Source organism: Pseudomonas sp. ASL9 (assembly GCF_056680335.1).
Map to the genome: position 1 here is coordinate 5,160,692 of NZ_CM155277.1, position 53,799 is coordinate 5,214,490.

Sequence of the window (53,799 nt, forward strand, 5' to 3'; positions counted from 1 at the left end):
TCGTCGATGATTGCGGCCGGACGATCGCTATCTGAGAACAGCGAAACGCGCTCAATCAGAAGCGCCTGTAAAGTCTGCTGGGTCATGTCGTACTCCTTGTAGGTATCCGTTAATTTCCAATACAGCCAGTTGCCTAGCTGCATGAGAAATGTTCGGTCTTACCGCTTCCAACACCGAACCTCATGGAAGCTCGTACTCATTGTCAGCAGCAGTGTTTTAAAGCCGGATTCGATCATTTCAGCCTGATACTGAGCGGCTTGATTGAGGGTATTGAAGGTTGTGGTCATGGTCTTACTCCAGTGATTTCCCGAAAGCGCCCGATACAGGCGCTGACGTGGAGATGTTTGGTGTTAGTTGTGTGCGGCGGGGTCTTTGATGTGCCTGTCGAACAATTTCTTGTGTCGTCGAGCGAAGCGAGTTAGTCGAGCAATCAGATATAGGCAGATTGCACAGAGCGTGACGGGGTAGATAAAGACCAGAAACGTTATCAGGACAGGCGCAAACACTAGCGCTAGAAGCGGGAAGAAGAAGGCGCGCTCACCGTCCGATCTCTGATCGCCTTTCTTATAGCGAAAAATCCAGTCGCCCGACTTCCAGCCCATTTTTGTCATTCCGCGCAAGATCAGCGGGTTGTCTTTCGGCGCCTCGCTGTCATCAATCCAAGCCCAAATCCCAGCCCACAACCCGCTGCACAAATAAGCAGCGAACCAGAGCACACCAAGACCGAAGCCAAGAACACCAGAAACCCCAAATATTTGAGCCCACTCAATTTGCATACCTCGCACCTCTACGTTCGTTCGATTTTCCGGATACCCCTGTCTCCAAGGGCATCGAGGAAATCTGTAGGTCTTACTCAGCCAACCTTGCGTGCCGAATTACCGGTCACGGAAGCAGGCTGTGTTGCGTGCTGATCCCCGATCACCATCTGCACGAAAAGAGCTCTGCGCGTCGGGGGCTACGTCTTCATGTTGTTAAAGAGCGGTCGGTCCTTATGAGGGCCTATCGCTGCTTCGGTGGTTTGTCGCTGCGATGGGTGAACAATACCAATGGCATTAATATCAGTCAATACCGTTGGCAATATTATTTTTGAGTAGGCGTAAAAAAGCCCGCTCAGTGGCGGGCTCATGGATCAGATTAGGCGGAGAGGGGCGAATCGCAGGCAATAAAAAGCCCGGTGGTTGGCCGGGCTCTTCAATCTCTGGAAATCAACTTGCGCTGAATAGCTTTGTGAGGCCAAACGTGATCGCGCAGGCTAGACCAGTCATTGCAATCGCAGTTGCGATGCACCACTTGAGCATACTCAGCTCTGTGTTCGCTAGATCAGCCTTGGTCGCGCTGTGCTTATCTATAGACTCAACCTTGATTAAAATCAGATTTAGCTTCTCTCTGATATCCGGGAGAGATTTCTCGAGTGCCGCTACGCGCGCTTCCATATCACCACCTCCGCCATTGCCTCCATTATGGTTGCCTTCGGAAGATTTGTCAGCGACACCCTTAGATGGAAAGTGAAACAAGTTATCGCTCATTTTTCACCTTCGTCTTTTTTGTAAACGTATTTCCATACAAATGATGCGCCTATGAATCGACTTGATCCGCAGTTTCCACAAATCATCTGGAAAAACCAATCTGCCGTCCTAGGGTCTCGAGCGCTCGGCATCATCAGAATTTCGGGGCGATCATTGTACTGAGGAATATCCCACATATCCGCCCCGCATGCTGTGCACGGCAAATTACATTTCTTGGCAACGATGTAGTTCGTGAAATCCTCAGGCGTGATTTTTTCCACCTGAGCTGATCGCTCGACGTCGATGCCAATTTCGTTATCTGCCACTGAATTGCTCTCCCGGTTTAAAAATTACAAATCCCCGTCGCGCCAGATCGGCTACCAGAGCACTGATGACCAGAAGACACGACCAAGCACATAGATCTCCTTCTCCACCATGGCTTGCGTATCGTATTCCTCATCCTGATGCTCATCACGGTTGTAGCTGCGCATCCGGATACCGCCACCAGGTAGCCGATAAAGCATCTTCACTCGAAGCTGGCCGCCGTGATCGATGGCGTACATTTTCCCGTCGGTGATCGAGGTAGTACCCTGGTCAATACCGACAGTGCAGCCATTAGGTAAAACTGGCTCCATGCTGTTGCCGCTAACGGTAACGCACACTGCATCGGAAGGCTGCACGCCTTGACGCCGCATCGTGATCTTACCCAGGCGAAGCTTTTGCCTGTGCGACTGCTGGACTGCGGTCTTTCCGCCGCCCGCCGACAGCTCTACTTCCTTGAGAAACGGCACATATACCTCATCATCATCGAGCGGGGTCTCATCATCCCATACGTCAATGGGGCCGAGGAGTACCGCATTCGTCAAATCCCTTCTGGTTGACGAGGAGCTGCACGCCATCAACTCAATCTCTTCAGCGAGGCGCTCGCTAAACGCCGAAACCTCGACACCCAGAATTCGAGCGAACGCAGCCGCCACCTGAGCATTCAGTGGATTTACGCCATTCAAGTAATGGCTGACGGAGCTCTGATTCATATCAAGGGCGTGCGCAAGCTTTTCCTGAGTCAGACCCAGTTCCTGCTTTCGCGAATTAAAGAGCGCCTTCAGTCGAAGGCATTCCTCTTTTTTGTCGGGCATTAAAGGTTTTTTACTCATACCTAAATGTTATTCCTTCCGGTAATAATGCAACAAATGCCATAGGTATTTACTTTTAAAAATGCCATAGGTAATATTCAGGCATGAGAAACCACGGAGGCACCTATGAGCCGGATACACATCAAGCAATTCGCTATCGATAAGGGGCAAGCCGAGGCGTCCCGACTGCTCGGAATGACCCAGGGCGGACTCAGCAAAGCGATTCGCGTAGGCCGCGACATCTACGTAACTAAACAACCTGACGGCAGTTATACCGCCGAAGAAGTGCGGCCCTTTCCCACGCAAGCGATCGACAAAAGATCCGCAGCCTAAATAACTCCACCAAAGCAAGGAGCAACCCATGTTCGAGTGTGAATCCCATAAGCGTAGCGAGGTCAGCAAGGTGCGATATCGCCCGGATGAGATGTGTCAGCTACGCCGTGAAGCGGCCTTGGCCGGCATGCAACTGGCCACCTACATCAGAAAGCTTTCGATGCTTGGCCGAGAACTTGGCGCTGCCGACGTTATTCGCCAAATGAACGGCTTCGAAGATTCAGTACAGGAACAGGAACAGCATAAATCGGCCTGAAGGCCCTTTGGAGGGTCAAGTGTCCGAAAACTACTTCGACTGCCTGGTAGTTGGGGCTCAAGACGAGGTTAGACAGCTCGCTGTAGACCTTGGATGGAGTCTTGATCAGGCAGCACGTCAGTACCTGCAAACGGCCAGCTCAATGGCAGCCATACGCAGCGTTGAACGAATGAGCCAGAAGGCCCCTGTACTGGCAATGGTGCGAGGGATGTCCCCTAAAAAGGGCCTCGATAGTGGCTGAACCCGAATTTTTGACAATAAAAAGCCGGGGTAGTGACCCGGCCTTTTGAATACAACTTGATGAGGTCGATTATATGCAAACCCAGACACATAGCAATACCCCTAACCAATCCGCGACACGTTTTCTGCAAACGCAAAACGTGTCGCGGGCTGTTTCTATGAGCAGTCGAGAGATCGCCGAGCTTGCCGGAAAGGACCATAAGAACGTCATTCGTGACATTCGTGACATGCTGGCCGAGCTTGAAAAAGATGGCTCAGTTTTGAGCCATCAGTTTAGCGAGTCGCAAGACCGTCGCGGCTACACGACAAAATTCGATCTTGACCGGGATCTTACCGAAACGCTGATCACCGGCTACAGCATCACCCTTCGTCATAGAGTGATCGTGAGGCTGCGCGAGCTTGAATCTGCCGTTGCTGAGATCGCGGAATCCAAAGCATCCCGCAGTCGTGCCAGACTTGAAGCTCCATTCCTGTCCAATGCCATCAAGATTCAGCGCATCGCCGTCGGCAAGGAGCTTGCCCCTCACATCTTCAGCAATGAATTCGACCTAATCAATCGTACCGTTCTCGGGATGTCCTCAAAGCAGTACCGGGCGGCTCACGGCCTAGCCGCCAACGAACCTATACGTGACAGCCTGACACCCTGCCAAATCTTCGCTATCGAGCACATGCAGCGCCTCAACTCATCGCTAATCGACATCGGCCTTCCCTTTGATCAGCGCAAAGGGAAGCTGTGCCAAGTGTTCGTTCTCCAGCATCAGCGCGCACTGATTAGCGAGACGATGAGGATTGAAGCATGAGCACTCTAGAGATCGTCGGCCTGCGCGCCATTGAATACACGAAAGCCATCAGCGCCCTGCGTTCTGCAAAGAATGACCTGCTGATCCGGATGTCCTTGTTCGACAAGACCTTCAATGGTCATGCGCGAGTAACTCGCGAAAGCCCTATGTACGAGCAACTGGAAGTCTTCTGCTTTGACCAATTCAAGGCAAAGGACGCCGCCCGAAATAGCGCAAACAACGCGAAGAGGCGGCTGGTGAATGCGGCCCTTAAGTATCAACAGGAGGCCGCATGATGGCCAGATCCAGAAACATCAAGCCGGGGTTCTTCTCGAACGAGCACCTGGCCGAACTCGACTTTGCAACGCGCCTTCTTTTCATTGGCATGTGGACCGAGGCTGACCGTGAAGGCCGGATGGAAGATCGTCCTCGTCGGTTAAAAATGGCGCTGTTCCCGGCTGACAGTGTGGATATGGATTTCATGCTCGATGAGCTTGCGGCCCTCGGCTTCATCGCCCGCTATGAAGTTGACGGCTTGCGTGCAATCCAGATTGTTAACTGGGCCAAGCACCAGAACCCACACCTTAAGGAGACCAAGAGCACTATCCCTGAAATGCCCGTAGTAGAGCCTTGCCCGGTAAAGGTTGGTGCTAGCACCATACAAGCACCAGACAAGAACAGTTCTATCCCGGCTGATTCCCTCTTCCTTGATTCCCTCTCTCTTGATTCCGGATTCCTGATTCCCTCTTCCGGGATTCAAGATCAAGAACTCTTGCCGATCGCTGAAGCTCAGGCGGCGCCATCGAACATCCAGGTCCTGAAGCCAAAGCCTCAGCGGACCAAGACTGATGCGCAGCTCGCCAATGCCGAGACGTGGGCCCATTACTCGAACGCCTACTTCGACCGCTACGGCGCCGAGCCTGTACGCAATGCCAAGGTCAATGGGCAGGTTGCTCAACTGGTCGCTCGCCTTGGTGCCAGCGAGGCTCCACACGTTGCTGCGTTCTACGTCTCGATCAACGACTCGTTCTTCATCCGCGCATCGCATGAGTTCGGCTTACTGGTCGCTCGCGCCGAAGGCATCCGTACTCAGTGGGTTACCGGGCGCCAAGTCAACTCAGTGACCGCCCGTCAGATGGAAAACACCCAGGCCAACATGAGTGCGGCGGAAGAAGCCAAGGCGATGATTTTGAACGGGGGTACGCAGAATGCTTTCCTCCGCCGATAAGCTGGGCCTCGTCGATGCCTTGTGCGCTACAGCTGAATCTATGGGCTCGACACTGAGCGCCACGGCTGCCGCGATGATGGCTAGTGACCTTGAGCAATTCAGCGTCAACGACCTAATCGATGCCTTGCAGTCCTGCCGACGTGAAGTGTCTGGACGCCTCACGCTGGCAGCGATCATTCAGCGCGCCGCCGCAGCCGATGGCCGTCCCGGAAAGGACGAAGCATGGGCCATCGCCATGACGACCAACGATGAATACGAGACGGTGGTGCTCACAGACGAGATACAGCTCGCTCTAGCAGCCGCTAAGCCGGTTTTAGACGCTGGCGACAAGATCGGTGCGCGTATGTCGTTCATTAGCGCCTACGAGCGTCTGGTGAGCCAGGCGCGTGAAGACCACAAGGACGTCAACTGGCATGTTTCGGTTGGATTTGACGCCAATCGTCGCGTCGAAGCCATCACCAAAGCCGTGCAGATGCAGCGCATCCCACAAGAGCGCGGGCAAATCTATCTGGCCGACCTGAGAGTTTCGCCAGTTACCGAAAACGGCCGCGCACTTGCCGGGCTGATCACTGGTGACGTAACCCGCCCAAGCGCTGACGTTCGCGGAAAACTCCAGGCCGTGAAGGACAGCATGGCGCAGATGCGAGCCGCCACCGCCGAGCGAAAAATCGAACTCAAGATCGAAGCCGCCAATGATTTGGCCGACCGTCGCGCACTGATGATTCGTCAGGCCGAAGAGTTACAAGCGAAAAGGAATGCGTCATGACCCCCGCCCAAAAATCCAAAGTCTCCGAACTCCAGCTCCAAGGCTTCTCAATCACTGCCAAGCACAAGGACTTCATACAGGTTGAGAAGGGTGCAGATAGGCGCCTGGTGCGGACTGATGGGAGTCAGAAGCGGGCGAGTGGGAAGGGGGTATCGAAATGAGCGACGAAATCGACTTCGCCCAAACCCGCATCGAAACCGAACTGGCATCAAAGCTCGCTGCTCGGGTGATTTATACCGGCCAGAGCGCCCATGAGTGCGAGTGCGGCGATGAGATCCCCGAGGCGCGGCGTGTAGCTGTACCGGGTGTTCAGACGTGCGTAGCGTGTGCTGAAAGAGCTGCGCTGGCAAAGCAGGGAGTGCGGAGAGCATGAGTGATTATTCGGAATTGAAGGCGCTGGCAGGAGCGGAAGCCTTGAGCGAATCGCCGCGGCGCCGCGTAAGCAAGGCTGAGTACGATCAGGCGTTTCAGGACTTCCTGGAAGAGGCAACGCCTGCTGCGGTGCTGGCCCTGATCGCCGAGAACGAACGGCTCAAACGCGAAGAAAGTAACGATGCAACCGCTTACAAGGCAGCGATTGATCGGCAGGAAGAGCTGCGAATAGAGCGCGACCAGTTCAAGGCCGACCTAAAGATCGCTAACAACGCATGCTTCCTGAGCATCGCCGAGAACAAAAAGCTCAAATTCGAGCGCGATCAGTTCGCAGCCGAAATCGACGAAGACAAGCTGCACTTTCAGGCTATGGGTAAGGCGCTTGAGTGGGCGGTGACCGAGCGGAACAAGCTCAAGGCTGAACTATTCGAAGAATCAATGATGTCAGAGTGCATGCGTCAGTTCCGAGCTGACATGATCGAATCTGGTGTTGTTGGCGAGTCCTGCCCGCCGATGATGATGACTGAGGGTGTGAGCGGATATATCGGCAAGCTCAAGGCTGAGTGCGAAGGGTTGCGGAATGCGCTGACTGCTTCGCGCGACTTCGTCATGCATGAGGCAGAGGTTCGCGGCTTCCTCGATGAGCATGACAAGGTTTCGCGCCGGCACCCCAAGCGCAAGGAGCTGATCGATTCCATCGACGCCGCCATGGGCAAGGGAGAGCGGTCATGAGTCGTCGACTGCACCCGTACAGCATCGGGGTTGGATTCGCGCAACTGATCCAGCTTACCGGGCAGGTCCAGGATAGCGATCCTTTTGCGCGCCGCCCTAGATCCAAGGGCGAGAAGGCCAGAAACCGGAAAAATCGGGGCGGCCGATCATGAGCGAGAAAATATCCGTCAACTGCCAAGCCAAACTCACTGAGGCGATTACCAGCCTGACCGCCATGTACCGCGACAAGAAGTTCGTCGTCGTCTCTCTGCGCCCCGGCAAGGACCGCACGCTCGATCAAAACGCGCTGTGGTTCGCTTTCTACAAGCGCATCTCCCAAATGACGCAGATCGGTGACGCCAGCGAATCCCGCAAGTACTGCAAGCTTCACTACGGCGTTCAGATCCTGATCAACGAGGACGAGGATTACCGGGCGGCATGGCACCGGACCACCAAGCACCTAACTTACGAGGAAAAGCTCGACCTGATGGGTGATTGCAAGCTGCTAGGGCCGGACGGCTTTCCGGTCACCAGTCTGTTCAATCGAGCCCAGGGCATCGCTTACACGGATCGCATCGTTGCTGACTTCGTGGGCAAGGGCGTGTTTTTCGGGGATTTGCTTGGGGAGCAGGCGGCATGACTATTTTCGCAGAGGCCCTCATTCGGGTCGCAATCAGCCTCGTAATTTTGTCTGAGTGCGCTTATCAGATGCCGGTTACTCCGGCTGAGTTTCAGATGGGGGTGGGGTTGTGAGTGCAGATCAGGATCTCATCGCTGCGGTGATCATCGGCTACATGGCCGGATTCGTCATAACCATCCTCTCGGTGAGCGAAGTCACGGCTCTGGGCCGTAGAGCATTTTTCTGGCCTGCGTTCTGGGTGTATCTCATCGCTGAGTGCGTGGTTTCTGTCTGGCAGGAGTATCGACGATGAGCGGATATCTCATAAAAAACACGGCCGGGGCGGTTGATCGCTTTCACGTTTACCGTCCAGGCGAGACTGCTCCAGCGTTCATGCTGCCGACGGTTTCCGAGGCGCTGGACATCGTAGAGCTGGATCGTGCCCAGCCAGTGCCGCTGAATCGCTGCGTGGGATGCGTAGAGGGGGAATGCCCATGCTTGCCTCAGTGAGGGTGCGGAAGGCCAAGAAGTGCGCTCACTGCTCGGTAGAGTTCATGCCGTTCAGGACTACGCAGAAGGTTTGCAGCCCAGCCTGCGCCCTCGCATCCGCACCAGTGAATCAGGTCAAGGCCCGCAAGGCTCTGGCTGACGTAGAGCGCAAGGAAATCAAGGTTCGCAAGGAGAAGCTGAAGAGCAGGGCGGATCACCTCAAGGATACTCAGGTCGCATTCAACGCCTGGGTTCGTGCGCGCGATGCGCTGCTCCCGTGTGTCAGCTGTGGTCGCCACCACCAGGGCAAATATGACGCCGGGCACTACCGCACAGTCGGGAGTAATCCCGCGTTGCGCTTCGATCCGCTGAATTGCCATCGCCAGTGCTCGCCGTGCAATACCAGACTGTCTGGGAATCTCGTCAACTACCGAGTCGAGCTGGTGCGGCGGATCGGCACTGATCAGGTTGAATGGCTGGAAGGCCCGCACGAGCCGAAGAAGTACGCTGTTGAAGAGTTGAAAGCGATGACGGCCGATTACCGGGCAAGAGTTCGAGGCCTGAAAAACGCGGCAAATTAATAACCCTTGGAGTGTCCGCCATGCCCGAGCAAATGACATTTGAGTTGCCGAGCCAGCTAGTCCGGCCACGTCTTCGCATCGTACCTCGGGAGCGGGCCGATTTAGGGCCTCAGCCAGAACAGCTATGGATTGATTTCACGGTACCTGTTTTGGCTATGGTCATTCGGATACCGCGTCATCCGATACGCAGCACGATTTGCGCCGGCGCCACGCTGATCACCAGGGACGGGATAACGCTCCCGGCTGCGGAATGGGCCGCCCGGCTTGGGCTGAAATGGCAGACGGTGAAAATGCGCAGGCTGCGCGGGGATAACTGGTCAGATGCGCTGGCCCCAGAGTTGAGGCGCAGCACCTTTATGTCAGGCTGGAAGCTGCACGGTTAACGCCAGACGTGTAGCACCTTATCGCCATGGCCTTCGGCGGCGGCCCGGCGCTTCAGTTCCTGCACCAGCACCAGCATCCGCTCGATGCCCTCGGCGGTCAGTGCGCCACCCACAATAGCTGTCTCGGCCTTGCCCGACAGCGAGATCACCAGCAGCGCGTCCGGCGCATCCTTCCCCATGGCGTCATCAGCCAGCGCCATCACCTCCGTGATTGCCATGTACTCGGAATCGCGCGTCGATCCCAGTTCTTTACTCGTTTTGTTGGTCATCGGAATTGCCCCATTGGATTGAGCCATCAGTGCATGTGACTGGGCCGTCGTGCGCAAGACTTGTGGTGGCCATTGAGTCACATAGGCTCGGCTCAACGATGAAACCTGCCTCAAGGGCCGACGATGATCACCAAATCCAGCACCGCATCAGCAGAGGTCGAACATGGAGTTCAATAGAGCTAGCGTGTGGCTCGCCGGGGTGATCGGCGCCCTGATTTCGAGCTGGTGGCATAAAGACGATTTGGCCGACAAAAAGGCTTGGCTGATCTTCGTTACATCGGGCGCGTGCAGTGCGCTTTATCTGACCGGCATGGTCAGTTCCTACTTCAGCATCACCGACCCCAACAACGTCGCCGGAGTCGGCTTCCTGTTGGGCACCTTCGGCGGGTCGCTTATCGCTGCCATCAACCGCGCCATTAAAGCCGCTGACCTTTGGGCGTTGATTCGCTCGAAGTTCGGAGGGGGCACCCCATGACTCTCGAAACCCTGAGTTCGACCTGCATCGGCATCATCGCGGCCTGGGCCACATGGTGCGTGGTGAGTCGGAAAGTGAACGACGGCCTGTTAGGCAAGATCATCTTCGCTGCCATCGCGCTGGCTGGTTACGCCATGGTCATCCGCACCGAAAGTACCTTCTTCACGCCAACCGTTGCGGGAGTGACCTTTCACGGCGCGCTGGCCATGGCTGGCGTTCGCCACTACGTCATGGTCAATCATTGGCCGCGTATCAAAGCGGTGATCTGCCGCTACCTGCATTGCGAAAGCTGCCTGAATGAGCCGCTCGGAACTGAGCAAAGGGAGTCACGGAAATGAGTGCATCACCAGCTGATATAGAGATCCTTGCCCGCACACTTTGGGGCGAGGCGCGCGGGGAAGGCATGGCCGGAATGGTTGCCGTGGCGTGGTCCATTCGCAACCGCGTTGATATGGACCTGCACCATGACGGCAAGCCGGATTGGTGGGGTGAAGGTTACTCGGGTGTTTGCCAAGCTCCGTGGCAATACAGCTGCTGGGACAAAAACGACCCAAATTATCCATTCCTCAGCGGGGCCAAACCGATTCCCCTCGGCGAAATCAGCGCTGCGCGCCAGGCTGCCACAACCGTCGTCAATGGCTCTGTTCCGGATCCAACGAGCGGTGCTACTCACTATTACGCGACCAGCATGCCAAAACCGCCCGCATGGGTAGCCGGCGCGACCCAGACGCTCAAGCTTGGTCACCACATCTTCTTCAGGAACGTGCCATGAACGAAGTCGCGTTGAAGTGGCTGGGCATCGCCGTGGTCGCCCTGGTGCTGATCGGAATCGGAGCGACCGGCGCCTGGCAATGGCAGGCGAACGCTTACGGCAAGACCATTGCCACCAATTTGGCGGACTACAAGAGCAAGGAGGCCAACTACCAGTCGGACCTGACCTTGGTCGCCAACGCCGGTGCCGCACAGGCCCGTCAAGCGCTCGGCCAACAGAAGGTCGCCGAGCAGGCGCTCGCCACACTCGACACGAAAGCTACCCAGGAGAAGAAAGATGCCCTCGCTGAAAACGAAACGCTCCGCACACAACTCACTGGTGCGCAGGATGACAACAAGCAGTTGCGCGGCGACGTTGCTTCTAGTGTTCGCCGGCTGCGCATCGCAGGTCACTGCCCCGCAAGTAATCCCAGTAGCAGCAACTTGCCCGCAGCCTCCAGCGCCGCCAGCCTGGGCGATGCAGGAACCATCGAACTCGATCCAGCAGCTGGACAAACTGTTTTCGATATCCGCGCCGGGGCCATTGCCGACCAAGCAGCCCTGAGGGCATTGCAGGTTTATGTCCGCAACGTTTGCCAGGCTGGGCCCGCCGTAGGTAACGCTAAATGAACTGGTTCAAAACCCTGCTCGCCAAATTCGCGGGCGCACCCAAACCTGAGGAAATCGCCATGCCTGAAGCTGATGCCGCAACCACCGCAGCAACTCCAGTCGCCCCGACAGGGCTGAACACCGACACGCTCAAGGCTCTGCTCTTGGCCCTCGGCCATGACGTCGAAGCTGATTGGGAGCACTTGGTCGCGCTGGCCAAGAAAGCAATCTGAAGTACGCGCCACGTTTGGAGTTATCGCGAAACGTGGCGCGCCGTACAACTCGCATTGGAATACCTGAGTGGCTGAGCGCAAGAAAGTCGATTGGGAAGCGTTGGAGCGTGAGTTCCGTATAGGCTCGATGTCGCTGCGTGCACTGTGTGAAAAGCACGGCGCCAACCCCGGCAACGCCAGTCGCAGGGCGAAGAAAGAGGGTTGGGTACAGGACGCCAGCCAAGAGGTCCGAGAACGCACCCGCGCCGCGCTGATCACCCAACCGAGGGAAGAAGACAACACTGTTGTATTCCGAGACAACGCTCCCACGCGGGCCGACGTCGACGTTGCTGTTCAAACCAACTTGGCTGTCATTACCAGGCACCGTAAGGATATCGGCCAAGGTCAGGAGATAGTCGGTCTGCTCATGCGTCAACTCGTCGAAACAGCCGTCAACCGCGAAGCGATAGAGGAAGACATTGAGCTCGAGACCAAAGGAGACGAAACCAGCCAGCGCCGGTACCGGATGATCAAAGCCATCTCGCTGCCGACCAACGCAGCGGTGATGCGCGACCTGTCCACCGCGATGAAGAACCTGGTTGGGCTTGAGCGCCAAGCGTTCAACCTTGATGAGTTGTCCTCAGAAGAGACGTACGAAGAGCGATTAGCTCGATTGATGGGAGCGAAGGAATGATCAGTGCGCGACAGGTCATCATCGGTCAGTTCGCCAATACCATGGCCCTGCGCGGGCTGAAAGTCAGAGAATTCGTGATTGTTGTGGGTGATCAGGCCTACGACCGATTTGAGCGTGAAGGCCACTGTATGGCTGGTATTGGGCGGTATGAGCATCTCGTCCCGTTCCGCGTTGAGCCGGATGTGCAAAATCGGCGCATTGGCCCGCGCAATCGCTGGGGCGCACTGCAATGACCATCCAGAGCAGAGCGTGTCGTGACACGTTTTGCGAGATAACGAATTGTGTCGCGACATTGGAGAGATAGCATGACGATTGAGGTTCATCCAGTTCAAACCACAAGGCACGGAAACGCTGTTTGTCCCAAGGTGGTGACGATGCGAGCCTACGAGGTTTACTGCCACGTCTACGCGCCGCAAGAGGCAATGGTTACTGGCGGCTGCCGAGGCGGCTTCGGTACCGGCGAACTCATCGCCTTTCTGTATGCCTACGGATTTCCCAGGGATCAGTGGCGCTCGCGGGTAGACGAGGCTTTTAAGGGTGCGCTTAACCTTTAGCGCTTGATCCTCTGCGCGGAGACGCGAATGAAGAAGTCATGGCGCGTCACCACTCCCGGCTACAAGCCATTCCCGATGATCCTGCTCGAAGGCGCGCTCGATCATGCGGGAGCGCTGGAGTTTGCGAGGTCGATCTGGCCGGAATGCACCATAGAGTGAGAGTCCAATGAGTAATATTGCCAACCTCCACGGCGCTCTGCCGCTGAGCAACGAAACGGTCAAGGTCGTGCGTGAAATGGACAAGGCTATCGTCGACGCCATCAACAAGGCCCGCCAAGCTGGAATTCCTCGCGGCCTGCTGGTTGGTGCGCTCCACGGCTATGCGCTGGAAGAGACAGCCAGAATGATCAACGCCGAAGACTGATGGAAGTTCATGACGACCATCGCCTACAAAGACGGCGTGGCTGGCTAATCGCTGTATGGCTGGACAGCATTTGGTATCACGTCAAACCACAGCCATTCGCCTTCCTGTCTTGGTGGGTTTCGGTTCTTTGTTACCTCGAACGTGTAGTCGCCGTCCCGGCCGCTGGTACCGGTTATATCAATTATATAAGTGCCAGCCCAGCCCGTGAATACTTCGGTCTGGAGACCAAGTCTGCCGGCTCGATGAATAAAGCCACCAGTGACGAGAGTGCGTTCGCCAGGGGTGTATTGGAAAGGAATGGCAGAAAGCTTAATCAGCTCTTCTGACCCGTTGAATATAACTATGTCTGCCTTTGGGTACGGCATTCAGATGCTCCTTGCGTTGATTGATCCCCACCAATACCGGCAACCCACAATTATTTCAAGTCCGATGCGCAAGCCGACGCCTGTTGCGCGTGTTGCTCCGTCGATTCAGTCACATAGGCTCGGCCCCGTCATTTCGATAATCGAGAAAGGGGCTGATCATGAACGACCAAGTAATCGAGCAAGAGATTCAGGAAAAGGGCCTGACCGCGCCGCGCATCACACCGGCAGACCTGCAAATGAATATTGCCTGCGCGCATTACTTCACCGCAGCAAATGGTGTTGCTGCTACTGGTGGCGCTCTTCACTCGGATGACGATGGATTACGCTGTCTGACCTTCTGTGTCTTGGTACTTCAAAACGGGTTCACAGTTACCGGTGAATCGGCCTGCGCCAGCCCTGAAAACTTCGACGCTGAGATCGGTCGCAAGATCGCCCGCCAGAATGCCGAACAGAAGATCTGGCCGCTGATGGGCTACACGCTCAAGCAGCGACTGTTCGAGCAGAAAGCGTAGTAACCCATGTCAGCCGACGCCATGCTGTCGAAGCTCATCACTGACGATGAGCTTTACTTCGAGCGCAACTTAAAGATCCGAGCTAAGGACGGGAAGATTGTCCCGTTCGCGCTGAATGACGCCCAGCGCATCATTCACACCCGACTTGAAGCGCAGCTCAAAGAGACAGGCATGGTCAGGGCGATCATCCTCAAAGGTCGCAAGCAGGGCGCCAGTACGTACATTGGCGCCCGGTTCTACAAGAAGACATCGATGGGTTTCGGGATCAATACCATGATCGTGACTCACGTTGCCTCGTCCACCCAGACATTGTTCGCCATGGTGAAACTGTTCTTCGAGCTGAGTAACGAAACGCTACGCCCTGCCATCAAGGCCAGCTCGGCCACAGAACTGTCATTCGCCAAACTGCGCAGTGGCTACAAGGTTGCTACAGCTGGCTCGAAGAACACTGGCCGGGGTGACACCATCCAGCTTCTCCACGGCAGCGAGATGGGGTTTTGGGATAACGCCGAGGACATCCGTAGTGGTCTTGGCGAAGCTGTTCCTGACGAGCCTGATACCGAGATCGTTTTTGAATCGACCGCCAACGGCCTGGGCAATGACTTCCATCGAACGTGGGGGCTGGCAATCGCGGGCAAATCCAACTTCATTGCCATCTTTATCGCCTGGTTCCTCGAAAAAAAATATCGTCGCGCCGTGCCAGAAGACTTCGAGCTGTCCGATACCGATCTCGAATATCAGGAAGCATACGGTCTAGACGATGAGCAAATGTCGTGGCGCCAGAACAAGATCATCAGTTCGTTCGGCGAGGACGAAGATCGCTTCAACCAAGAATTCCCAGCATCACCTGATATGGCCTTCCTCAAGGTCGGTCATAAGGCGCTGATCAACACGCTGAAGGTGGCCAAGGCCCGTAAGGTTTCGCTCAAGCATACCAAGCGCATCGGCGCCCACGTTGTCGGCCTCGATCCGGCGCGCGGCGGTGATACCTCTACGTTCATCCACCGCCAAGGCCGTGCCGCGTGGGGCATCGTCCACAACAACGTGCCGGACACGATGGCCGTTGCTGGCCAAGCCGCACGGATGCTCACCGACGATCCAACCATACGCATGATGTTTATCGACATCGGCGGACTCGGCGCCGGGATCTATGACCGCCTCGTTGAGTTGGGCTTCGGTGATCGCGTCACCGCCGTCAACTTCGGTTCAGGCGCTACAGATGACCGCAAATACGCAAACAAGCGCGCCGAGATGTGGGGCGATATGGGCGAGTGGATTGGCAGCGATATCACTCCTTCTATTCCCGACAACGATCAGCTCCACGGCGATCTGACGTCGGTATCCAAAGATAAATACACCAGCAACGGCCAGCTCAAGCTCGAGCCCAAAGACGAAGTGAAGAAGAAGCTCGGCCGCTCTCCTGATGACGGCGACGCCCTGGCACTCACGTTTGCTGAGCCTGTGGCGGCCGATGACATATTCACTGAAGACTGGAAGGCCAAGATGATGCGCCGCAACTCCCGTAAATCTGCGATGGGGGCCTGACATGGCTGATTCGGTAGCTGAAGAGAACTGGTCTCGTTACCAGTACGGCATTACGCGCGGGCACAGCCGGTACATGGACCAGGCCCGGTTGTGTGAAGGCTTTTACATGGGCGGTGGTCGCCAGTGGGCCAACGAAGATCGGGCAAGGCTCGAAGAGGCCGGGAAGCCGGCGCTTGAGTTCAACCAGATCAAGAACAAGATCAATGCCGCTGTGGGTTACCAGATTGGTAATCGCATGGATATCGGGTTCAGGCCTCGCTCGGGCGCGTCTGATCAGGAGACCGCCACCACGCTGTCCAAGCTGGCCATGCAGATCGCTGATAACAACCAATTGCACTGGAAAGAGACGCAGGTTTTCAGCGACGGCCTGATTCAGCAGCGCGGATTCTTCGACATCCGTATGAGCTATGACGACACGCTACTGGGCGAGGTCAAGATTGATGTGCTTGACCCGCTCGACGTGATCCCTGATCCGGATGCGAAGGATTACGACCCGGACAGTTGGGCGGACGTCGTCGTTATCAAATGGCTGACCCTGATTGAGATTGAAATGCTGTACGGCTCCAAGACGGCCAATGACCTTGATGAGTCAGGCGATGTGGTAGACGGCGGCGATAGATCGAACACCAGGCGAAACAGCTTTGGTGGTGATGATCATGACTTCGATCAGTACGTGTCTGAGGACAAGGACGATGCGGCAAAGCGCTTCTGTGTAGTTGATCGCCAGTTCTGGCAGATGGACAAAGCCGACTGCATCATCACCTCTCTGGGTGATATCCGTGTCATTTCGGACATGAAGCCCGAGGCCATTCAGTCGATGGTCAAAGAGGGCGGCATTAAGCAGAAACGCCGTGTAAGACGCGTGCGCTGGTCTGTATCGACTCAAGATAAAACGCTGCACGATGACTGGTCTCCGTTCGATCACTTCACCGTTGTTCCGTTCTTCCCGACGTTCCGCCGCGGTCATACGCGCGGCCTGGTCGATGACGCTATTGGTCCACAGCAACTGCTCAACAAGTCGATGAGCCAATTTCTCCATACCATCAACACCACGGCGAACAGTGGCTGGATTACGGTCGCGGGCACGATCGCGAACATGCGTGACGATGAAGTTGCAGATCGGGGTAGCGAAACCGGGCTGCACATGATCGTCAAGAAAGGTACCGCAGAACTCGACAAGCCTAGGAAAATAGAGCCCAACCAGGTGCCGACCGGATTTGACCGGCTGATCGATCGCGCCTCATCGCTGCTCGAGCAGGCGACCGGCATCAACGAGGCCATGTCAGGCAAGCAGGGTAACGAAGTCTCCGGCATTGCCATCCAGACCCGCCAGTTCGCCGCACAGCAGCAACTGGCCGTGCCACTCGACAATCTGGCCCGAACCCGGGCAATGCTCGCTGGCCGGATGCTTGAGATGATCCAGAAGTTCTATGACCAGCCGCGAATCATGCGGATCACTGAAACGGATCAAAGCGGCAAGGAAACGACGCAGGAAATCCCGCTCAACTGGACACAGGATGACGCGCGGATCCTGAACGACCTGACCATTGGCGAATACGATGTAATCGTCACTGATGCCCCGGCGCAGATCACCTTCGAGAACAGCCAGTTCCTGCAGGCGATCGAGCTGAACGAGAAGGGCGCGAACATCCCGTGGTCGTTCATCATTGGTTATTCGAACTTGGCCAACAAGAAAGAGGTTGTCGCGGCCATGGAGAGCCAGCCGGCAGCGCCAGTTGATCCATCGGTACAAGCCAAAGCCGATTTGCTCACTGCCCAAGGCCAAAAGACTCAGGCAGAAACAGCCAAAGCTCAAGTGACTACCGACCTGCTCAAAGCCCAGACCGACGACATTCGAGCCGATACGGTATCGAAGTCGGTCACCGCTCAGTTCAGCGCGATTCAAACCGCCGCAACAATCGCTGCAACGCCTGCCACCTCAAGCCTCGCTGACGCGCTGTTGTTGTCTGCTGGCTACGTTGATCACGACGCCTCGCCGATTGTCCCGCAGTACACCGGGACTGTCCTTGCTGCGCCGAATATTCCTCACAGCACCAACCCATTGACCCCGGCCCACCCTGCGGTAGGTCTTGATGCGGGCATCGAAACCTCGCGCATTGAAGGAGTACCAGCATGAGCAAAGTATTGGATAGCGCAGCAGAAGATGACAACGAAGACGAAGCATGGGAAGTCGAATGCGACCTTCGGGCCCTGGCCGCAGCCATCGAAATTAACAAAGACCCGAAGCGTCTCGCTGCTGCGAAGGCGTTAGCAAAACAAAAGAGCGCCGAAATGGCCTCGATCGCCAAGTAACGAATTTCGAAACCAAAGGGGCAGAACATGAGCGTAGCAGCCGGAAAAGAGACGCAGGAAGACATTGACGCACGCCTGGCGCAGGACGCCCTAGACGCTGGCGATGACTTTGAACCGACCGACGATGTTGCTAACGACGTCGCCTCGGCAGCCGCCATGGCGGACAAAAAAACACCCATACAGACCGTTATCGACGCTGAAACGTTGGCCGCGATAGTTGGTGATGACAAGCCGAAGATGGTCCCGCACTCGCGCTTCAATGAAGTGAACGAGGAATCCAAAGCCAATCGGGCGCGGGTGCTGGAGCTGGAAGAGCAGTTAGCGCGCGCGAACGGCAATGCTGTCGTGCGGCCGGCTGCAAAAACTGATCCTGAGATCGCACCGTACGACTATGACGCCGCCGAAGACCTGTACAGCACCGCTATTCTCGACGGTGACCCAGCCAAAGCAAAAGCAATCCGGGCCGAGATACGTGCCAGCGAGAAAGCTGAGGCGATCCGCGAGGCCGAGGCCGCTGCTGATCGGCGTTACTCGACCAATCGCCAAAAGGATGATTTGGCGCGAGCGACCGTCGAGCGTGATTTGGCAGTTGCCAAGGCCTACGTCGAATTTCCATTCCTGGACTCGGCCAGTGCTGACAGCAACCAGGATGCGATCGATGAAGTGCTTGCCCTGACGAATCATTTCACCAGCAAGGGCAAAACTATCGGTGAGGCATTGGCCGCTGCTGTTTCCCGAGTTGGCCCTCGCTATGTGCCAGCAGGTGACGTAGTGAAACCGCCGCTGGAGCAGAAGCCGGACCTGAAGAAGGGGATCGAACGCGCCGCGCAGATTCCAGCGAGGGCGCCCGGGCTTGGTGCTCGGGCCAATTCTATCGATGTGCGCAAGCTCACCGGTGCAGATATCAAGAAGATGTCGAAAGAAGATGATGCGCGGCTTTCGGGTGATGAAGTTTAGTTGACGGCCTGATTCAGTCACATAACTTTGTCATTGCGGTAGACATCGACGCACAAGGAAGTGCGCATCTGCTCAATTCCATATTGGACAGATAGTAACAAGCCTCGCATCGGCCAGATGCTCGCTCACCGAGTCACGGTGTCCCTCGCCGCCGGGCGTTAAACGGACCAGCTGCAAGCGCCCCATGAGCGCCTAAACCATGTCCTCGCAAGGGTGGCGATATACCCAGAACTAGCCCGCCACTCATAAAGGAATGCCAATCATGGGCGTTACCAACTTTGCGGCCCTTCAGCCGCAGAACAAAGTTTATTGGTCGAAAAAGACCTGGGAAGCTGCTCGCGATCAGATGTTCGTGAACAAGTTTCTGGGCGATGGTGACACCGCGATCATCCAGCACATCACTGAACTGACCCAGACCGAAAAAGGCACCCAGGTGATTATCACCCTGGTCGCTGACTTGATCGGCGACGGCGTATCGGGCGACGACTGGCGTGAAGGCAACGAAGAGGAAATGGAAGCTTACTTCCAGGAAATCCAAGTTGACTTGATTTCTCACCAGGTGCGCAACAAAGGCAAGCTGGCTGAGCAGCGTTCGGTCGTGAGCTTCCGCAACCAAGCCAAAAACCGTCTCTCGAACTGGCTCGCCCAGCGTGTCGACGAACTCGCAATTCTGACCCTCTCCGGTATTGGTTACACCTACAACACCGACGGCAGTCTGCGCACTGGTTCCGCCTTCCCAAGTCTGTCTTTTGCCGCTGACGTGAGTGCCCCCTCCGCCAAACGGTATTTGACTTGGGACGGCTCTAATTTGATTGCCGGCAGCAATGCCGGGATCACCTCGGCCATGGTGCCGAAGTACAAAATGATTGTGGACCTGATGGCTTATGCCAAGACCCACCATATCCGCCCGGTTGTTTCGGATGGCAAAGAGTACTTCCTGGTTCTGTTGCAGCCCGGCACTTTGGCTGCGATGAAGATGGATCCGCTATGGCAGGTCGCGATTACTCGCGCCGCCACGCCTGGCGATAAAAACCCATGGTTTACCGGCGCTACGGTCACCGTCGATGGCGCGGTGATTCAAGAGTCGAACAAGGTATTCACGACCTTGAACGCTCCTGCTGGTTCCAAGTGGGGTGCCGGCGGCCTCATCAACGGCACTCGCACGCTGCTACTCGGCGCCCAGGCTTTGGGTTTCGCTGACATCGAGCAAGCGGGCGACTCCTGGAACGAGAAAACCTTCAACTACGGTGCCCAGACCGGTATCTCGGTTGACCGTTTCATCGGCTTCCTCAAACCGAAGTTTTACAGCATCTACGACAAGTCGACTGAAGACTTCGGCGTGATCGCTATTGACCACTTCCTGCCTAACTCTGGCCAATAAGGAGTTGTGATGAACAAGTCCAATTACGAACACCAGTGGCCCCTGGTGGGCCACAACAGCTTTCTGGTCGTCGACTTTGCAACGCTGGCCACCCAAAAGGTTATTGGTCTGCCAGCTGGCGCCCAGGTAATCAGTGGGTGGGTACTGGTCACCACGCCGTATGACGCTGATACCACGGCGGTCTTGGACGTCGGCGACGCGGCTTTGCCGAATCGCTACGCCAATGACATTGATCTGAAAACGGCGGGCCGTAAGAACCTCACGCCGACTGGCTTCCTGACGACTGCTGCGAGTGCTGTCACCGCAACCTTCGCACAGACCGGCACACCGGCAACTGTCGGTGAGGCCCGGGTGTACATCGAGTACATCGCGGCTCGCAAGTCCGACGAAATCCAAGACTGATCTACCAATAGCCCCGGTTCGCCGGGGTCTTCACATGCGAAGGGGCAATAACCATGGCTGAAGCAACCCGTCTGTTACCGCCGAAAGGCAAAGAATCATTTCCTGTCTTCCTCGCGTCCGGGCAGAGTATTCGCGTTTTTTGCGACGACCCGGACGGCAAGGAGGGCAGCATTGTCCCGCCGAAATATCGTCGCCTGGCACTGGCTGCTGGGTGCATTGAAGTCGGCACCGAGTATGAAGAAGATGAAATTGCCAAAGCTGACGGCCCGGTGGCGATGATTCTCCGTGCCATCGAGACCATCGTGAATCGCGATGTACTGGAAGAACTGGAAGGCGATGGCCGCCCTAAACTTGGCGTTATCAAGTCAGAAGTCGGTTTCAACGCGACCCGGGCGCAGGTCATTGAAGCCTGGAAGCTATTCGAAGAGTCGTTGGCTTAACCCATGGCCTACGAAACTGTCAGCGACCTCATCAAGGCCTTTCGTGAGGATGAAAAGGACACTGTCGCGCCGTACTTCTGGTCTGACAACCAGTTGGTGCGCTGGACCAATGAGGCGCTGACAGAGTTCGCTGAGCGTACCGCCAGCATCTACGACGATGAAAGTGCCGTGACGCTGATCCGTTTCGGTATCGGCGAAGACCGGTTCGTGCTGGATGCCTGCGTCATCGATGTCGTGGATGTATGGATTGAAGGCCCGCCACGTCGCCACCTGTTGCGCAGTCTGTCCCGCCTCGACCGTGGATACCGCGGCGGTTACCGGCATGACTTCAACGGGTGCTCGTCGCACTACCATTTCGATGGTGCTGGCCAACTCCACATCCATCCAAAGCCTAGCGCTGCAGATGCGCTGCGCTTGCGAGTCGTTCGCCGTCCGGTGCGAGACCTCGACAAGGGCGACAAGGTGCCTGATCTGCTCCCGCAGGATGTTCGACATCTGCTCTCGTATATCGCTTACAAGGCATATCGGGTCAATGACGCCGAGACATTCAACAAGGCCAGCGCCGACGAGCATCTGGCGCTCTTCGAAGACGCCTGTCAGGCGGTGCGCGAGAAAGCCATTCTCCGCAGAGGCGACTGTAGTCGGCCGATCCGGAGTCATTGGTAATGGATGAGGAGATCAAAGGTTGGGCTGGCGGTATCAACAACCGGGTTAACTTCCGCGAGATGCCCCAGGGGTTTGTTCGTGATCTGGTGAACCTTGATCCGCTGGAGGGTGGTGTACTCGGCCTGCGCTCTGGTTTTGAGCAGCGATATGCCGCCACTAATGCCCGGGGCGCCCTGTCAGTAGACGACAAGGTTCTGTTTGCTGATGGATCTGCACTGATCTGTTTTGACACTTCGACCAACTCGGCCCACGAACTTGCGCAGATTGCGGGTGGTGGGCGTTTTGCTGGCACGGTATTGAATAATGAATTGTTCATCTGCACAGCAACCGAACTGCTGCGCTTTGACGGATCAACGCTGCGGCGGTGGGGCGTTCCGACCATAACAGTGCAGCCTCTGCCGATAATCGTCGGCGGCGGACTTGCTGCAGGCACCTACCAAGCAGCGATGACGCTGGTCAATGCCCGGGGCGAAGAGGGCGGAACAACCAACCCTATTCAAATTACCGTGCCGAATGCATCGGCATTGGTGTTTCGCGCCCCGACCTTGCCTGAAGGGCACACCCTGCGCCTGTATGTGAGTTCTGCCAGCGGTGAAAACCTCTACCTGCAATATGAAGGCGCGGACAGTTACATCGTCAACGTCCTGCGTGATGACACTGCCCGCCTGGACACGCTGAACCTGCGCGAGCCTGTCGGCGGTGACCAGATGGCGGCTGTCAATTCTGTGCTGCTGATCGCGGACGGCAAGACGCTTTGGTACACGCTGCCAATGAGCCCGCATCTGCTCGATGCCTCCAAGTGCTTCTTTCAGTTTGGCGCACCTATCAGCCTGGTTATTGGGATTGGTAGCGGCGCGTTCATCTGCGCGGACAAGACCTATTTCATCCAGTCCCCTGAATCCGACCAGGTGGTTCTCCACAATGTTTTCGAATATGGCGGAATTTACGGGACCGGCTTAGTCCTTCCCGATGGTCGGGCCACATGGATGACTCAGTACGGTCTTGCCGTTGGCGCGCTCGACGGCAGCGCAACCCTGCTGAGCCAGGCCAATTTTGTACCAGAACTCGCTACAGAGGGCGCCTCAGGCGTCTTTGAGCACAACGGCAACCAGATGGTTGTAACCACCATGCGCGGCCAGCGCGGAGCAAATCCGCTGGCTGCCAGCGATTACTACGAAGCGGAGATCGTCACCCCATGACCGACATTCCCGAAGGCCTGGCAAAGTTCGGCTTTGTCTTCACCGGTGAGGTCGTATCGCCCAATGGCGAGGTGACCTATTCCAGGGCGGACGACAACATCATTCCGCAATCCGGTATCGACCACATCATTGGTCTGCTGCGCGGTACCGGCACAATTAATTCAAGCTGGTACGTGGGTGTTGGCGCTGCAAACTATGTCCCGACCAGCGCCACCACTGCGGCAGATTTGCCGATCGCAGTGGGTGAGACCTCGGCCTATTCGCAAGCGACGCGGCCCGTCTGGTCGGATACCTACGACGGCGTGTCCAGTATCGGAAACCTAGATGCCAGAGCCGAGTTCGCGTTTACCGCAGCAACCCGGCTGTATAACGGCTTTCTGGTCTCAAATTCGGGTAAGGGCGGAAACAGCGGGATCCTGCTTTCTATCGCACGTTTCAGTTCTCCCTATGACATCCCGGCGGGTTCAACCTTTCGCCTGGGTATCTCCATCACTCTGCTGTCGGCGGGCTAATCCATGAGCCTGACTCTCTCTGCTCGCAATACCGTGCTGCCGCTGCTCCTGTCGGGAACGGTCTATATCGCGCTGCACACCGCAAACCCCGGCGACACAGCCGCCGCCAACGAGGTGGCGGACGCCTCCTACGCACGACAAGCAGCGACGTTTTCAGTCAACACCGGTACCGGTACCGCTATATCGAATGAAACGCTGAACTTTCATTTCGCGGCGGCCGCGACTGTCACCCACGTTTCCATGTGGTCGGCAGCTACCGGTGGCACTGCGACCGAGCGCCAATCGCTCAGCGCGCCCGTCGACGTGACCAGTGGCACATTCACGATCGCCGCCGGCGACATCACCTTGGGAGGGGCTTCCTGATGAAGCGCAGTACGGGCATTCGCAATTACATGCTGGCCAGCGGCTCGTTTAAAGCAGGCATGGCCGGGTCAATCGTCAACGTCTACTCGGGCACGCCCCCGGACACCGCTGATGCAGCCTTGCCAGGTGGCGCGCTGTTACTGCTGACGTACTCGCTCAACGGCGCCGGCGGTGGGCTGTCGCTCGAGGCGAATGCTGCCGGCGGCTCAATTCAAAAGAACTCTGCAGAGGTCTGGCAGGGTGCGATTGTTCTTTCCGGCACCCCTACGTTCTTTCGCATGCAACTGCCCAGTGATGACGGCAGCGCGAGCATCACACTGAACCGCTTGCAAGGAACGGTAGCGCTGCAAGATGCCGACATGATCGTCAGCAGCACAACCTGGACCGTCGGTGACGAACGCAAGCTGAACTACTTTGTGGCTTCTATCGCAGCTGGTTAATCGGGAAGACCGCCATGTCGAACCGTCTAACCAAGCGGGCAAATATCACCTACATCGCCGCAATACCTGCGGTTCCGCCAAGGCCAGGCTATTGCGTTACCGGTATCGGCAGTGTCGTCAAATACATTGATCTCACCACCCTCACCAACACAGCTTTTCCGATGGTTCCGGGCTATCCCGCTCTCATTAAGTCGCACGTCGACGCTACCGGAAAAACCGTAATCGACGGTTACCTGGTGCCGGTCGTAGACAGCAACGTGAGTACCACCGTTTGTTATCCAGCTGAACCGGGAACTGCTGGTCGCGAAGCTCAAACGATCACGGACGGTCAGCAGGGCTGGAATTCTGGCGGACGTGGGAAAGTAGTTCTGGCTGGTGACTTTGAGGTGTCGTTTAGTGTTCCGGCAGTGCCCAGCGGTGCGGTCCTATGCGGTTTGGCGAGCACGGCGGCCGCGATCGGCCAATTCGCCGCTATCGAGCACGGCTTTTATACGTCGGGTGGCGAAATCGACATCTACGAGGCGGGCGCGAAAATGCGCGGCCTGGCCGTACTGTCGAGGGACAACCCGACGCTCACAATACGGCGAGTTTCCGGGGTCGTGACGTACCACGTTGGATTGCTGTCGTTTACCAGCGCGAAGCGTTCGGCCGGAACCAAAGCGTTCACGGCAGCGCTGTATGCGGCTGGCGACTACATCGACAACCCAACAATTACGAAGGTGTTCTCAGGTTCATCGTTTGCACCGCTGAGCGTGGGCGGTGATGCTCCGGCCTCTCACGAACTATCCTTCTTGCTCAGCACTGTATCCGGCCGGGACGCAACAGCGAGCGTGACACCAGTCATTGCGCTGGACGGCACTGTCTCTGTCTTCGACATGGACATGGCCACGCTTGACCGTGGCATATACCACGACGAAGGCATTCTGCTGGCCGACTTAACGCCGGCTGTGCGCACCTCGGAAGAGTTTCAGTCAGGCATCCGGTTCGTCCTTGATGCGCCCTTGCTAGCAGCAATCGACACCGCTGACTTGCTGACGCTAAGCATTGTCGAGGGTCTGATCCAGCAATCAGTTGCGTATTACAACCCCGTATTTTTCGCAGTGATCAACGAGTCGATGACTGTCGGTAACATCATCGAGATTTTCATCGGTATCGATGCGCGCCTCGACGAAGTCTTGATACTCGGCAATCCGGCCAGCATCAACATGATCATTGAGGCGCTGCTTAGAAGCGGGCTCAGGCTTAGCGACAACTCAGCCCAGGCTCGCAGCGAGGCACTCCAATACGCCACCAATATCGTGACCGGTGCCGTCACTCGGTACAGCGGCTTCGGGTTCGCCAGCTTCTGCAACGTTGGCCAGGATCTTTACGCCACCCGAACTGACGGGCTCTACAAGGTCGGCGGTGACACCGATAACGGTGAGTTGCTGTCATGCCTGATTGACTTCGCAGCGGATGACCAGGGCAATCCACGCACAAAGCGACTGGAAAACATTTTCCTCGGCATAACCACTGACGGCCGCACGCTCGCCAAGCTCAAAGATGATGCGGGTCGCGAGATCCATTACCGACTGATCCAGCGCGACAGCTCCGAAGCGCGGATCAACCCCGCCAAGGGTATCTCTTCGCGCTACTGGCACCTGCGCCTCGAAATTGAAGAGGCCACCCACGCAGAAATTGACAATATCGAATGGGTCGCCGCCACCGGTACCCGGAGAACCAAGCGATGAGCCTCGACAGTACAAACAGTGAATTATTCGCCCTGGCTCAGGAGTCGCTTACCTACGCCGCAGATACGGCCGGCCAAATTGCTGTCCTCTCAATGCCACACCTCAAAGAAACCCCGTTTTCCTATTTGGTTGGAAATATCAAGCTTCAGGAACCGCCGAAATTCAGCGATCTGTTCGGAGGGACTGACAACGCCGCGGTGAATATATCGAGCGTAAACGGCGACGTATCCGCCTGGATGGCAACGTATTTTCCGGCGATCAGTGGCAATTTCAAAAATGTGCCAGAGGACTATCTGGTCAGTGTTATCAGTGGGGTTAAACCGTTTGGTACTCCCAGCACTGTCTTTGATCTCGTCTGGCACCAGGCCCGCGATAGGGCGGCGCGCACGGTCCGTTCCGAGCGAGAAACACTGGCTGGCTCCTTCTCGGCTCGTGGATTCTCGCTGCCACCAGGCGCTCTAATTGATCAGCTTGCGCAGTCAGAACGCAGGGCTTCCGATGCGAGTCTGGACGTCAACCGTGAGCAAGCGATCAAGGACGCAGACATTAAAAGTCAGATTCTTCAGCAGGCTATCCAGCTCGCAAATCAGTTGAAGCTAGGGGTCATGAGCTCTGCCGCCGATCTTTTTCGAGCGTACACAGCGATGTACCAGCTCGACGCTCAAACGGCCCAGATTAAGGCATCAGCCTATCAATCCTTTTACAACGCGCTGTCTAGCTATTACAGCGTTGAGGTCAACATGGAGCAACTGAAGCTTCGCTCCGCCGAGACCAAGGCAAGCGTGGACGGCGGGATCGACAGCAACCGAATAAAAGCCTACGCGGCAGATTCCACCGGCACTGCTCATGCTAATGCAGCCAATGCCTTCGCTCATATTGCCGGAAGTGCCGCCAGTGCTATGGGCACACTCGATGCTCATATAACCAACGGCTCGGCAACGGCGTAATGGCTTCCGTCAAGAAGTCGGCATCAGCATCAGCAACATGGCTTTTGAAGAAGGCTGTAGCGATAGCAAGTGCACTCGGTCAACGAGGAGAGGGATCGCTCACGGCCCGAAAGATCATCGATGGCTACCTACTGATAGCCAAGAAGACGCAGGGAATTCCTGGACAGCCTGGAATTGCGCCTCACATGCAGTCGATGCAGGTAAAGAACTCGATCAGGCTTAGCGCGCTCGTCCTGGATCTACCGGCCTTTCTTTGCTTGCCGGGCCGCTACATCGTGGACGGTAATTTCGATCCAGACAAAGCCTACGTCCAATCACTCCCGGCAGGCCGGGACAGCTACGTGCCCAAAACGCTGACCAGCGTTCTGGAGGCCACGACCAATCCGCTGATTCTTGCTGGCGCCTACAAAGACATTGCCCTTGGCACCAGAAATGTAACCGGGAACCGAGTCTCGACGCGGTTCTGGGGCGTGGCGCAGCCATTCGAAGACGTGGGCTGCATGTATGGATATGGCTCGGTGTATTTGAGTACAGGCAGCGACCGGTGGGCACTATCGTGGGCCCGCGCCAGCGACACATTTGCTTATCGATTGGTGGTGCAGGCACCCACCTGTCTTCAGTACGTCACCACTGGCGGTACTGAGGCGGTAGTGCCCGCAACACCCTCGGCATTGCCGACTACCTGGACGCTGGATATCAGTGAATCGGTTTTGTCCGGGGTGGGCGCTGTTGCGTTCACGCGCCGGGTAGGATTACCCATAGCCAACTACGAGGCCAATTGGGAACAAGCGCAATACCCCTGGTTCACGTTCAGCGTGCCGAAGACATTCCTGAGCGAGGATGGCACGCTTGGATACAAGGTGGTCATGGCCGCGCAGGTGGTCTATGACTATGGCGGCCCCTACTTCACGGACGACAGCGACAGCAGCTATGGCTGGGGCGAGGTAGATCTGTACTCCCCGGCGGGCGGGCGGGGGTTGTGGATTGGTGAGATTCAAGTCCTCAAAGGCGTAGCCACGGTCTTGAACCAATACCGGATTTATGGGGGCGACAGCAGCGATGACGCGCGTCAGCCCCAATTTACGGATGTTGTAGATGATCCGGTCAAGGGATCATTCCGGAGTTATTACGACAATGTGTCGTACAAGGCATCGCCGGTGACCATCGGGGGCGGGGAAGCGCGCATGGTCGGCGTCTCCTTTGTTGACCGCACCGACCCCCCGGCAGGCGAAACCATGCAGCCGCCTGAGCTATGGCTGTTTCTGGACGTGTATTGGTTTCAGGGCGGTGCACAGCGCTCGCAAAACATCCTGACCACCAGGCTATCGAGATCTGTGTTTGTCCCGACTGATGGCGGGGGCGAGATCGAAGGTTGGTACCAGGCTCACCTGACGGCATTCAGTGCTGGCTTAAATGAGGGGCGGTTCCTCCTGGGTTCAGCCACGGATGGGGTCGTGATGGTGGCACCAGTGTTCTCATCATTTCGTCCAGGGGAGTCGCCACACCTTCAGGTAATTGTTGTCGACAAGACCTCAGCATCGATTGGCTACTCTGGCACGCCCGGCTTCGCCATGAGCCTGGGTTCAACCCTCGACGAAATGGTCGACATACAGTACGTCGAGCATCCGGTCACAATTCCAGACTCGGGCGAAGGGCTGGGCACTACAGCGCAATTCTGGAGCCTGCCAGCCGGCGACGGGCAGGTCACCTATATCGGTAACGGCAAGTTCATGTTCTACGTCTCCACCGAGTGGACCACGCCAGCGTCGACCGACTACAGCTTCACCCCCTCGGCAAATTTTGCGGTAGCAGTTTACGACCTGACGCTGGGCACCGTCGGGGTTGCAGGGGTCATAGAAGCCGCATTTGGAAGCTCGAATTTGCCTAACGGCGCCAGTACCCCGCTAGGCAGCAATTTGACTCAGGTCTACTGGGGCGGGCGGCCGGGCCGAATCGAGGTAGTACGCCCTGAAAGCACTGGATATAAGGCTGTGGCAGATGGTCAGCCACAAGACGGGCATCCAGCCACGCTGATCGTGACTGCTGGTCGTGGCGCTCCAGCAGTGTCGTTAGACGAGGAGGCAGGACTGGACATCAAGGAAGGATCAACGGCGATCAGTTACGACTCCGGCAAGACCTGGACAAAAATACTTTCCTACGGCTCTCCGGCGGGCGCCTTCCATTGCGGCAACATTGCACAGGCTCGGTCTGAGCCCGTGGTGAGGATTTGACGATGAGCTTTCAGATTGCTGTACCTTTCGCGCCGCTTGGACTCAGCCCGGACGTCTACACCGGCGTGGCCATCCTCTCGACCGAGGGCATCGTCAAGGTTGGCGTGGCTAAAGTCCCGTTCACCCGCCAGCTGAGCGATCCCTACATTAACTCGTCTCTGGAGTTCGTCATCAATGCGGCGCTGACCACTGTGCTGGGCGTAGTTACAAACGGTGGTATCGGACAGGCAGTCAGCGCAACAGTTACTTGGCTGGCCAGTCCCACCGATGCGTTCTCGGCTGACGGTGTCGCCGATCCAGTGGTGATCGGTGACTTCGGCCCTTATCAGAGCCAACCTCTTCTCCCATACGTAATGGTCGGAATGATAGCCCTTGTTCAGGGGGCTAGAACATTAGGTGATCCAATCCCACGCGGGAAGATAATCGGCCTGCGCGACGACGGAACTACCTTCAACTGTGACGTTACCGGCGAGAGCGAAGAGTTCTACACAGGGGAGAATTTGCGCCAGCTGGTCAGCGGGGAATGGGCGGTCATCTACAATATCAACGGCGCGCCGAACCTGGTGTCCGGGCCGTTTCCAGAGGGTAAGGCGGAAATAACCACCACCCAGACAGGTACGATTCTGTCTGACCCAGGGGATCCTCGGTTTTATGGGGAGCTGGAATACGGGATCAAGAGCGCCAGCACTGCACTCATACCTATGGGTATAAATGCCTATCGCAACAGCGACGGGACATTCTTAACCTATGGCGAGGTGTTCGACGAGGATCTTTGGCTGTTATTGCCGTTCACAGCCACTTGGAGCAAAACAGGCTCCACCTGGTCCTCGGTGACCAAGGACACATTTACCAGCAGCGCTCAGCGAATCATCATCGATGGCGGGATTCATATCGACCCAGCGCCGCCGATGCCGTGGGGTTCCATCCCTGTTCTAACTGCGCCATCAGCGCCCGTTATTACCGTTACCTACTTCTGGGGAGCTTTGGAAAAAGCCTATGAAACCCCGGTAATCAGTGCTGGTTGACCGCATATTTTAGTCACATAGCCTTGGGTACACAGCTGATCAGCGGAGTACTCAAGCATGGCCATTGGCGATATTGCCGGCGACATCCAAAACACGTATGGGCAAGGGTTAACGCCGGAACAACGGGCCGCGCGGCAGGCAGCGCTGGCGCAGGGCTCCGCACCATCATCTTTGGCTACCTCTCCAATATCAGCGCCGCCTACCGGCCCGATTGGCCGAGCGCAACAGCAGTTGCCAAATGCGGGCATTAGTTCTGCCAACTTGGGGGTTCCGGGGCCGGATGACGCCAAACAAACATCATTCGACAGCACCAACACGCCGTCGAAGTATCTGCCGCCTGCGTCTCAGCCAAATCAGGCCGCGCAGCCGACAAGCCTCGGACAGATTAATCTGACCCCGCTTGACCCGGTGTCTGCCGCACAGCAGCCATCTAGTCTGACCGACGCCTTCAAGACTGCTCCAGCGGCACAGCCTGCCGTGGTCGCGCCACCAGCTACACCGCCGCCACCGACTCAGGCGTCAGCACCGCCCGCACAGCCAAATAACCTTGGCAATGTCGGTCTGACTCCGTTTGATCCTGTATCTTCGGCACAGCAGTCCGGACCAGCCAGCTTGGCGAATGTTTATCCGGTACCGCCCGTATCGCAACCTGCGGCACCTCCGTCGACTCCAGTTAATACCGGGGCGCCACCAGCAGTGCCCGCGTCGGGCGTATTCAGCACAGATCCGCTTATTAAGCAGCAGCAAATTAATGCATGGAGAAATCAGTCTTCACTGACTCAGCTTGGAAGCCAGGCCGCAGGCATGGTAAAGGGCACAAACCCGCCAGCCGCAGCTACTACTCAGCCTGCACCGTCCGGGCTCTCGCCACTTTCACCCGCGCAACAGCCGGCAGCGGCCGTACAGAGCAATACAGGTCAGCCTGCGCCGCCGACTGCTACGGCAGATCCTACATCCCTACCTACCGGCCCGCTTCTGTCAGGTCAATACCGACCAACTGGAATCGGCGCTGGTGCGCAGGGCGGCCAGATAGTTGCCCAGGCTGGCCCTAATGGTGAGCCTCAGTTTTCCAATATTAAGACGGATCAGCAAAGCGCGCAGGGCCTGGGTCAGATCGGCGTCTCACCAACTCTTCAGCCTGCTTCTACGCAGCCAAGTACGCTTGCTACTGCTGGCGGCATTCCAACCTCAGCTCCAGCGCCGTCCCCAGACTTTGCATCTCTCGGATCAGCTGGAAATCTTGGGGATGGTATTGGAACGTTCAGTCAGGCCATGCCCGGCGATGCCGCGCTGGCCGCTGGCAGGTTCGCCAAGGCGAATGAAATCTATCAGAGCACGAGAAACCAAAGCCGCCTGGATCAGGCGCTTGGAGCGCAATGGGGTGCAGATCACACCAATGTCATCCACGACAGCAGCAGGCCTTTAAGCGCGGCTCAGCAGCAAAGCGATATAGGGCTCCAACAGACGAGAAATCAAGCATCGGGCGATGTTAAAGCCGCACAAGGTCTGATGTCAGCGAACCTGAGTAATCAAGCTGGAGAGCAGCAGCTACGCCAAGCTTCCAGGCTGGAAGATCTGCAAGTTGCAGCAATCGCCCCAGGAGCTACCGCCGCCGATCAGCAGAACTATCTGCGCGCCAAAGATCCGGCTGGTCTATTGAAATTGCAGATTGAGGCGCCCCAGAAGGCCGCTGATCTCGCAAAAACCCAGGCCCAAACCAGTCAAACGCTTCAGAAAACCTCTATTGCCGGTACGACTCAGCAGCAGGCGCAGCAGGATCGGACTAAAGCGATTAGCGGGCAGACCGCATCTGTCGATATGGCGCTCGCTAGCGTGAATAGGATACTGGGCACGAAGACAGATCCGAAAAACCCTAACGGTCCGATGCTGGATGAGGATAAGGGGCTTACTTCCTCAGTTGGTCTTCGATCTGCTCTTCCAACTCTTCCAGGCACGGCAGCGTCAGATTTTCAAGCGCGCAACGAAACCCTTAAAGCTCAGACATTTTTGCCGCAGGTTTCGCTGCTTAAAGGCATGGGGGCTCTTTCTAATGCTGAGGGCGAAAAACTTGGCGCGTCGATTGGCTCCTTGTCCACCAAGCAGAGTCCTGATGCCTACCGAGCTAATCTGAAAATCATCGCGGATGCTTTCGGTAAAACGAGAGAGCGGATCATGGCCGGGAACCTGATCGCGCCGGGAAGCAATCAAGAGTTTGCGCAGCCAATCAGTTTTGGCGCTCAGGCAGCTACTGCCAAATCAGCAGCCAGCCCAATTGACCATTCAAGTTTGTGGGGGGATTAATTCATGGCTGCCAAATGGAGCGATGTTATTGCAAAGCCTGAGTATCAAGCACTGCCGGACGATCAAAAGGATGCCGCTCAAAACCAATACTTCAACAGCGTGGTGGCTCCAAAGGTTGATCCGAGTCAAGTTGATGAGGCGAAGGGTCAATTCTTTTCAGCTTACCCATCTTCGCTGAATCAGGTGCCTTCGGCGCCACCCGCTCCGCCAGCCGGCGACCCGTCTATCGCGCAGCCCGCTCCAGACCAAAGCGCTATACCGGAGCAGCCAGCGGATGGTGGGATTTTCAGTGACAGCAAAGGTAACGTTGGCGCTGGTACCGCTGCCATTCGTAGCGCTGGCGACTTTTTGACATCCGGCACCCAAGACGAAATCCTTGCGGGCCTTGATGCGGCGGTTCAGCCGCTTATTCCTATCCCATCGAACGGTTCTGCGGCCCCGACCTGGCGCGAGCGTTACGATGAGAACGTCGCCAACCAACGCGACCAACTGAAGACAGGTCAAGAGCAGCATCCAGTAGCGTCGGCTATTGGCGGCGTGGTTGGCGCGATCATACCTGCGGTCGCAACCCTGGGGGCATCGTTGCCGGAGTCGGCCGCACTCGCCGTAGGAAAATCTACGCTCGGCAGGACCATGATCAAAAGTGCGGGAATCGGCGCGGCTCAGGGGGCAGCATACGGCTTCGGATCTGCGGAAGGTGGCGTTGCGGATCGTCTGCCCGGCGCTGCTGAGGGCGCGCTGATCGGCGGAGCTGTTGGCGCTGCTGCTCCAGCGGTTATTTCCGGTGTCGGCGCGGTAGCACGCAAGGTCATACCGCAGCGACTCCTGCCAGGCCAAAGTGCTGGCGCCTCTGCAGTACAGGGAGCCGAAGGTGATATCCCGGCGGCGAGCCAAGCAGGCATTCCAGCCCAAGAAGCCGGAGCGCAGTCCTCCAGTCCTATCGGGGGCGCGCTTGATTCGAGCAAGAGTGCGAATCAGCATGTATACGACACCATTAACACCTCCGCCAAAAATCAGGATGCAGCCGTTGCTGATCTGGCTGATTACATTGCTCCTCAAAAGAACGTAGTCGACGCGATGGGGCGTATAGGCATTGATAATCCAACGCCCGGAGAGATTACCAGCAACCCAGAAGTTCGCGGCCTTCAAGGTGTTTTGGCGGCCCAGCCTAGCAACCCACTTACCCCTCAGCTCACTGAAAACCGCAATAAGTTGGCGAGCGCCGCTGACGATCTGATCAACGAATACGGAGGGTCGACTGATAAGGCCGGGTTCTCTATGGATTTTAAGGACAAGAGCCTTGACGCTATCAACGGTCTACGCAAGGGCGCATCTGACCTGTATGACCAGGTGGGCGCCGCGCTCCCGGAGTCGACAGCGGCACCCGCCGAGAACACCCTGGCTCACATACAGGCGAATTTGGAGAATGTGGGCGGTGACGTTAGCTTGCTTCCGGACTATCAGCAGAAGGCATATAAGATACTGACAGCCGACCCGGACGCTGGTAAGCCGCTCCAGTCAGTTGCCGGGCTAAATCTACCCGATAGGCACGTCGCTACCGCGAAGGCGATAAGCAGTGCCGCCGATGACCTAGTGACCAATAACGGCGGATCGCTGGACAAAGCACGGTTTTCTGGTGATTTTAAGCAGCAAGGAACGGCCGCTCGCGATGCGCTGGAAGCTCAATCCAACGACCTTTATCAGCAGCTCAACAGTGCCATCCCCAAAACAACATCCGCCCCGGCCAAATCTACCGTTGCTTATCTTGGTGGAAAACTCGTAGAGCTGGGCGGTCGCGACGAACTGATGTCGCCCGCCGAGCGGATGACACTCAACGCTTTATCTCCCAAGCTGGTCAGTGGTTCGGTGGTTGATCCCACCTATGCGGCGCTCGATACCGTGCGCCGCCAGGTCGCCTCAGGATACAAGGGGCGAGGAATCTTCGCCGACAGTGACAGCCATGACCTTGACCGACTCTACGCGGCCTTGAGCCAAGATCAGCAGCGAGCAGTCGAGGCGGCAGGCCCGCAGTACGGAGAGATGTTTTCGCAGGCCAAGGGTTTGGTTGCGCAGCGCAAGCAGCTAGAGGACAGCCTCAAGGCCACGCTGGGTAAAGATCTATCAGGATCAATCGGGAACACTGTGGGCGGAGCAGTCAAAAAACTGGCCACTGGTGATTTCCAGTCGTTCGACCGGACCTTATCCAACATCCCGGACAGCCTGAAATCGCAGGCGGTACTCACCGGTATCGGTGACGCTTTTTCTGGCGGCAAGGGCAAAGGGCTAAATATTCCGGCCATGACCGACTGGTATCGCGGCCTTCAAAGCAATCCTGCCGCTTTGGCTCGCCTAGAATCCCACTTGACGCCTGATAGCGCTCAGCAGTTGCGCGACCTGAACGCGGGCGCTGCAAACCTGAGAGGCCTGGCGGATGGCTCGGTAAAGGACGGAACGCTGAGGGTTCCAACCTTCAAGACGATGGATGATTTGCGCCGGTCCATAGAGTCTAGGGTGCAGAATGGCCATTTTTCCAACACCGAAGATAACGAACTGCAAAAATTCCACGGGTCGCTTTTAAGTGATCAGCAGAATGTCGCAGATGCTCACGGTGTCGGCGTCCCGTTCGCGTCGGCTAGATACCTGGAGCACAAGGGCAAACATGCCCAGGACAATTTAACTGACTTGCTTGGTCGAACACTTGAAAGCTCGATAGCCTCGAAGATGGGCCCGGCTGTTGAGCAATTGCGCACGGGCAACGCTGCAAAATTTGAAGCGATGATGCGCAAGGTTCCGAAAGAACAGCAGCAGTCGGTTGTTATGACGGCGTTGAGTAGCGGCTTTACCAAAGGCTCACGCACATCGGAGGACATCACGCCAAAGGGGCTGACTGATTGGTATGACGGTCTGCTAAAAAACAAGGCTGGGCTAGACCTTCTCTACAAGTACATGCCGGAAGGCGCCCAAAAACGTCTTGAGGATGTCGTTACATCTGCGCGAGCGATGGCCGCCTCCGACGCAAAGGTCATACGCACGGGCATCTCGAAAGACCCGTTCAAAGAGCAAGATTCCGCAGGGCAGAAAACTGTAATTGGCCGTGTGCTCGGGCTGGTTAAGCCGATTGCGCTGGGAGAGGCCGCCGGTCATTTCACTGGCATTCCTGGGCTTGGAAGTGCCGCAGCGCTTTACTCTGTCCTGCGCAAGCCAAAGACGCCTACCCTGGAGGCTGCTATGCAATTATTCTCCGGCCACCAATTACAGGATGCTGTGAGGGCGATCACCAACTCCAACGGGGAGCTGCGCCCTAATGTGCTAGCCCAGCAAAATCGTCTTGTTCGCACAATGGCGTATCGGAAGTGGGAGCAAAGCCTTGGTACCTCGGCGCGGGCCCGCATAGCAACAGTTGGTCCGCTCGTTTACCTGACGGAGCCGAGTCCAGCAGCCTCGCAATGATTATTGCTGTGCTGGCACATGAAGCCCTATGATGGCTCTTCATTGGATAGGTAGGGCGCCATGCAAGCCGTTAAGGTCAGATTTGCTTACAAGTCAGGGTTTAGAAGGCTTTGGCTGGTAGCTTCCATTCTATGGATAATTTTTTCGTTAAATTTCACAATCAATCAAATGTCTGGCGTCACAAGGCTAGATACGATTCTTAGCGCGCTAGCTCCGCCTATTGTGCTTTATGTGCTTGGCGCAGCCTTCGTCTGGGTCATTGAAGGCTTCGCCAGGGCTGATCGTTAACTATAAATACAAGGATGTAGGCATATGAAGTCCGCCTTACTGTTATCCCTGCTTTTTGCCTCAAGCCTCTCTATTGCAGGTACGCTCACCATCGTCCCCGATAGCACCAGTTCGATGGGGCTTAAGCAGCAGCGCAGAGAGTTGAATGAGAAGCGGCAGGCTGCCAGGCAGGCCAGGATTGACGCCGGAATAGAACGCCCGCCGACAGTGATTATCGTTCGCCAGCGACCTCAGCCTGTCCAAATGAACTGCTATAGCTACGGTAATCGCAATCAGTACACTTCCTGCCAACAGGACTAGGGGCTTCAAAGGCTGATACGGTGACACTTTCCGACGACCAAAAAGCCCCAAAATTCCAGCGATAGCTTGGCATCCAAAAGAACTAGTCACAATTATCTAGTCACATACGCTCATCGGAAATCGCAGGAGATTTCCATGGGCGCCCCCGTAGTCGACATCACTATCGTCAAGGGTAAAACCTTCGAGTTCGCATACCGATACGCCGAAGACGAGCTAGTATATTTGCCAATCGAGGCGATGACTAGCGTTGCGCCAGTACGCCTGAAGATCACTGCGCACGGCATCCCTGACGGTTGGCCAGTCCGCATTGAGTGCGTGAAGGCCCCGGAAGAACTCAACAGCGACCCGGATGGCGACGAGCCGTACTACTTCGCGAAAGCTCTCGATATCGACACGATTGAACTCAATACCGTCAATGCGACCTGCTGGAAGGCGTACGCCACCGGCGGCCTGGCCGTCTTCAATAAGCCGATTGACCTGACCGGCTATTCCGCTCGGATGTGGATCAAGAACAGGGTGGGCGGCGATGTTCTGCTCAAGCTGGATTCAGATCCCGCAATATCTCCAGGCGGCACCATCCAGATCGATATCGCGCTCAGCGCTTTCGTTCCCAAGCTTTCTGCCGCAGCGACCCAGCTTCTGACCTGGCGCAATGGGGTTTACGACTTCGAAGCTGTCACGCCGACCGGTGAGGTTTACGCGATTGCGGCAATCAGCGCTGTGACTGTTTCGGACGAGGTTACGCAGTGAAAAGCGCCTTGGTCATCCGGTCGCAACGGGGAGGGGCGTTTATCGCCAAAGGGATACGGGTTGCCGTGTCGGCACCGATCATCCCTCGGGTATACCTCTCGCGTGATCGTGGTGCCGCCGTAATTCTCGCCGGTCAACGCGGCCTGCCTGGCCCAGGTCCTACGCTGCCTACCGCAACTGACAGCGTGCTCGGCGGGATCAAGGCCAGTGACAGCGTACTCGTTGCAGACGACGGGACCGCGTCCGTGAGCCTCGATGCAACCGCCTTTAACGTCGACATAACCCTTATTTACCGAACCGCAAAACTCTGAGGAGCTTCACCATGAGCCTGCAAGCCCAAATTACAGCACTGGCCCAGGCCATCGCGGCTGACGTCAAAACCCTGTACACACAGGACGGTACGCTGAGTGCCCTGAACACCGTCGCAAAGGGTAGCTTGGTACAGGCACTCAACGAGGTGTTGGGTATCGCCAACAGCGCAGCTTCGGCAGCCGGCGCAGCCATCAACGACACCACTGCGAGCGGTACGACCACGTACTCGTCCAACGAGATCGTCAGCCTGATCGCGGCTCTGAAGACTCAGATTCTCGGTGGTGCCAGCGCGGCCTACACAACCCTGCTGGAGATCCAGAACTTCCTGGCAGGTGATGACACATCGATCGGCAACCTGCTGACCGCCGTGGGCAACCGCATCCAGTTCGACGCAGCGCAGACCCTGACACTGGCCCAGCAGATTCAGGCTTGCACCAACATCGGCGTGGGCGATCCGACCACCAACTTCGTCACCGCATACGCTGCGGCCAAGGTTTAATCATGGGTATGGTCGCCAACGTTACCGCCCTGGCGCAAGCGGTGGCGGCCGACATCAAATCGCTGCTCTCAGATAAGGTCGACAAGGTGACGGGCTTCGCCCTGTCCTCCAATGACTACACCTCCGCTGAAAAGACCAAGCTGGACGGCATCGCTACGGGGGCGCAGGTCAACGTAGCGACCAACCTGTCCAGCACGGTGGATGGCACGACCTACACCCTGTCCTCGTCTACCGGCACCGGGGTTACTATTACTGCAGCGACAAGTACGGTTGCAGGCCTGATGTCGGCTGTCGATAAGACCAAGCTGGACACCGTGGGGGCTAATGCCACCCAGAACAGCCCAGACGCCACCCTGCTGGCCCGGGCCAACCACACGGGTACGCAAGCAATTGCAACGGTTGTCAACCTGCAATCTACCCTCGACAGCAAGGTCGCTACCCAGACCGGCTATGGCCTGTCGGAGACCAGCTTTACTGCGGTTGAGAAAGCTAAGCTTGCAGCGCTGGACCCCAACCACTACCGGGGCACCTATGCCACGCTGGCGGCTTTGCAGGCAGCTGTACCCACCGCGAACGCGGGAGACTATGCCAACGTAGACCCAGCGGCTGGAACAGCAGTCATCCAGTACCTGTGGGACGCGAACGACGTAACGTGGGTGTACAACGGCCCAACAGCGGGACCAACAGCGGCCCAGATCAAGTCCCTGTACGAGTCGAACCCCGACACCAACGCCTTCACAGGGGCGTACAAGACCAAGGTAGACGGTATTGCAGCAGGGGCTACCAAGGTCAGCACCACCTCAGACCTTGCTGAGGGCACCAACCTGTACTTCACCGCGGCCCGGGTACTGGCAGGGGTACTAGACACCCTGACCCTGACCAACTCAGCCATTATCGTGGGTGACTCAGTACGGGTGATGTTTGGCAAGCTGCAAGCACAGATCACGGCTAGGGAGCCCTCTATTACCGGGAGCACTGTCTCCCAGTTCTGGGCGGGAACTAAGGCATGGGTTGACTTTGCTACCACCGTGCGGGCTTCGGTACTGACGGGCTACGTGGTGGGCGCCAACTCGGCAATTCTAGCTACCGATACTCTGCTCGCGGGCCTAGGTAAGGTTCAGGGGCAGATCTCTGCACTGGTGACCTCCGAGTCAGGTAAGGAACCAGCTATTACCTCAGGCACAGCGAGCCAGTTATGGTTGGGTAACAAAACGTGGGCCGCCATCCAGACCACGGTAGTGAACACGCTACTAACGGGGTACACCCTAGGTGCCAACTCTGTAGTGCTGGCGACAGACAGCTTGATCTCGGCACTGGGTAAGTTGCAGGCCCAGGTAAGTGCAGCCCTACCACTGTCGGGCGGTACTCTGACAGGTGCTATCAACGAAGCGGCCTCTGTTCCTCTGGCTAGCGCCGCTACAGTCGCCATCGGCGCAGCAGCCTCAAATAACATCACCATCTCGGGCACGGTAACGATCACGGCCTTCGACACCATTACCGCAGGGGCTAAGCGGACCCTAGTGTTCTCAGGGGTGATGGTACTCACCTACAACGCCACGACCATGCAGCTACTTACCGGGGCTAGCATCACCACAGCAGTAAGTGACACTGCCGAGATGGAGTCACTTGGTGGCGGCAACTGGAAGATGCTCAGCTACACACGTGCTTCCGGGGTGGCGTTAGTTAGCTCAGGGGGCTTGGTAAACTTCACAGATACCCTGGGCTCACTATATGGCACAGGGAGTGCTGCAACTCTCAGTGCTTATGGGGCAGCGGCAATAGTCAATCTAGCACTAGTGCCCAAGGGTACAGGAGCCTTACTCACAAAGGTTCCAGACGGCACCGCGACGAGCGGGGGTCTGAGGGGAACCCGCGCTATTGATCTTCAGCTAGTGATAAATCTTGCTACTCAAATCGCATCGGGAACCTGCGCTGTAGCTATAGGGGCCTATAACACCTCTGCGGCCAACTACGGAGTTACCATAGGCTCCTATAACGTCACTACTGCGGGTGACAGCTATGCAGTGGCTATCGGGTACAACAACTACACCAACAACAACGGTATCGCCATCGGGTACAGTAACAGTGCTAGCACAGCACAAGCAGTAGCCATGGGTTATGGAAATGGCTCCTCGGGTAACTGCTCTGTTGCCCTAGGCAGCAGCAACCAAGCTACAGGCAGTGCGTCCACGGCCACGGGCGCCAATAACACGGCATCAGGCGGAAATTCTGTTGCCCTTGGGAGTTTTAATACTGCCTCAGGTACAAACTCCACCGTAGCAGGGGGGCAGTACGGTACTACCCGAGGTATAACTGGGGGCTGGGCTTGGGGCTCAAGCGGTGTGGCCCTTGGTAGGACTCAAGAGGGGACGTTCATCCTGCGCATAGACACAGCAGACGCCACACCCACCCGAGTTACTACGGATGGGGGTGCAGTAAGCAGTATTAACGGTCCTGTGCTGCCCAACACCTCCACCTACCGTTGCAGTATTAGCGTGACCGCCCGTAATTTAACAACAGGTGATAGCGCGAGTTGGTCAGGTATTGCCCTAATACACCGGGAAGCTAATGCTGCAGCAACATCGTTCATCGGCACGCCAACACTAACGAGCGAGTTCTCATCCTCAACAATGACAGGGTGCGCTGTTGCACTCAATGCCGACACAACGCTTGGCGCACTCGGGGTTACGGTTACAGGTTTAGCCTCCACCAGTATCCGCTGGACTTCCCTCATCACGACTCTTGAGAGCACCAACTAATGTGGATTAATCCCGAAACACTCGCAACAAGCGATACACCGCAAGACGGTTACGCGCTTGTCTTCGAAACTCAATGCCCGCTCACCGCCGCGACAGAGAAAGCTGTTGCAGGTGTACCCGCACTGGTCGGTGAGACGTGGCAACAGACGTGGGTAATACAACCTCTCACCGATGCCGAAACTGCACAAGTAACCGCCGCTCAGGTGGCGAATCTTGAGGCGGACATCGCATGCAGAGTGCAGCAGTACCTTGACTCAACGGCCCAGGCGCACGGGTACGACAGCATCCTGACCGCGATTGGCTACGCGTCAGAACCAGCCGTACCCAAGTTTCAGTCAGACGGAAAGGCATTCAGCGCAGGACGCTCATTGATTTGGGCCTACGTTTATGAGCAGCTTGCACTGGTTAAAGCAGGGACCGTTGCGCAGCCCACCGCTGATGAATTCATGCTTGGTATCCCGCCACTGGCGATCCCGACATGAGCAAATTCCTCACAACCTTGAAAACCGAGCAGATCGGTAAGTGGAATCACACGCTGCTGTGTTACCTGGCACTCAAGGATGATGAGGTGGGCACCATCATCGTACCGATCGGGTTTCAGACGGACTTCGCCAGTATCCTCGTGCTGCACAACGTCTTCCTGTTCCCGCTGTTTGCCCTCATCGCCGGTTACGGGAACTACTCGGCAACGGTCCATGACTGGCTGTACACAACAGGTAGCGTGAGCCGTAAACAGGCTGACGCCGTGCTTTACAGAGCGTTGCGTGCGGAAGGTGTTGCCGCCTGGCGGGCCTGGATATTTTGGGCCGGCGTCCGCATCGGCGCCGCATCAAAATATAATAAATCCTCAGCGCTGCCTGGGTGCTAGCCGGGATCATTACCGATCAAGCAGCCTTGAAGGCTGTACAGACGTACATCAGAGATATTCGCAAATAATTGCTGTGGGGGCATTGTAAAAAATATGGGTAGCCACTATTTTGCCTGTAGTAGAAATATTGGCGTCAAAAATCTATTAATCACTTGGAGTTGTATGATGTCCCCAACATTGGCGATGTATAGCTGGTACTTGATGTTTGCTTTGGCAGTTGGTGCGATCTCATTTCCGCTTTTTTCTGCCGAGACCAACATCGAAAATCAGGTTTATGAATGCTCACGTTCGATCTTGCTGGGTGGCAGTGATAACTGTCTGAAAAATATTGAAGCAGAGAGTCGTGCTGGCGAAGCGTACGCCAGAGCACTGATTCAAAAATAGATCAGTCTATAGCTGAGGCTGAATCAGATGTACCCCCTGATTCCGCACATTACCGACGGCTACCGGCACTTGGAACCATTCGAACGTTTCGGTCGGCTCGCCCTGAAACAAGGCCATCTGCTCGGCACGCTCTTTGGGTGTTGCCGGGTCGAGCCATTCTCTTGCCAGCTCAGGTGATAGAGCAACTGGCCGCCGATCATGAATGTCGATCATCCCGCCCTCACTGTCGGCGGTGATGATGACCATTCCGTCATCCTCGTGCGGTTCTTTCTTGGGAAATTGCCCGATAGCTGCGCAAAGAATCGGTGAGCCATCGCGGTGCCGAATCAGATAGGGTTGTTTCTTCGGTCCACCTTCATCAACCCACTCAAACCAGTTGTCGATGGGCGTTATGGCGCGGTGTGTCCAGATCGCCCGGAAGTAAGGGCTGTGTGCGACTTTCTCGACCCTGGCATTGATCGGCGCTGCGCGATCCTTTGCCCAGTGCGGGCGCCATCCCCACCGAACGGGATCGGTGAACAGAACACCGTCTTCGAGGTGGAGCAGGGCGACCTGAGTCGTGGGTGCGACGTTGTAGCGTTCGATGGGCTGGTCACCCACGTTATTGACCATGGGGTTCGGCATGCTCAGCGCGGCAACGAAGTCGTGAATGCCTCGGTACTGGGAAAGTCTTCCGCACATGGCCAGCCCTCCTATGAAGCATTTAGCTTAGCTTTGAGATGCAGCCGGGTATAGTTTGAGCCCCTTCAATTCAGCCAACTCTAAATGCATCGCGCTATTCTCCCGCTCCGTCATCATGAGTTTGCTGTTGTAGGCGCTCAACTTTCCGCTCAGCTCCCGGTCTCTTGCTTGCATTGCTTTTAGCTCAGCCCTGAGTGCATCTCGCTCGGCCGCAGTCAGCAACTGCATCTCGATCAGATCGGCAACGCTGCGCCTACTTTTCCGAAGCTGGCCTCTCAGGATGCCAATCTCTTCGGTCAGAAGGGCTGCCTGCTGTTTCCACATTTCGAGGGGCGTCGGGACGCCCAGGCAGCCGAATAATTCTTCGTCGTCAATTTCCATCAGCGGATTTTGCTCTGTACTGTTTGGATATACAGTAGTCGAGGTGAGGTGATCGGGCGAGGGTGGCGCGACGAACTGCAGGGTTTTGGGGATTGTGTTCGATCGGCAGGACGCCGGGAGAGGGCAAAAAAAGGCTAGTGACTTTCCGAGTGAGATGGTGAGGCTCGGTAAAACACAGCTGGGTGTCGTTGCAGCGAGCACCTATCGCTCTGGCCCCATAAGCTCCGCGATCCCAAGCGTCACAAACTCAAGATTGTCCTCGATGGTACTCAGCGCCCCGCGTACGTTCCCACCGACATCTATCGATCCACGCTGCTCAACCCACAGCACAAGCTCCATGATGGCAGCCTCTAGGGCGATCTGATTTTCGTTAAGCTTGAAGAGTATGGACGGGAGAAGATCTTTGTCTGCCATGGCTTGAGCCTCTATTGAAGATAGGAAAACGTAGCAGGGAGGACGGATACGAAAAACCCGGCACTTGGCCGGGCTTAGAGATAAGGTTGATAGCTAGCCATCACACTCAAGCTTTGCTTTTTCCCATGCCTTAGCGAGCTTTTCAAATTCCTGAAAAAGCGTCTGGATATTGTTCTGGCGCCTAAGCTCCATAATGAATCCCTTCATGGCCGCCCAATCCCGGGTCACCTGGCTATACACGGCGCGCTTGTATAAGCTTTCATCAAGAGCTCCTTCTCTTATACCCAGGGCGATGAATTCATAATTGTTAATTATCGCCAATATATGACTCCTATCCGAGGCCTGCGCCTGTTCTGGAGATGCTAGGGTTATGAAATTTCCCCCAGCGCTGTGAATCTTTCCAACGGCTTTTTTAGCTTCTGTCAGGCTTTGATCGGTTCGCTGGCTCATCAAAATGTCGATCGTTGCCCGCTGTCGCGAAAGCCTCTCATTATGAGCCATAGTGCCTCGAGTCATCTCGCCATTATGGCCGATCGACTCTCGGGACAATTTTCCATTTATGTAGATCGTAAAAACGGCGGCTCCTGCTCCCAACAGGATTACCGCCGTCTGTACCCAAAACCCCAAGGACTCCCCTAGGATTTTGAGCTGCTGCTCGGTAGGAACCACATCCATTCAGTAGTCTTCCCATCCATCCATAGCATTCTTCATCTTGGTTTCCCTGTGCTTGGTGAGTATTGCCGCTGTTGTCGCGACTTGATCAAAATATAACACATGGAATTCAATTCGCGTGCCGCGACACAATTTCAAATTTACCAAAACGTGTCGCGCGCCGAAATATAAGTCGAATTGCCATGCGAGAGGCAGCCTAGCGGGGATCATCGCCAACCAAGCAGCCTTGAAGGCGTTGCAGTCGTATGTGATGAATGTGTGTCGATAGGGATTGTGTTCGGTCGGCAGGACGCCGGGGGAGGGGTGCAGATAGGCCTACAACGGCATGGAAAACGCTGTTTTGGTCCTAAAATGGTCCTAAACTCATATCTCAGAAACTAAAAACCCCCGAAAACGGCAATGTTTTCAGGGGTTTATAGTGTTTCTAATATGGCGGTGAGGGAGGGATTCGAACCCTCGATACAATTTCTTGTATACACACTTTCCAGGCGTGCTCCTTAAGCCTCTCGGACACCTCACCGTATCTCGTCAAACTATTCAGTCTGTCGAGGCGCGCTAATGTAGTCGAAACCTTTGACGAAGGCAAAAGTTTTTTTCAGAATTTTCATATGCTTAAGCAAATTGCGCTGTCATCGGCGTTGTGGTTGACACGAATACGACTCGGCCCCGGCTTCTGGTTGAAGTTCGGGGCCGAGTCAGCTGTGGTCCTTCAGTCTGGATCAGGCGCCGAAGCCGCCGTCGATGGTCAGACTTGCGCCAGTGATATAACCGGCTTCCGGGCCTGCCAGGTAGGCGACGAAGCCTGCGATTTCTTCAGCTCTGCCGTAACGACCTACCGCGATCATTGGGATCAACGAGTCGGCAAAATCACCGTCGGCCGGGTTCATGTCGGTGTCGACCGGGCCGGGCTGGACGTTGTTGATGGTGATGCCGCGAGGGCCAAGGTCGCGGGCCAGGCCTTTGGTCAGGCCAACCAGCGCCGCTTTGCTCATGGCGTATGGACCGCCACCGCCGAAGGGCATGCGGTCGGCGTTGGTGCTGCCGATGTTGATGATGCGACCGCCTTGCGTCATGTGCCGTGCTGCTTCCTGGGAGGCTATGAATACGCTGCGCACGTTGATGGTCAGGGTTTTGTCGAAGTCTTCGAGGCTGAAGTCTTCCAGCGGCGCAATGGCCAGGACGCCAGCGTTGTTGACCAGAATGTCCAGCCGGCCAAAGGTCTCGACGGTGGTGTTCACCGCATGGCGAATCGCTTCGGCATCAGCGCTGTCAGCAAGGATGGCCAGCGCCTCGCCGCCGCTGGCAATGATGCTGTCTTGCAGCGCCTGGGCTTTGGCTTGCGAGCTGACGTAGGTAAACGCTACGGCTGCGCCTTCTGCGGCCAGGCGTTTGACGATGGCTGCGCCGATGCCGCGGGAGCCACCTTGAATAAGGGCCACTTTGTTGGTGAGGGTCGCTTGAATGGTCATGCTGTTCTCCAAAGCTGAGGGGGGTAAGTGCTTGGTGGCCAGTATTAACGGCTGATTGCATCCTGAGTAGAGGGTAGTTGCGCTAGTCTGTGTAAACCAAAAGTTTAGAGTGGCGATATGGAAAGCTTCAGCAGCATCGAGTGTTTCGTCCGCAGCGCGGAGGTCGGCAGTTTCGCCGAAGCTGCGCGCCGACTGAGTTTGACGCCGGCGGCGGTGGGCAAGAGTGTCGCCAAGCTGGAGACGCGGCTCGGTGTTCGGCTGTTCCAGCGCAGTACGCGTAGCCTGACCCTCACGGAAGCCGGTCAGCGCTTCCTCGGCGAGGTCAGCGCCAGCCTCAATACCATCCAGAATGCCGTCGCTAATCTGGCCAGCGCCGAGGGTCAGCCCGCCGGCACGCTCAAGGTCAGCATGGGCACGGTATTCGGTCGTCTTTATATCGTGCCTCTGCTGGGTGAATTCCTGCGGCGTTATCCGGCGATCACGCCTGACTGGCACTTCGATAATCGTCAGGTCGACCTGATTGGACAAGGCTTTGACGCGGCCATCGGTGGCGGGTTCGATCTGCCTCAAGGTGTGGTCGCACGCAAGCTCGCACCGGCGCATAGGGTGTTGGTCGCGTCGCCAGCGTATCTGGTGGAACACCCGGGCTTGGTCAGCCCGCAAGACTTGCAGGGTTGCGCGGGGATTTTGATTCGCTCGCCGCAAACGGGGCGGGTGCGTTCCTGGCCGCTGACTAATCGGGCGCAGGAGCACAGCCCGCTGAACTTGAAACTGCGTATGACCATGAGCGATTCGGAAGCAGCCTGCGCCGCTGCCGAACAAAGTTTGGGGATCGCTCTGGTCAGCATGCCTTTCGCTGCGCCGTACTTGCGCGACGGCACGTTGTTACGGGTCTTGCCCGAGTGGTATGTCGATGACGGCGATATCTCGCTGTACTACAGCGAACATAAACTGCTGCCTGGGAAAACCCGGGCCTTTGTCGATTTTGTAATCGAACAATTTGCCCAGCAGAAACTGGCGCAGATTTTCAGCGCCCTATAACCGGACCCATGATGAATATTCACGCCAACGCTGTGCTGGTTTTGATCGATATGCAGAAGGGCATCAACCACCCTAAATTGGGGCGCCGTAATAACCAGCAGGCGGAAGAACAGATGTTGAGTCTGTTGGGCGTGTGGCGCAAAACGCAACGCCCTGTCATTCATGTTCGGCACTTTTCCCGTTCGCCCGATTCGGTGTTCTGGCCGGAGCAGTCCGGCATTGAATTTCAACCGGCATTTTTGCCACTCAAGCGCGAGCGCCAGCTGCAAAAGCAGGTGCCCGATGCGTTTTGCTCAACCTCGCTGGAAAGCTGGCTGCGCGCTGATTCCATTGCGCAGGTGGTGATTGTTGGGGTTGCGACTAATAATTCGGTGGAGTCGACCGCACGCAGTGGCGGTAATCTGGGGTTTGAGGTGCTGGTGCCCCACGATGCCTGTTTTACCTTTGATCAGGCTGACTTCTTCGGCAATCCGCATTCGGCAGAAGAGGTACACGCCATGTCCTTGGGAAACCTGCATGGCGAGTACGCAATGGTGTTACCGACTACCGAAATCCTCGCTCTTACAACCTGAATCGCGCCATCTGCAAAGCGAGATGCTCGGCTTTGTCCGAGAGTTTCAGGCAGTCTTCGCGGCAGGTTTGCACGTCCTTGGCGGTGGATTGAGCGAGGTCGGCGATGCCTTGTACGTTGCGGTTGATCTCTTCGGTAACCGAACTTTGCTCTTCGGTGGCGGCGGCGACCTGCTGGTTGCGGTCGGTGAGCTCTTCGACGTGGCCAGCAATCGTGTCGAGAGAGTGACCGGTACGGCGGCTGGCTTCGACCCCCGTGTCGGTGGCGGCCTGGCCGGCACGCATCGAGGCCACGGCCCGGTCGGCACCCCCTTTGAGTTCGCCGATCATCTGCTGGATCTCGCTGGTCGCGCTTTGGGTGCGGCCGGCGAGGGTGCGCACTTCATCGGCCACTACGGCAAAGCCACGACCCATTTCGCCGGCGCGGGCGGCTTCGATGGCGGCGTTCAGGGCCAGCAAGTTGGTCTGTTCAGAGATACTGCGAATCACCGTCAGGACCTGATCGATGGTGGCGATCTTCGTGGCCAGTACTTCAACCGCCCCCGCCGCACTGCTGACGCCATCGGACATCGTCTGAATATGTGCAATGGACTGGCCGACGATGCGTTTGGCTGACACCGCTTCGTCCTGCGTACTGCGCGAGACTTCGGCGGCGGCGCCTGCATTGCGGGCGATTTCCTGCACGGTCAGGCCCATTTCGTGAACCGCGGTGGCGACCATATCGGTCATCTGCTGTTGTTGCACAGCCCGCGCCGAGGTGCTGTCCACCACCCGTGCGACATCCCCCACGCTGTGCCGTAGTTGTTCGCTGGTATGCAAGGCGTCACCGATCAACTGGCGCAGGCTTTCGATGAAGCGGTTGAACCCCCGGGCCAAATCGCCCAGTTCGTCTTCCCGATGATCATCCAGACGGCGAGTCAGGTCACCCTCGCCACCACCGATATCAATCAGCGCCGTGGTCACCTGACGAATCGGGCGCACGATGCCTCGCGCCATCCAGATCACGAAGCCCAGGAAGCACAGCACCACCGCCAGGCTGATGGCAGAAATGATGGTCAGCGCATCCTTGGCCGGGCCATAGACTTCCGCAAGCGGTACTTCACTGACCAGCGTCCAGCCCAGCGAACTGACCGGCTCGGCCATGGCGACATACGCCAGGCCATTGCGCTCGAACTCCACAGGGGCGTTGCTGGCAGTGGGGCTTAGCAGTGACTTGGCGGGTGCGGCACCGACCAATTGTTCCAGGGACTGCTGATCATTGAATTCGGCGTTGGGATGGACCTTGACCTTGCCGTCAGGGCTGACCAGATACACCCGACCTTGCTTGCCGAAATGGAAGTCGCGGACCATCTCCGACAAGGCACTCATGCTGAAGCCCAGGCCTGCCACGCCGATGACCTTGCCGTTGCTTTCAATGCGCTGGTTGATGAACAGCGTCGGCACCCGGGTACTGCTGTCGATGTCGATATCCAGTGAGCGCTGTTTGCCGCTGTCGAGAAAGCTATAGAACCAGCCGTTCTCCGCTACGCCGCGTTGCAAGGTCCGATCGACACCCTTGTTGGTGAAGTAATGGCCGCTGTCCTTGGCGACGATAAAAGTGATCAGCGCCTTATGTTGCTGCTGGATGTTAGCCAGGTAGCGCACAAAGGCTCCTTGCTGGGCGGGATCTTCACCGGCGCTCAGCCAATCGGCGACCAGTGTGTTATCGGCGATGTCACTGGCGGCGGTCAGGGGTGAAGCGAGCAACCGCTCCAGATCATTGCGAATCGCCTCGACGCTGGCGGGCATGGCCTGTTGCAGTAAATAACGATCGGTCAGTCGGTTCAAGGCGAAGGCATAAATGGCGATCACGATCAGGCTACTGATCACCAACGCTGCGCCCATGCTCAAGGTGAGCTGCCACTGAATACTTTTTCGCCAGAACGGCATAGAAAACTCCACGTAAAACAAGCGGGCGCACAATCACGATGGACGAGTGCTTTTTTGGGGGGGACGTGTCCATAAGGCAATAACTGCGCCATAAAGTTGATTTAGTGGTCAGCTTTGTAGGCGTGGTGAGGCGCCAAGTACCGAGCTAGAGGCGTACAGTGAGGGAATGGCCGTGCTTTGGCTCCGCACCGAGGAACGGTAAGGGCGCGCCAACACTGTGTCGTTTTGGAGCAATTCGGTAGGGGGTGGGTGGTTACGTGGCAGTCGGCTGAGGTGAAGCGCCGGCTGACGGCGGTATGGCGACTGCACTTTCCCTTGCCTTGTTCTATATGCTCGCAGCCTTTAGTGGGGTGTGCGCTTTCAATCTGACGCCTGTCAGCAACTCAACTTGACCCAACGAGCGAAACTTTTCTTGATGAATGTCGTATCCCCACTGGGTGCCTATCAACAGGCCATCGATGAGCAAGGCTTCAAGCCCGATGCCGCGCAGTTGAATGCCGCGCGGTTGTTGCAGGAATGTTACGTAGCGCTGCATGAAAGCAGGCACCGACAGCCGATCAAGGGCGTTTACCTGTGGGGCCCGGTGGGACGAGGCAAGACCTGGTTGATGGATCGTTTTTACGAGAGCTTGACAGTGTCGGCCCGGCGTCAGCATTTCCATCACTTTATGCGTTGGGTGCATATTCGCCTGTTCCAGTTGACGGGCACTGCCTATCCATTGAGAGCCTTGGCCCGCGAGCTGAGTCGGGAAGTGCGGGTGCTGTGTTTCGATGAACTGTTCGTCAACGATATTGGCGACGCGATCATTCTTGGCGGTTTGATGCAGGTGATGTTCGAGGAAGGCGTGGTGATGGTGTCCACCTCCAATCAACCGCCGGAGCAACTGTATGCCGATGGCTTCAATCGTGAGCGTTTCATCCCGGCCATTGCTGCCATCAACCGTTACATGACGGTGGTGACAGTCGATGGTGGCGAGGACCACCGCCTGCATCCGGGGGAATTGCATCAGCGTTATTGGGTCAGCCAGCCCGATCATCCGAGCGTTTTGGGCGAAGTGTTCAAGCACCTGAGCGCGGGCGAAACTGTGTCGAGCGAGCCGGTTGCGTTTGGTCATCGCCGCATAAAAGTGGTGCAGCAGAGTGAGAAGGTGCTCTGGTGCCGTTACGCCGATGTGTGCGAGCAGCCGCTGGCAGCGATGGACTTCATTGATTTGTGCGACCGCTTTTCGGTGATTCTGATCAGCGAAGTGCCGGCGCTGAGCGCCAAACAACGCGAAGGAAAAATCGCCCGAGGAACTGAAGACGCAGCGGTGCAGGTTGTTGCCGGTGATCGTGAGCTGCCGCAGTTGTCGGTGAATGACGACGGTGTGCGGCGCTTCATCGCGCTGGTGGACGAATGCTATGACCGCCGCGTGCCGCTGTATATCGAAGCCAAGGTGCCGCTCGAACAGTTGTACACCGAAGGCTATCTGGCCTTCGCTTTCCGCCGCACCCTGAGCCGTCTTCAGGAAATGCAACTTGAGCGCTTCGCATCACGGTAAGCGGTGCCTTATCTGATGGCTCCATCGCTATCCAGATCTGGCATGTATCAGCCGTTTCGCACGAAGCGGATAGAGATCTGCACTAAACGGCTATTGTGCCGATCGCTGTATTCCTACCCTTGGCAGGCCTTGATAACAACAATAAAAGAGTCCTGCCATGCGAAAAATAGACGTCCACACCCTGGTCGACGAGGCCAGGTTCAATCGCTTTCATGGATTGGTGCTGTTCTGGTGCGCGTTGATCATCATTTTCGACGGCTACGATCTGGTGATCTACGGCGTGGTGTTGCCGGTGCTGATGCTCGACTGGGGGCTGACACCTTTGCAAGCTGGCGCACTGGGAAGCTATGCGCTGTTCGGCATGATGTTCGGCGCGCTGTTCTTCGGCCCGCTTTCGGACAAGATCGGGCGCAAGAAAGTCATCGCCATCTGCGTCACGCTGTTCAGCGGTTTCACTGTCCTTAACGGCTTTGTCACCACCCCCACCGAATTTGGTATCTGCCGTTTTATTGCCGGTCTCGGCATCGGCGGAGTGATGCCCAATGTCGTGGCGTTGATGAGCGAATACGCACCGAAAAAAATCCGTAGCACACTGGTGGCGATCATGTTCAGCGGCTACTCGGTGGGCGGCATGTTGTCCGCTGGTTTGGGCATTGTGTTGTTGCCGCGTTTTGGTTGGCAGTCGGTCTTTTTCGTCGCTGCGATACCGCTGCTGCTATTACCGTTGATTCTCTGGTTTTTGCCGGAGTCGGTGGGCTTCATGGTCCGCGACGGACGCAGGCAGCAGGTCGCCCACGTGCTGCAGCGCATCGAGCCGGGTTACAGCGCACAGCCCGATGATCAGTATCAGATGGCTGCGATAAAAGCTGATGGCGCCCCAGTGTTGCAGCTATTTCGCGAAGATCGGGCGATCAGCACACTGATGCTGTGGGTCGCTTTTTTCTGCTGCCTGTTGATGGTCTATGCGCTTAATTCCTGGTTGCCGAAGTTGATGGCCAGTGCGGGTTACGGTTTGGGCTCAAGCCTGATGTTTTTGCTGGTGCTGAACTTCGGCGCGATTTTCGGCGCGGTCGGCGGCGGTTGGCTGGGCGACAAATTCAACCTGCAGCGAGTGTTGGTGGTGTTCTTCGCCATTGCGGCAGTGTCCATCAGTATCCTGGGCTTCAACAGCCCGAGCTGGGTGTTGTACAGCCTGGTCGCGATTGCTGGCGCAACCACCATTGGTTCGCAGATTTTGCTGTACGCCATCGGCGCGCAGTTTTACGCGTTGGCCATCCGCTCGACCGGACTGGGTTGGGCCTCGGGTGTGGGGCGTAGCGGTGCCATCGTCGGCCCGATTCTTGGCGGCGCGCTGTTCGGTATTGGCCTTCCGTTGCACTACAACTTCATGGCTTTCGCTGTGCCTGGCGCAGTGGCGGCGCTGGCGATGTGCTTCGTCTATCGGCGCAAAGTGTTGCCCGTAGTCGCGCCGGTAGAGGTTCAGGTTCGCCCCTGATCTCGTTCTGGCGCTACGTATTACCCGAGACATCGCTTTTTGTCGAGCAACGGAAACCATGAAAACACTGATCAAAGACTTCTCTCTGTCCGCTGCCGTCGCTGGTTTTATCGCGACGATCATTTCTTATGCGGGGCCATTGGTGATCATCTTCCAGGCGGCGAAAAGCGCAGGTCTACCTGCCGATGTTCTGTCGTCCTGGGTTTGGGCGATTTCCATCGGCAGCGGCGTGTTGGGCATTTATCTGAGCCTGCGCTTCAGGGTTCCGGTGGTGATCGCCTGGTCGGCACCCGGCTCGGCGTTGTTGGTGGCGCTGCTGCCAGGGATTAGCCTGAATGAGGCGGTGGGGGCGTATATCGTCTCCAGCCTGATCATTCTGCTGGTGGGCGTGTCCGGAGCTTTTGACCGCATCGTTGGCAAACTGCCTGCGGCGATTTCGGCCGCGATGTTGGCTGGAATTCTGTTCAGTTTCGGCACCCAGCTGTTTGTGTCGATGAAGGACAAGCCGTTCATGGTGTTGGCGATGTTCTTAACCTACCTGCTGTTCAGGCGCATGAAACCACGTTACGCGGTGTTGGCGGTGCTCGTTGTGGGCTGTGTGATCGCTATGGCGGCCGGGGAGTTGAACAGCTCTGCGCTGGTGATCGATGTGGCTAAACCGCTGTGGATCAGCCCTGAATTCAGCTGGCATGCATTGCTCAATATCGCCTTGCCGCTGGTGATGGTGGCGTTGACCGGGCAGTTCGTCCCGGGCATAGCCGTATTGCGCAACGACGGTTATCACACGCCTGCCAGCCCGATCATTGCCAGCTCGGCTTTAGGCACGTTGTTGCTGGCGCCATTCGGTTGCCACGGGCTGAACCTGGCAGCGATCACCGCAGCCATCTGCACCGGGCGTGAGTCTCATGAAGACAAAAACAAACGCTATGTCGCTGGGGTGATGGGCGGGGTGTTCTACCTGTTGCTGGGCATCTTCGGTGCGACCCTGGTGTCGATCTTCAGCGCTTTTCCCAAGGAACTGATCGCGGCACTGGCCGGGCTGGCGTTGTTTGCGGCTATCGCTGGCGCATTGGCCGGGTCCATGGCCGAACCCAAAGATCGCGAAGCAGCACTGATTACTTTCCTGGTCACGGCATCAGGGATGTCATTGATGGGGCTTTCAGCGGCGTTCTGGGGCTTGATCCTGGGGCTCCTGGCGCACCTGCTGCTGACCTTTGGGAGAGTGACAAAAGCCGGGGCGCCAGTGGCCCCGGTGCGAGCAAGGTAGCACCGTAAAACGGTACGGATCGGGAGCATGATCTGGACATTGGCTATGTGATCTGGATCGGACCATTCAGGGATGTTGG

General features: G+C 56.8%; 67 protein-coding genes, 1 tRNA gene and 2 pseudogenes (2 of these 70 only partly in view). 54 read left to right on the forward strand and 16 right to left on the reverse strand.

Features of this window, described 5'->3' with window-relative positions; genetic code table 11:
• From AC1ME2_RS23800 to AC1ME2_RS23825, 6 genes are all read right to left on the reverse strand, one after another.
• On the reverse strand, nt 1-86 hold the start of the coding sequence (locus tag AC1ME2_RS23800; protein ID WP_480437337.1) for a hypothetical protein. The gene continues 679 nt to the left of window position 1, outside the view; only the first 86 of its 765 coding nucleotides appear in the window; its start codon is at nt 84-86; the stop codon falls past the left edge of the window.
• A gap of 72 nt (nt 87-158) precedes the next feature.
• Entirely contained in the window at nt 159-287 is a 129-nt protein-coding gene (locus AC1ME2_RS23805) for a hypothetical protein (RefSeq protein WP_480437340.1), read from the reverse strand.
• Between the two features lie 63 nt (nt 288-350).
• Nucleotides 351-776: a hypothetical protein gene (locus tag AC1ME2_RS23810; protein WP_480437342.1), complete on the reverse strand. Its 426-nt coding sequence runs from the start codon at nt 774-776 to the stop codon at nt 351-353.
• Nucleotides 777-1,205: 429 nt separating this feature from the next.
• Nucleotides 1,206-1,526 (reverse strand): hypothetical protein, encoded by a 321-nt coding sequence (locus AC1ME2_RS23815; RefSeq protein WP_480437343.1) that lies wholly within the window; start codon nt 1,524-1,526, stop codon nt 1,206-1,208.
• Nucleotides 1,523-1,831 (reverse strand): hypothetical protein, encoded by a 309-nt coding sequence (locus AC1ME2_RS23820; protein ID WP_480437346.1) that lies wholly within the window; start codon nt 1,829-1,831, stop codon nt 1,523-1,525. Before AC1ME2_RS23820 ends, AC1ME2_RS23815 begins: the two co-directional genes overlap by 4 nt.
• Before the next feature lie 51 nt (nt 1,832-1,882).
• The gene (locus AC1ME2_RS23825; RefSeq protein WP_480437347.1) at nt 1,883-2,659 is read right to left on the reverse strand and encodes a LexA family transcriptional regulator; all 777 of its coding nucleotides are present in this window, start codon (nt 2,657-2,659) and stop codon (nt 1,883-1,885) included.
• Between the two features lie 105 nt (nt 2,660-2,764).
• Between AC1ME2_RS23825 and AC1ME2_RS23830 the strand changes: the two genes are divergently transcribed.
• The 13 genes from AC1ME2_RS23830 (at nt 2,765) to AC1ME2_RS23890 (ending at nt 9,395) form a co-directional block, all read left to right on the forward strand.
• Nucleotides 2,765-2,971 (forward strand): Cro/CI family transcriptional regulator, encoded by a 207-nt coding sequence (locus tag AC1ME2_RS23830; RefSeq protein WP_480437348.1) that lies wholly within the window; start codon nt 2,765-2,767, stop codon nt 2,969-2,971.
• A gap of 28 nt (nt 2,972-2,999) precedes the next feature.
• Nucleotides 3,000-3,227, forward strand: a complete 228-nt coding sequence (locus AC1ME2_RS23835) for a plasmid mobilization protein (RefSeq protein ID WP_480437350.1) — start codon at nt 3,000-3,002, stop codon at nt 3,225-3,227.
• A gap of 314 nt (nt 3,228-3,541) precedes the next feature.
• The gene (locus tag AC1ME2_RS23840; RefSeq protein ID WP_480437352.1) at nt 3,542-4,267 is read left to right on the forward strand and encodes a Rha family transcriptional regulator; all 726 of its coding nucleotides are present in this window, start codon (nt 3,542-3,544) and stop codon (nt 4,265-4,267) included.
• On the forward strand, nt 4,264-4,542 hold the full coding sequence (locus AC1ME2_RS23845; protein ID WP_480437354.1) for a hypothetical protein: 279 nt from the start codon (nt 4,264-4,266) through the stop codon (nt 4,540-4,542). Before AC1ME2_RS23840 ends, AC1ME2_RS23845 begins: the two co-directional genes overlap by 4 nt.
• The gene (locus AC1ME2_RS23850; protein WP_480437356.1) at nt 4,539-5,474 is read left to right on the forward strand and encodes a hypothetical protein; all 936 of its coding nucleotides are present in this window, start codon (nt 4,539-4,541) and stop codon (nt 5,472-5,474) included. The genes AC1ME2_RS23845 and AC1ME2_RS23850 overlap by 4 nt, the downstream gene beginning before the upstream one ends.
• Nucleotides 5,455-6,240 (forward strand): hypothetical protein, encoded by a 786-nt coding sequence (locus AC1ME2_RS23855; RefSeq protein ID WP_480437358.1) that lies wholly within the window; start codon nt 5,455-5,457, stop codon nt 6,238-6,240. Before AC1ME2_RS23850 ends, AC1ME2_RS23855 begins: the two co-directional genes overlap by 20 nt.
• A gap of 157 nt (nt 6,241-6,397) precedes the next feature.
• The gene (locus AC1ME2_RS23860; protein ID WP_480437360.1) at nt 6,398-6,613 is read left to right on the forward strand and encodes a TraR/DksA C4-type zinc finger protein; all 216 of its coding nucleotides are present in this window, start codon (nt 6,398-6,400) and stop codon (nt 6,611-6,613) included.
• Nucleotides 6,610-7,344, forward strand: coding sequence for a hypothetical protein (locus tag AC1ME2_RS23865; RefSeq protein WP_480437361.1), 735 nt, complete (start codon nt 6,610-6,612; stop codon nt 7,342-7,344). Before AC1ME2_RS23860 ends, AC1ME2_RS23865 begins: the two co-directional genes overlap by 4 nt.
• Before the next feature lie 148 nt (nt 7,345-7,492).
• Nucleotides 7,493-7,963: a hypothetical protein gene (locus AC1ME2_RS23870; protein ID WP_480437363.1), complete on the forward strand. Its 471-nt coding sequence runs from the start codon at nt 7,493-7,495 to the stop codon at nt 7,961-7,963.
• A 109-nt stretch (nt 7,964-8,072) separates the two neighbouring features.
• On the forward strand, nt 8,073-8,255 hold the full coding sequence (locus AC1ME2_RS23875; RefSeq protein ID WP_480437367.1) for a hypothetical protein: 183 nt from the start codon (nt 8,073-8,075) through the stop codon (nt 8,253-8,255).
• Nucleotides 8,252-8,452 (forward strand): hypothetical protein, encoded by a 201-nt coding sequence (locus tag AC1ME2_RS23880; protein WP_480437369.1) that lies wholly within the window; start codon nt 8,252-8,254, stop codon nt 8,450-8,452. The genes AC1ME2_RS23875 and AC1ME2_RS23880 overlap by 4 nt, the downstream gene beginning before the upstream one ends.
• Complete coding sequence (locus tag AC1ME2_RS23885) at nt 8,437-9,012, forward strand: recombination protein NinG (protein WP_480437371.1); 576 nt, start codon at nt 8,437-8,439, stop codon at nt 9,010-9,012. Before AC1ME2_RS23880 ends, AC1ME2_RS23885 begins: the two co-directional genes overlap by 16 nt.
• A gap of 20 nt (nt 9,013-9,032) precedes the next feature.
• On the forward strand, nt 9,033-9,395 hold the full coding sequence (locus AC1ME2_RS23890) for a hypothetical protein (protein ID WP_480437373.1): 363 nt from the start codon (nt 9,033-9,035) through the stop codon (nt 9,393-9,395).
• Here the strand turns inward: AC1ME2_RS23890 and AC1ME2_RS23895 are convergent.
• Nucleotides 9,392-9,664, reverse strand: a complete 273-nt coding sequence (locus tag AC1ME2_RS23895; protein WP_480437376.1) for a hypothetical protein — start codon at nt 9,662-9,664, stop codon at nt 9,392-9,394. The two genes, AC1ME2_RS23890 and AC1ME2_RS23895, sit on opposite strands and share 4 nt — an antisense overlap.
• Nucleotides 9,665-9,827: 163 nt before the next feature.
• Between AC1ME2_RS23895 and AC1ME2_RS23900 the strand changes: the two genes are divergently transcribed.
• The 9 genes from AC1ME2_RS23900 (at nt 9,828) to AC1ME2_RS23940 (ending at nt 13,322) form a co-directional block, all read left to right on the forward strand.
• Nucleotides 9,828-10,139: an MFS transporter gene (locus AC1ME2_RS23900; RefSeq protein WP_480437378.1), complete on the forward strand. Its 312-nt coding sequence runs from the start codon at nt 9,828-9,830 to the stop codon at nt 10,137-10,139.
• Nucleotides 10,136-10,477 (forward strand): hypothetical protein, encoded by a 342-nt coding sequence (locus tag AC1ME2_RS23905; protein WP_480437379.1) that lies wholly within the window; start codon nt 10,136-10,138, stop codon nt 10,475-10,477. Before AC1ME2_RS23900 ends, AC1ME2_RS23905 begins: the two co-directional genes overlap by 4 nt.
• A complete protein-coding gene (locus tag AC1ME2_RS23910) occupies nt 10,474-10,911 on the forward strand; it encodes a cell wall hydrolase (RefSeq protein WP_480437380.1) in 438 nt (145 codons plus the stop codon). Before AC1ME2_RS23905 ends, AC1ME2_RS23910 begins: the two co-directional genes overlap by 4 nt.
• Nucleotides 10,908-11,519, forward strand: a complete 612-nt coding sequence (locus AC1ME2_RS23915) for a lysis system i-spanin subunit Rz (protein WP_480437381.1) — start codon at nt 10,908-10,910, stop codon at nt 11,517-11,519. The genes AC1ME2_RS23910 and AC1ME2_RS23915 overlap by 4 nt, the downstream gene beginning before the upstream one ends.
• Nucleotides 11,516-11,731, forward strand: a complete 216-nt coding sequence (locus tag AC1ME2_RS23920) for a hypothetical protein (protein ID WP_480437382.1) — start codon at nt 11,516-11,518, stop codon at nt 11,729-11,731. Before AC1ME2_RS23915 ends, AC1ME2_RS23920 begins: the two co-directional genes overlap by 4 nt.
• Nucleotides 11,732-11,798: 67 nt before the next feature.
• Nucleotides 11,799-12,404 carry a hypothetical protein gene (locus AC1ME2_RS23925; RefSeq protein WP_480437384.1) on the forward strand — a complete coding sequence of 202 codons (606 nt, stop codon included), beginning with the start codon at nt 11,799-11,801 and terminating at the stop codon, nt 12,402-12,404.
• A complete protein-coding gene (locus tag AC1ME2_RS23930; RefSeq protein WP_480437385.1) occupies nt 12,401-12,637 on the forward strand; it encodes a hypothetical protein in 237 nt (78 codons plus the stop codon). Before AC1ME2_RS23925 ends, AC1ME2_RS23930 begins: the two co-directional genes overlap by 4 nt.
• 348 nt (nt 12,638-12,985) lie before the next feature.
• Nucleotides 12,986-13,117, forward strand: coding sequence for a hypothetical protein (locus AC1ME2_RS23935; protein ID WP_480437387.1), 132 nt, complete (start codon nt 12,986-12,988; stop codon nt 13,115-13,117).
• 7 nt (nt 13,118-13,124) lie between these two features.
• Nucleotides 13,125-13,322, forward strand: a complete 198-nt coding sequence (locus AC1ME2_RS23940) for a hypothetical protein (RefSeq protein ID WP_480437389.1) — start codon at nt 13,125-13,127, stop codon at nt 13,320-13,322.
• A 44-nt stretch (nt 13,323-13,366) separates the two neighbouring features.
• Here AC1ME2_RS23940 and AC1ME2_RS23945 read toward each other — a convergent pair whose 3' ends face one another.
• Complete coding sequence (locus tag AC1ME2_RS23945; protein ID WP_480437390.1) at nt 13,367-13,687, reverse strand: hypothetical protein; 321 nt, start codon at nt 13,685-13,687, stop codon at nt 13,367-13,369.
• 158 nt (nt 13,688-13,845) lie between these two features.
• Here AC1ME2_RS23945 and AC1ME2_RS23950 point away from each other — a divergent pair, with 158 nt between their 5' ends.
• The 26 genes from AC1ME2_RS23950 to AC1ME2_RS24075 all read left to right on the forward strand — a co-directional run bounded on the left by AC1ME2_RS23950 (nt 13,846) and on the right by AC1ME2_RS24075 (nt 42,261).
• Nucleotides 13,846-14,199, forward strand: coding sequence for a Gp49 family protein (locus AC1ME2_RS23950; RefSeq protein ID WP_480437391.1), 354 nt, complete (start codon nt 13,846-13,848; stop codon nt 14,197-14,199).
• Nucleotides 14,200-14,205: 6 nt separating this feature from the next.
• Nucleotides 14,206-15,744 (forward strand): terminase large subunit, encoded by a 1,539-nt coding sequence (locus AC1ME2_RS23955; protein WP_480437392.1) that lies wholly within the window; start codon nt 14,206-14,208, stop codon nt 15,742-15,744.
• A 1-nt stretch (nt 15,745) separates the two neighbouring features.
• Complete coding sequence (locus tag AC1ME2_RS23960; protein WP_480437395.1) at nt 15,746-17,881, forward strand: portal protein; 2,136 nt, start codon at nt 15,746-15,748, stop codon at nt 17,879-17,881.
• Nucleotides 17,878-18,057 carry a hypothetical protein gene (locus AC1ME2_RS23965; RefSeq protein WP_480437396.1) on the forward strand — a complete coding sequence of 60 codons (180 nt, stop codon included), beginning with the start codon at nt 17,878-17,880 and terminating at the stop codon, nt 18,055-18,057. The genes AC1ME2_RS23960 and AC1ME2_RS23965 overlap by 4 nt, the downstream gene beginning before the upstream one ends.
• A gap of 27 nt (nt 18,058-18,084) precedes the next feature.
• Entirely contained in the window at nt 18,085-19,014 is a 930-nt protein-coding gene (locus tag AC1ME2_RS23970; protein ID WP_480437397.1) for a hypothetical protein, read from the forward strand.
• 262 nt (nt 19,015-19,276) lie between these two features.
• Nucleotides 19,277-20,395: a phage capsid family protein gene (locus AC1ME2_RS23975; protein WP_480437399.1), complete on the forward strand. Its 1,119-nt coding sequence runs from the start codon at nt 19,277-19,279 to the stop codon at nt 20,393-20,395.
• A 9-nt stretch (nt 20,396-20,404) separates the two neighbouring features.
• Nucleotides 20,405-20,797, forward strand: a complete 393-nt coding sequence (locus AC1ME2_RS23980) for a hypothetical protein (RefSeq protein WP_480437401.1) — start codon at nt 20,405-20,407, stop codon at nt 20,795-20,797.
• Nucleotides 20,798-20,850: 53 nt separating this feature from the next.
• Complete coding sequence (locus tag AC1ME2_RS23985) at nt 20,851-21,237, forward strand: hypothetical protein (RefSeq protein WP_480437402.1); 387 nt, start codon at nt 20,851-20,853, stop codon at nt 21,235-21,237.
• Between the two features lie 3 nt (nt 21,238-21,240).
• Complete coding sequence (locus AC1ME2_RS23990) at nt 21,241-21,903, forward strand: phage adaptor protein (protein ID WP_480437404.1); 663 nt, start codon at nt 21,241-21,243, stop codon at nt 21,901-21,903.
• Complete coding sequence (locus AC1ME2_RS23995) at nt 21,903-23,102, forward strand: hypothetical protein (RefSeq protein WP_480437406.1); 1,200 nt, start codon at nt 21,903-21,905, stop codon at nt 23,100-23,102. The genes AC1ME2_RS23990 and AC1ME2_RS23995 overlap by 1 nt, the downstream gene beginning before the upstream one ends.
• Nucleotides 23,099-23,614, forward strand: a complete 516-nt coding sequence (locus tag AC1ME2_RS24000) for a hypothetical protein (protein ID WP_480437408.1) — start codon at nt 23,099-23,101, stop codon at nt 23,612-23,614. The genes AC1ME2_RS23995 and AC1ME2_RS24000 overlap by 4 nt, the downstream gene beginning before the upstream one ends.
• A 3-nt stretch (nt 23,615-23,617) precedes the next feature.
• Nucleotides 23,618-23,977, forward strand: coding sequence for a phage tail fiber protein (locus AC1ME2_RS24005; protein ID WP_480437410.1), 360 nt, complete (start codon nt 23,618-23,620; stop codon nt 23,975-23,977).
• Nucleotides 23,977-24,417 carry a hypothetical protein gene (locus AC1ME2_RS24010; RefSeq protein WP_480437412.1) on the forward strand — a complete coding sequence of 147 codons (441 nt, stop codon included), beginning with the start codon at nt 23,977-23,979 and terminating at the stop codon, nt 24,415-24,417. The genes AC1ME2_RS24005 and AC1ME2_RS24010 overlap by 1 nt, the downstream gene beginning before the upstream one ends.
• A 14-nt stretch (nt 24,418-24,431) precedes the next feature.
• Nucleotides 24,432-26,147 carry a hypothetical protein gene (locus AC1ME2_RS24015; RefSeq protein WP_480437414.1) on the forward strand — a complete coding sequence of 572 codons (1,716 nt, stop codon included), beginning with the start codon at nt 24,432-24,434 and terminating at the stop codon, nt 26,145-26,147.
• Nucleotides 26,144-27,094 carry a hypothetical protein gene (locus AC1ME2_RS24020; RefSeq protein WP_480437416.1) on the forward strand — a complete coding sequence of 317 codons (951 nt, stop codon included), beginning with the start codon at nt 26,144-26,146 and terminating at the stop codon, nt 27,092-27,094. Before AC1ME2_RS24015 ends, AC1ME2_RS24020 begins: the two co-directional genes overlap by 4 nt.
• 185 nt (nt 27,095-27,279) lie before the next feature.
• On the forward strand, nt 27,280-29,325 hold the full coding sequence (locus AC1ME2_RS24025) for a hypothetical protein (protein WP_480437418.1): 2,046 nt from the start codon (nt 27,280-27,282) through the stop codon (nt 29,323-29,325).
• Between the two features lie 2 nt (nt 29,326-29,327).
• Nucleotides 29,328-30,350, forward strand: a complete 1,023-nt coding sequence (locus AC1ME2_RS24030) for a hypothetical protein (RefSeq protein ID WP_480437421.1) — start codon at nt 29,328-29,330, stop codon at nt 30,348-30,350.
• Between the two features lie 57 nt (nt 30,351-30,407).
• Entirely contained in the window at nt 30,408-32,651 is a 2,244-nt protein-coding gene (locus tag AC1ME2_RS24035; protein ID WP_480437423.1) for a hypothetical protein, read from the forward strand.
• A 3-nt stretch (nt 32,652-32,654) separates the two neighbouring features.
• The gene (locus AC1ME2_RS24040) at nt 32,655-36,101 is read left to right on the forward strand and encodes a hypothetical protein (protein WP_480442411.1); all 3,447 of its coding nucleotides are present in this window, start codon (nt 32,655-32,657) and stop codon (nt 36,099-36,101) included.
• 723 nt (nt 36,102-36,824) lie between these two features.
• Nucleotides 36,825-37,439, forward strand: a complete 615-nt coding sequence (locus AC1ME2_RS24045) for a hypothetical protein (protein WP_480437425.1) — start codon at nt 36,825-36,827, stop codon at nt 37,437-37,439.
• Nucleotides 37,436-37,750 carry a hypothetical protein gene (locus AC1ME2_RS24050; RefSeq protein WP_480437427.1) on the forward strand — a complete coding sequence of 105 codons (315 nt, stop codon included), beginning with the start codon at nt 37,436-37,438 and terminating at the stop codon, nt 37,748-37,750. Before AC1ME2_RS24045 ends, AC1ME2_RS24050 begins: the two co-directional genes overlap by 4 nt.
• A gap of 11 nt (nt 37,751-37,761) precedes the next feature.
• Nucleotides 37,762-38,250: a hypothetical protein gene (locus tag AC1ME2_RS24055; protein WP_480437428.1), complete on the forward strand. Its 489-nt coding sequence runs from the start codon at nt 37,762-37,764 to the stop codon at nt 38,248-38,250.
• 41 nt (nt 38,251-38,291) lie between these two features.
• A complete protein-coding gene (locus AC1ME2_RS24060) occupies nt 38,292-41,009 on the forward strand; it encodes a hypothetical protein (protein WP_480437429.1) in 2,718 nt (905 codons plus the stop codon).
• Entirely contained in the window at nt 41,009-41,491 is a 483-nt protein-coding gene (locus tag AC1ME2_RS24065) for a hypothetical protein (RefSeq protein WP_480437431.1), read from the forward strand. The genes AC1ME2_RS24060 and AC1ME2_RS24065 overlap by 1 nt, the downstream gene beginning before the upstream one ends.
• Nucleotides 41,488-41,877: a DUF1353 domain-containing protein gene (locus AC1ME2_RS24070; protein WP_480437434.1), complete on the forward strand. Its 390-nt coding sequence runs from the start codon at nt 41,488-41,490 to the stop codon at nt 41,875-41,877. The genes AC1ME2_RS24065 and AC1ME2_RS24070 overlap by 4 nt, the downstream gene beginning before the upstream one ends.
• A 165-nt stretch (nt 41,878-42,042) precedes the next feature.
• Nucleotides 42,043-42,261 (forward strand): hypothetical protein, encoded by a 219-nt coding sequence (locus AC1ME2_RS24075; protein ID WP_480437435.1) that lies wholly within the window; start codon nt 42,043-42,045, stop codon nt 42,259-42,261.
• A 6-nt stretch (nt 42,262-42,267) separates the two neighbouring features.
• Here the strand turns inward: AC1ME2_RS24075 and AC1ME2_RS24080 are convergent, their stop codons facing one another.
• The 6 genes from AC1ME2_RS24080 to AC1ME2_RS24105 all read right to left on the reverse strand — a co-directional run bounded on the left by AC1ME2_RS24080 (nt 42,268) and on the right by AC1ME2_RS24105 (nt 45,878).
• Nucleotides 42,268-42,942 (reverse strand): SOS response-associated peptidase family protein, encoded by a 675-nt coding sequence (locus tag AC1ME2_RS24080; protein ID WP_480437438.1) that lies wholly within the window; start codon nt 42,940-42,942, stop codon nt 42,268-42,270.
• 27 nt (nt 42,943-42,969) lie between these two features.
• Nucleotides 42,970-43,323, reverse strand: coding sequence for a hypothetical protein (locus AC1ME2_RS24085; RefSeq protein ID WP_480437440.1), 354 nt, complete (start codon nt 43,321-43,323; stop codon nt 42,970-42,972).
• Between the two features lie 201 nt (nt 43,324-43,524).
• On the reverse strand, nt 43,525-43,737 hold the full coding sequence (locus AC1ME2_RS24090; RefSeq protein WP_480437442.1) for a hypothetical protein: 213 nt from the start codon (nt 43,735-43,737) through the stop codon (nt 43,525-43,527).
• 93 nt (nt 43,738-43,830) lie between these two features.
• Nucleotides 43,831-44,412 (reverse strand): DUF4760 domain-containing protein, encoded by a 582-nt coding sequence (locus tag AC1ME2_RS24095; RefSeq protein ID WP_480437444.1) that lies wholly within the window; start codon nt 44,410-44,412, stop codon nt 43,831-43,833.
• A 427-nt stretch (nt 44,413-44,839) separates the two neighbouring features.
• Nucleotides 44,840-44,929, reverse strand: a tRNA-Ser gene (locus tag AC1ME2_RS24100).
• Nucleotides 44,930-45,128: 199 nt separating this feature from the next.
• Entirely contained in the window at nt 45,129-45,878 is a 750-nt protein-coding gene (locus AC1ME2_RS24105) for a 3-oxoacyl-ACP reductase family protein (protein ID WP_480437446.1), read from the reverse strand.
• 117 nt (nt 45,879-45,995) lie between these two features.
• Here AC1ME2_RS24105 and AC1ME2_RS24110 point away from each other — a divergent pair, with 117 nt between their 5' ends.
• On the forward strand, nt 45,996-46,919 hold the full coding sequence (locus AC1ME2_RS24110; protein ID WP_480437447.1) for a LysR family transcriptional regulator: 924 nt from the start codon (nt 45,996-45,998) through the stop codon (nt 46,917-46,919).
• Between the two features lie 11 nt (nt 46,920-46,930).
• Nucleotides 46,931-47,491 (forward strand): cysteine hydrolase family protein, encoded by a 561-nt coding sequence (locus AC1ME2_RS24115; RefSeq protein WP_480442312.1) that lies wholly within the window; start codon nt 46,931-46,933, stop codon nt 47,489-47,491.
• Here the strand turns inward: AC1ME2_RS24115 and AC1ME2_RS24120 are convergent.
• Both AC1ME2_RS24120 and AC1ME2_RS24125 read right to left on the reverse strand, forming a co-directional pair.
• Nucleotides 47,481-48,218 carry a methyl-accepting chemotaxis protein gene (locus AC1ME2_RS24120; RefSeq protein WP_480442313.1) on the reverse strand — a complete coding sequence of 246 codons (738 nt, stop codon included), beginning with the start codon at nt 48,216-48,218 and terminating at the stop codon, nt 47,481-47,483. The two genes, AC1ME2_RS24115 and AC1ME2_RS24120, sit on opposite strands and share 11 nt — an antisense overlap.
• 117 nt (nt 48,219-48,335) lie before the next feature.
• Nucleotides 48,336-49,418, reverse strand: a pseudogene (locus AC1ME2_RS24125) (HAMP domain-containing protein); the annotation flags it as partial.
• A gap of 415 nt (nt 49,419-49,833) precedes the next feature.
• Between AC1ME2_RS24125 and zapE the strand changes: the two are divergent.
• The 4 genes and pseudogenes from zapE to AC1ME2_RS24145 form a co-directional block, all read left to right on the forward strand.
• A complete protein-coding gene (gene zapE, locus AC1ME2_RS24130; protein ID WP_480437449.1) occupies nt 49,834-50,958 on the forward strand; it encodes a cell division protein ZapE in 1,125 nt (374 codons plus the stop codon).
• Between the two features lie 157 nt (nt 50,959-51,115).
• On the forward strand, nt 51,116-52,453 hold the full coding sequence (locus tag AC1ME2_RS24135) for an MFS transporter (RefSeq protein ID WP_480437450.1): 1,338 nt from the start codon (nt 51,116-51,118) through the stop codon (nt 52,451-52,453).
• Between the two features lie 58 nt (nt 52,454-52,511).
• Entirely contained in the window at nt 52,512-53,720 is a 1,209-nt protein-coding gene (locus tag AC1ME2_RS24140; protein ID WP_480437452.1) for a benzoate/H(+) symporter BenE family transporter, read from the forward strand.
• A gap of 11 nt (nt 53,721-53,731) precedes the next feature.
• A pseudogene (locus AC1ME2_RS24145) lies at nt 53,732-53,799 on the forward strand (OprD family outer membrane porin); its annotated part runs 95 nt beyond the window's last position; the annotation flags it as partial.

Bases quoted from the DNA above. Each gene is read 5' to 3' on its own strand.
- AC1ME2_RS23935 (WP_480437387.1), top strand. From the start codon at position 12,986: ATGAAGAAGTCATGGCGCGTCACCACTCCCGGCTACAAGCCATTCCCG.
- AC1ME2_RS24035 (WP_480437423.1), top strand. From the start codon at position 30,408: ATGGCCATTGGCGATATTGCCGGCGACATCCAAAACACGTATGGGCAA.
- AC1ME2_RS24020 (WP_480437416.1), top strand. From the start codon at position 26,144: ATGAGCCTCGACAGTACAAACAGTGAATTATTCGCCCTGGCTCAGGAG.
- AC1ME2_RS23885 (WP_480437371.1), top strand. From the start codon at position 8,437: ATGCTTGCCTCAGTGAGGGTGCGGAAGGCCAAGAAGTGCGCTCACTGC.
- AC1ME2_RS23975 (WP_480437399.1), top strand. From the start codon at position 19,277: ATGGGCGTTACCAACTTTGCGGCCCTTCAGCCGCAGAACAAAGTTTAT.
- AC1ME2_RS24000 (WP_480437408.1), top strand. From the start codon at position 23,099: ATGACCGACATTCCCGAAGGCCTGGCAAAGTTCGGCTTTGTCTTCACC.
- AC1ME2_RS23900 (WP_480437378.1), top strand. From the start codon at position 9,828: ATGGAGTTCAATAGAGCTAGCGTGTGGCTCGCCGGGGTGATCGGCGCC.
- AC1ME2_RS23895 (WP_480437376.1), bottom strand. From the start codon at position 9,664: ATGACCAACAAAACGAGTAAAGAACTGGGATCGACGCGCGATTCCGAG.
- AC1ME2_RS23860 (WP_480437360.1), top strand. From the start codon at position 6,398: ATGAGCGACGAAATCGACTTCGCCCAAACCCGCATCGAAACCGAACTG.
- AC1ME2_RS23865 (WP_480437361.1), top strand. From the start codon at position 6,610: ATGAGTGATTATTCGGAATTGAAGGCGCTGGCAGGAGCGGAAGCCTTG.
- AC1ME2_RS23960 (WP_480437395.1), top strand. From the start codon at position 15,746: ATGGCTGATTCGGTAGCTGAAGAGAACTGGTCTCGTTACCAGTACGGC.
- AC1ME2_RS24075 (WP_480437435.1), top strand. From the start codon at position 42,043: ATGTCCCCAACATTGGCGATGTATAGCTGGTACTTGATGTTTGCTTTG.
- AC1ME2_RS23880 (WP_480437369.1), top strand. From the start codon at position 8,252: ATGAGCGGATATCTCATAAAAAACACGGCCGGGGCGGTTGATCGCTTT.
- AC1ME2_RS23810 (WP_480437342.1), bottom strand. From the start codon at position 776: ATGCAAATTGAGTGGGCTCAAATATTTGGGGTTTCTGGTGTTCTTGGC.
- AC1ME2_RS23910 (WP_480437380.1), top strand. From the start codon at position 10,474: ATGAGTGCATCACCAGCTGATATAGAGATCCTTGCCCGCACACTTTGG.
- AC1ME2_RS24115 (WP_480442312.1), top strand. From the start codon at position 46,931: ATGAATATTCACGCCAACGCTGTGCTGGTTTTGATCGATATGCAGAAG.
- AC1ME2_RS24095 (WP_480437444.1), bottom strand. From the start codon at position 44,412: ATGGATGTGGTTCCTACCGAGCAGCAGCTCAAAATCCTAGGGGAGTCC.
- AC1ME2_RS24040 (WP_480442411.1), top strand. From the start codon at position 32,655: ATGGCTGCCAAATGGAGCGATGTTATTGCAAAGCCTGAGTATCAAGCA.
- AC1ME2_RS23930 (WP_480437385.1), top strand. From the start codon at position 12,401: ATGATCAGTGCGCGACAGGTCATCATCGGTCAGTTCGCCAATACCATG.
- AC1ME2_RS24110 (WP_480437447.1), top strand. From the start codon at position 45,996: ATGGAAAGCTTCAGCAGCATCGAGTGTTTCGTCCGCAGCGCGGAGGTC.
- AC1ME2_RS24030 (WP_480437421.1), top strand. From the start codon at position 29,328: ATGAGCTTTCAGATTGCTGTACCTTTCGCGCCGCTTGGACTCAGCCCG.
- AC1ME2_RS23855 (WP_480437358.1), top strand. From the start codon at position 5,455: ATGCTTTCCTCCGCCGATAAGCTGGGCCTCGTCGATGCCTTGTGCGCT.
- AC1ME2_RS23805 (WP_480437340.1), bottom strand. From the start codon at position 287: ATGACCACAACCTTCAATACCCTCAATCAAGCCGCTCAGTATCAGGCT.
- AC1ME2_RS24010 (WP_480437412.1), top strand. From the start codon at position 23,977: ATGAAGCGCAGTACGGGCATTCGCAATTACATGCTGGCCAGCGGCTCG.
- AC1ME2_RS24055 (WP_480437428.1), top strand. From the start codon at position 37,762: ATGAGCCTGCAAGCCCAAATTACAGCACTGGCCCAGGCCATCGCGGCT.
- AC1ME2_RS23850 (WP_480437356.1), top strand. From the start codon at position 4,539: ATGATGGCCAGATCCAGAAACATCAAGCCGGGGTTCTTCTCGAACGAG.
- AC1ME2_RS24015 (WP_480437414.1), top strand. From the start codon at position 24,432: ATGTCGAACCGTCTAACCAAGCGGGCAAATATCACCTACATCGCCGCA.
- AC1ME2_RS23845 (WP_480437354.1), top strand. From the start codon at position 4,264: ATGAGCACTCTAGAGATCGTCGGCCTGCGCGCCATTGAATACACGAAA.
- AC1ME2_RS24065 (WP_480437431.1), top strand. From the start codon at position 41,009: ATGTGGATTAATCCCGAAACACTCGCAACAAGCGATACACCGCAAGAC.
- AC1ME2_RS23945 (WP_480437390.1), bottom strand. From the start codon at position 13,687: ATGCCGTACCCAAAGGCAGACATAGTTATATTCAACGGGTCAGAAGAG.
- AC1ME2_RS24085 (WP_480437440.1), bottom strand. From the start codon at position 43,323: ATGGAAATTGACGACGAAGAATTATTCGGCTGCCTGGGCGTCCCGACG.
- AC1ME2_RS23915 (WP_480437381.1), top strand. From the start codon at position 10,908: ATGAACGAAGTCGCGTTGAAGTGGCTGGGCATCGCCGTGGTCGCCCTG.
- AC1ME2_RS23985 (WP_480437402.1), top strand. From the start codon at position 20,851: ATGGCTGAAGCAACCCGTCTGTTACCGCCGAAAGGCAAAGAATCATTT.
- AC1ME2_RS23870 (WP_480437363.1), top strand. From the start codon at position 7,493: ATGAGCGAGAAAATATCCGTCAACTGCCAAGCCAAACTCACTGAGGCG.
- AC1ME2_RS23920 (WP_480437382.1), top strand. From the start codon at position 11,516: ATGAACTGGTTCAAAACCCTGCTCGCCAAATTCGCGGGCGCACCCAAA.
- AC1ME2_RS23830 (WP_480437348.1), top strand. From the start codon at position 2,765: ATGAGCCGGATACACATCAAGCAATTCGCTATCGATAAGGGGCAAGCC.
- zapE (WP_480437449.1), top strand. From the start codon at position 49,834: ATGAATGTCGTATCCCCACTGGGTGCCTATCAACAGGCCATCGATGAG.
- AC1ME2_RS23950 (WP_480437391.1), top strand. From the start codon at position 13,846: ATGAACGACCAAGTAATCGAGCAAGAGATTCAGGAAAAGGGCCTGACC.
- AC1ME2_RS23815 (WP_480437343.1), bottom strand. From the start codon at position 1,526: ATGAGCGATAACTTGTTTCACTTTCCATCTAAGGGTGTCGCTGACAAA.
- AC1ME2_RS24120 (WP_480442313.1), bottom strand. From the start codon at position 48,218: ATGACCGATATGGTCGCCACCGCGGTTCACGAAATGGGCCTGACCGTG.
- AC1ME2_RS24080 (WP_480437438.1), bottom strand. From the start codon at position 42,942: ATGTGCGGAAGACTTTCCCAGTACCGAGGCATTCACGACTTCGTTGCC.
- AC1ME2_RS23955 (WP_480437392.1), top strand. From the start codon at position 14,206: ATGTCAGCCGACGCCATGCTGTCGAAGCTCATCACTGACGATGAGCTT.
- AC1ME2_RS24005 (WP_480437410.1), top strand. From the start codon at position 23,618: ATGAGCCTGACTCTCTCTGCTCGCAATACCGTGCTGCCGCTGCTCCTG.
- AC1ME2_RS24090 (WP_480437442.1), bottom strand. From the start codon at position 43,737: ATGGCAGACAAAGATCTTCTCCCGTCCATACTCTTCAAGCTTAACGAA.
- AC1ME2_RS24070 (WP_480437434.1), top strand. From the start codon at position 41,488: ATGAGCAAATTCCTCACAACCTTGAAAACCGAGCAGATCGGTAAGTGG.
- AC1ME2_RS24105 (WP_480437446.1), bottom strand. From the start codon at position 45,878: ATGACCATTCAAGCGACCCTCACCAACAAAGTGGCCCTTATTCAAGGT.
- AC1ME2_RS23965 (WP_480437396.1), top strand. From the start codon at position 17,878: ATGAGCAAAGTATTGGATAGCGCAGCAGAAGATGACAACGAAGACGAA.
- AC1ME2_RS23905 (WP_480437379.1), top strand. From the start codon at position 10,136: ATGACTCTCGAAACCCTGAGTTCGACCTGCATCGGCATCATCGCGGCC.
- AC1ME2_RS23995 (WP_480437406.1), top strand. From the start codon at position 21,903: ATGGATGAGGAGATCAAAGGTTGGGCTGGCGGTATCAACAACCGGGTT.
- AC1ME2_RS24025 (WP_480437418.1), top strand. From the start codon at position 27,280: ATGCAGTCGATGCAGGTAAAGAACTCGATCAGGCTTAGCGCGCTCGTC.
- AC1ME2_RS23970 (WP_480437397.1), top strand. From the start codon at position 18,085: ATGAGCGTAGCAGCCGGAAAAGAGACGCAGGAAGACATTGACGCACGC.
- AC1ME2_RS24045 (WP_480437425.1), top strand. From the start codon at position 36,825: ATGGGCGCCCCCGTAGTCGACATCACTATCGTCAAGGGTAAAACCTTC.
- AC1ME2_RS24135 (WP_480437450.1), top strand. From the start codon at position 51,116: ATGCGAAAAATAGACGTCCACACCCTGGTCGACGAGGCCAGGTTCAAT.
- AC1ME2_RS23825 (WP_480437347.1), bottom strand. From the start codon at position 2,659: ATGAGTAAAAAACCTTTAATGCCCGACAAAAAAGAGGAATGCCTTCGA.
- AC1ME2_RS23835 (WP_480437350.1), top strand. From the start codon at position 3,000: ATGTTCGAGTGTGAATCCCATAAGCGTAGCGAGGTCAGCAAGGTGCGA.
- AC1ME2_RS24140 (WP_480437452.1), top strand. From the start codon at position 52,512: ATGAAAACACTGATCAAAGACTTCTCTCTGTCCGCTGCCGTCGCTGGT.
- AC1ME2_RS23990 (WP_480437404.1), top strand. From the start codon at position 21,241: ATGGCCTACGAAACTGTCAGCGACCTCATCAAGGCCTTTCGTGAGGAT.
- AC1ME2_RS23940 (WP_480437389.1), top strand. From the start codon at position 13,125: ATGAGTAATATTGCCAACCTCCACGGCGCTCTGCCGCTGAGCAACGAA.
- AC1ME2_RS23890 (WP_480437373.1), top strand. From the start codon at position 9,033: ATGCCCGAGCAAATGACATTTGAGTTGCCGAGCCAGCTAGTCCGGCCA.
- AC1ME2_RS23840 (WP_480437352.1), top strand. From the start codon at position 3,542: ATGCAAACCCAGACACATAGCAATACCCCTAACCAATCCGCGACACGT.
- AC1ME2_RS23980 (WP_480437401.1), top strand. From the start codon at position 20,405: ATGAACAAGTCCAATTACGAACACCAGTGGCCCCTGGTGGGCCACAAC.